This window comes from Nostoc sp. DedQUE07, assembly GCF_034530975.2.
Taxonomy (GTDB): Bacteria; Cyanobacteriota; Cyanobacteriia; order Cyanobacteriales; family Nostocaceae; genus Nostoc.
Genome location: NZ_JAVRCC020000003.1, coordinates 226,064 through 283,734, shown reverse-complemented (window position 1 = coordinate 283,734; position 57,671 = coordinate 226,064). Strand labels below are relative to the sequence as shown.

Annotated in this window: 38 protein-coding genes, 1 tRNA gene and 2 pseudogenes (2 of these 41 running past the window's edge); 16 read left to right on the top strand and 25 right to left on the bottom strand. The window is 40.5% G+C overall.

Annotated features, from left to right (window positions below; all coding sequences use genetic code 11):
* The 5 genes from RMZ95_RS04015 to RMZ95_RS03995 all read right to left on the bottom strand — a co-directional run.
* On the bottom strand, positions 1–2,071 hold the 5' portion of the coding sequence (locus RMZ95_RS04015) for an efflux RND transporter permease subunit (RefSeq protein ID WP_322686041.1). It extends 1,223 nt beyond the left edge of the window; 2,071 of the gene's 3,294 nt are visible here — the first part of the coding sequence; the start codon lies at positions 2,069–2,071; its stop codon lies off the left edge, out of view.
* Between the two features lie 243 nt (positions 2,072–2,314).
* On the bottom strand, positions 2,315–3,586 hold the full coding sequence (locus tag RMZ95_RS04010) for an efflux RND transporter periplasmic adaptor subunit (RefSeq protein ID WP_322686040.1): 1,272 nt from the start codon (positions 3,584–3,586) through the stop codon (positions 2,315–2,317).
* Positions 3,587–4,512: 926 nt separating this feature from the next.
* Positions 4,513–4,899: a signal peptidase I gene (locus RMZ95_RS04005; protein ID WP_322686039.1), complete on the bottom strand. Its 387-nt coding sequence runs from the start codon at positions 4,897–4,899 to the stop codon at positions 4,513–4,515.
* Positions 4,889–5,968 (bottom strand): galactokinase, encoded by a 1,080-nt coding sequence (gene galK / locus RMZ95_RS04000; RefSeq protein ID WP_322686038.1) that lies wholly within the window; start codon positions 5,966–5,968, stop codon positions 4,889–4,891. The genes RMZ95_RS04005 and galK overlap by 11 nt, the downstream gene beginning before the upstream one ends.
* A 5-nt stretch (positions 5,969–5,973) precedes the next feature.
* The gene (locus RMZ95_RS03995; protein ID WP_322686037.1) at positions 5,974–7,062 is read right to left on the bottom strand and encodes a M24 family metallopeptidase; all 1,089 of its coding nucleotides are present in this window, start codon (positions 7,060–7,062) and stop codon (positions 5,974–5,976) included.
* Between the two features lie 404 nt (positions 7,063–7,466).
* Here RMZ95_RS03995 and RMZ95_RS03990 point away from each other — a divergent pair, with 404 nt between their 5' ends.
* Together RMZ95_RS03990 and RMZ95_RS03985 are read left to right on the top strand one after the other, a co-directional pair.
* Positions 7,467–7,709 carry a hypothetical protein gene (locus RMZ95_RS03990; RefSeq protein WP_322686036.1) on the top strand — a complete coding sequence of 81 codons (243 nt, stop codon included), beginning with the start codon at positions 7,467–7,469 and terminating at the stop codon, positions 7,707–7,709.
* Positions 7,710–8,159: 450 nt separating this feature from the next.
* Positions 8,160–8,243: pseudogene (locus RMZ95_RS03985) on the top strand (hypothetical protein); the annotation flags it as partial.
* A gap of 426 nt (positions 8,244–8,669) precedes the next feature.
* Here RMZ95_RS03985 and RMZ95_RS03980 read toward each other — a convergent pair.
* The 3 genes from RMZ95_RS03980 to RMZ95_RS03970 all read right to left on the bottom strand — a co-directional run bounded on the left by RMZ95_RS03980 (position 8,670) and on the right by RMZ95_RS03970 (position 10,446).
* Positions 8,670–8,882 carry a hypothetical protein gene (locus RMZ95_RS03980; RefSeq protein WP_322672767.1) on the bottom strand — a complete coding sequence of 71 codons (213 nt, stop codon included), beginning with the start codon at positions 8,880–8,882 and terminating at the stop codon, positions 8,670–8,672.
* A 300-nt stretch (positions 8,883–9,182) separates the two neighbouring features.
* On the bottom strand, positions 9,183–9,998 hold the full coding sequence (locus RMZ95_RS03975; RefSeq protein WP_322686035.1) for an alpha/beta hydrolase: 816 nt from the start codon (positions 9,996–9,998) through the stop codon (positions 9,183–9,185).
* Between the two features lie 55 nt (positions 9,999–10,053).
* Complete coding sequence (locus RMZ95_RS03970; protein ID WP_094350326.1) at positions 10,054–10,446, bottom strand: carboxymuconolactone decarboxylase family protein; 393 nt, start codon at positions 10,444–10,446, stop codon at positions 10,054–10,056.
* Positions 10,447–10,668: 222 nt separating this feature from the next.
* Between RMZ95_RS03970 and RMZ95_RS03965 the strand changes: the two genes are divergently transcribed.
* Positions 10,669–11,085: a (2Fe-2S) ferredoxin domain-containing protein gene (locus tag RMZ95_RS03965; RefSeq protein WP_322686034.1), complete on the top strand. Its 417-nt coding sequence runs from the start codon at positions 10,669–10,671 to the stop codon at positions 11,083–11,085.
* 190 nt (positions 11,086–11,275) lie between these two features.
* Here the strand turns inward: RMZ95_RS03965 and RMZ95_RS03960 are convergent, their stop codons facing one another.
* The 3 genes from RMZ95_RS03960 to RMZ95_RS03950 all read right to left on the bottom strand — a co-directional run bounded on the left by RMZ95_RS03960 (position 11,276) and on the right by RMZ95_RS03950 (position 18,528).
* Positions 11,276–11,938, bottom strand: coding sequence for a nuclear transport factor 2 family protein (locus tag RMZ95_RS03960; RefSeq protein ID WP_322686033.1), 663 nt, complete (start codon positions 11,936–11,938; stop codon positions 11,276–11,278).
* 442 nt (positions 11,939–12,380) lie between these two features.
* Positions 12,381–17,807, bottom strand: a complete 5,427-nt coding sequence (locus RMZ95_RS03955; protein ID WP_322686032.1) for an AAA family ATPase — start codon at positions 17,805–17,807, stop codon at positions 12,381–12,383.
* A 184-nt stretch (positions 17,808–17,991) separates the two neighbouring features.
* Positions 17,992–18,528: a nucleotidyltransferase family protein gene (locus RMZ95_RS03950; RefSeq protein WP_322686031.1), complete on the bottom strand. Its 537-nt coding sequence runs from the start codon at positions 18,526–18,528 to the stop codon at positions 17,992–17,994.
* A gap of 195 nt (positions 18,529–18,723) precedes the next feature.
* Here RMZ95_RS03950 and RMZ95_RS03945 point away from each other — a divergent pair.
* From RMZ95_RS03945 to cobO, 3 genes and pseudogenes are all read left to right on the top strand, one after another.
* Positions 18,724–18,876, top strand: a pseudogene (locus RMZ95_RS03945) (IS1096 element passenger TnpR family protein); the annotation flags it as partial.
* 150 nt (positions 18,877–19,026) lie between these two features.
* Positions 19,027–19,482 carry a GFA family protein gene (locus tag RMZ95_RS03940; protein WP_322686030.1) on the top strand — a complete coding sequence of 152 codons (456 nt, stop codon included), beginning with the start codon at positions 19,027–19,029 and terminating at the stop codon, positions 19,480–19,482.
* 337 nt (positions 19,483–19,819) lie between these two features.
* Positions 19,820–20,497: a cob(I)yrinic acid a,c-diamide adenosyltransferase gene (gene cobO, locus RMZ95_RS03935; protein ID WP_322672760.1), complete on the top strand. Its 678-nt coding sequence runs from the start codon at positions 19,820–19,822 to the stop codon at positions 20,495–20,497.
* Between the two features lie 367 nt (positions 20,498–20,864).
* On the opposite strand, the gene RMZ95_RS03930 is transcribed toward cobO, so the two are convergent.
* From RMZ95_RS03930 to RMZ95_RS03900, 7 genes are all read right to left on the bottom strand, one after another.
* Positions 20,865–21,695, bottom strand: a complete 831-nt coding sequence (locus RMZ95_RS03930) for a peptidoglycan-binding domain-containing protein (protein WP_322686029.1) — start codon at positions 21,693–21,695, stop codon at positions 20,865–20,867.
* Positions 21,696–21,865: 170 nt separating this feature from the next.
* The gene (locus RMZ95_RS03925) at positions 21,866–23,452 is read right to left on the bottom strand and encodes a hydantoinase B/oxoprolinase family protein (RefSeq protein WP_322686028.1); all 1,587 of its coding nucleotides are present in this window, start codon (positions 23,450–23,452) and stop codon (positions 21,866–21,868) included.
* 117 nt (positions 23,453–23,569) lie between these two features.
* Entirely contained in the window at positions 23,570–24,385 is an 816-nt protein-coding gene (locus RMZ95_RS03920; RefSeq protein ID WP_322686027.1) for an RNA methyltransferase, read from the bottom strand.
* 259 nt (positions 24,386–24,644) lie between these two features.
* Positions 24,645–26,747: a hydantoinase/oxoprolinase family protein gene (locus tag RMZ95_RS03915; RefSeq protein WP_322686026.1), complete on the bottom strand. Its 2,103-nt coding sequence runs from the start codon at positions 26,745–26,747 to the stop codon at positions 24,645–24,647.
* 59 nt (positions 26,748–26,806) lie between these two features.
* Positions 26,807–30,697, bottom strand: a complete 3,891-nt coding sequence (locus RMZ95_RS03910) for a leucine-rich repeat domain-containing protein (protein ID WP_409882143.1) — start codon at positions 30,695–30,697, stop codon at positions 26,807–26,809.
* A 163-nt stretch (positions 30,698–30,860) separates the two neighbouring features.
* On the bottom strand, positions 30,861–33,674 hold the full coding sequence (locus RMZ95_RS03905) for an ATP-binding protein (RefSeq protein ID WP_322686024.1): 2,814 nt from the start codon (positions 33,672–33,674) through the stop codon (positions 30,861–30,863).
* Between the two features lie 282 nt (positions 33,675–33,956).
* A complete protein-coding gene (locus RMZ95_RS03900) occupies positions 33,957–36,209 on the bottom strand; it encodes a glycoside hydrolase family 65 protein (protein WP_322686023.1) in 2,253 nt (750 codons plus the stop codon).
* Between the two features lie 479 nt (positions 36,210–36,688).
* Between RMZ95_RS03900 and RMZ95_RS03895 the strand changes: the two genes are divergently transcribed.
* Positions 36,689–39,319 (top strand): ATP-binding protein, encoded by a 2,631-nt coding sequence (locus RMZ95_RS03895; RefSeq protein WP_322686022.1) that lies wholly within the window; start codon positions 36,689–36,691, stop codon positions 39,317–39,319.
* 258 nt (positions 39,320–39,577) lie between these two features.
* On the opposite strand, the gene RMZ95_RS03890 is transcribed toward RMZ95_RS03895, so the two are convergent.
* From RMZ95_RS03890 to RMZ95_RS03865, 6 genes are all read right to left on the bottom strand, one after another.
* Positions 39,578–40,282: a helix-hairpin-helix domain-containing protein gene (locus RMZ95_RS03890; protein ID WP_322686021.1), complete on the bottom strand. Its 705-nt coding sequence runs from the start codon at positions 40,280–40,282 to the stop codon at positions 39,578–39,580.
* 21 nt (positions 40,283–40,303) lie between these two features.
* The gene (locus tag RMZ95_RS03885; RefSeq protein ID WP_322686020.1) at positions 40,304–40,645 is read right to left on the bottom strand and encodes an NINE protein; all 342 of its coding nucleotides are present in this window, start codon (positions 40,643–40,645) and stop codon (positions 40,304–40,306) included.
* A 678-nt stretch (positions 40,646–41,323) separates the two neighbouring features.
* Positions 41,324–41,719, bottom strand: coding sequence for a hypothetical protein (locus RMZ95_RS03880; protein WP_322686019.1), 396 nt, complete (start codon positions 41,717–41,719; stop codon positions 41,324–41,326).
* 237 nt (positions 41,720–41,956) lie between these two features.
* Positions 41,957–42,934, bottom strand: coding sequence for a tetratricopeptide repeat protein (locus RMZ95_RS03875; protein WP_322686018.1), 978 nt, complete (start codon positions 42,932–42,934; stop codon positions 41,957–41,959).
* Positions 42,931–43,689, bottom strand: a complete 759-nt coding sequence (locus RMZ95_RS03870; RefSeq protein WP_322686017.1) for a hypothetical protein — start codon at positions 43,687–43,689, stop codon at positions 42,931–42,933. Before RMZ95_RS03870 ends, RMZ95_RS03875 begins: the two co-directional genes overlap by 4 nt.
* The gene (locus RMZ95_RS03865) at positions 43,686–44,186 is read right to left on the bottom strand and encodes a hypothetical protein (protein WP_322686016.1); all 501 of its coding nucleotides are present in this window, start codon (positions 44,184–44,186) and stop codon (positions 43,686–43,688) included. The genes RMZ95_RS03870 and RMZ95_RS03865 overlap by 4 nt, the downstream gene beginning before the upstream one ends.
* A 561-nt stretch (positions 44,187–44,747) precedes the next feature.
* Here RMZ95_RS03865 and RMZ95_RS03860 point away from each other — a divergent pair.
* From RMZ95_RS03860 to ftsH2, 9 genes are all read left to right on the top strand, one after another.
* Positions 44,748–45,101: a hypothetical protein gene (locus RMZ95_RS03860; RefSeq protein ID WP_322686015.1), complete on the top strand. Its 354-nt coding sequence runs from the start codon at positions 44,748–44,750 to the stop codon at positions 45,099–45,101.
* Between the two features lie 809 nt (positions 45,102–45,910).
* Positions 45,911–47,371 carry a TM0106 family RecB-like putative nuclease gene (locus RMZ95_RS03855; protein ID WP_322686014.1) on the top strand — a complete coding sequence of 487 codons (1,461 nt, stop codon included), beginning with the start codon at positions 45,911–45,913 and terminating at the stop codon, positions 47,369–47,371.
* 299 nt (positions 47,372–47,670) lie between these two features.
* The gene (locus RMZ95_RS03850) at positions 47,671–48,855 is read left to right on the top strand and encodes an esterase-like activity of phytase family protein (protein ID WP_322686097.1); all 1,185 of its coding nucleotides are present in this window, start codon (positions 47,671–47,673) and stop codon (positions 48,853–48,855) included.
* Positions 48,856–49,204: 349 nt separating this feature from the next.
* Positions 49,205–50,803: a serine/threonine protein kinase gene (locus RMZ95_RS03845; RefSeq protein WP_409882146.1), complete on the top strand. Its 1,599-nt coding sequence runs from the start codon at positions 49,205–49,207 to the stop codon at positions 50,801–50,803.
* A 101-nt stretch (positions 50,804–50,904) separates the two neighbouring features.
* The gene (locus RMZ95_RS03840) at positions 50,905–52,419 is read left to right on the top strand and encodes a serine/threonine-protein kinase (RefSeq protein WP_322686012.1); all 1,515 of its coding nucleotides are present in this window, start codon (positions 50,905–50,907) and stop codon (positions 52,417–52,419) included.
* Between the two features lie 110 nt (positions 52,420–52,529).
* Positions 52,530–52,603 (top strand) — tRNA-Asp (locus RMZ95_RS03835).
* Between the two features lie 133 nt (positions 52,604–52,736).
* Positions 52,737–54,182, top strand: a complete 1,446-nt coding sequence (gene gltX, locus RMZ95_RS03830) for a glutamate--tRNA ligase (protein WP_322686011.1) — start codon at positions 52,737–52,739, stop codon at positions 54,180–54,182.
* 223 nt (positions 54,183–54,405) lie between these two features.
* Positions 54,406–54,900: a hypothetical protein gene (locus RMZ95_RS03825; protein ID WP_322672743.1), complete on the top strand. Its 495-nt coding sequence runs from the start codon at positions 54,406–54,408 to the stop codon at positions 54,898–54,900.
* A gap of 447 nt (positions 54,901–55,347) precedes the next feature.
* Positions 55,348–57,234 (top strand): ATP-dependent zinc metalloprotease FtsH2, encoded by a 1,887-nt coding sequence (ftsH2, locus tag RMZ95_RS03820; RefSeq protein ID WP_322686010.1) that lies wholly within the window; start codon positions 55,348–55,350, stop codon positions 57,232–57,234.
* A gap of 150 nt (positions 57,235–57,384) precedes the next feature.
* Here ftsH2 and rnc read toward each other — a convergent pair whose 3' ends face one another.
* Positions 57,385–57,671, bottom strand: partial view of a ribonuclease III gene (rnc, locus tag RMZ95_RS03815; protein ID WP_322686009.1) — the end only. It continues 400 nt past the right edge of the window; 287 of the gene's 687 nt are visible here — the last part of the coding sequence; the start codon falls outside the window, past its right edge; it ends in the stop codon at positions 57,385–57,387.

Below are 57,671 nucleotides of genomic sequence, written 5' to 3'. Positions count from 1 at the left end.
GTCGTCCGTTGGTACGGTCTTCTAGCTGTAACTCAAATCCCCCTAAAGTACTAAAGCCTTGAATCGGTGGGGGACTGACTGCGGTGATAATAGCTTCTGGAATCGTTGCAAATTCTTTATTTATTCGGGCTAAGATTCCAAAGGCAGTTTGATTGGGTTGAGTGCGCTCCTCCCACGGCTTGAGTTTTGCAAAGAACACACCGCGATTTGAACCACTACCTGCAAAGCCAAATCCCGAAGTGGCGAAAACGTTACTCACCTCTGGTTCTTTTTCAAGAATTTGTTCGAGTTTTGTAATTACTTGGTCGGTATAGTTAAGGGCAACTCCATCTGGCGCTTGAATAATACCTAAGACAATTCCCTGGTCTTCACTCGGAACAAACCCGGTGGGAACATGGGTAAACATGAAATAAGTCGCAGCTAAACCAACCACAAATAATCCAATTACCGCATAACGAACGCGAATCAGAAAATTCACCGTCGCTAAATACTTGTCAATAATCCATTGTAAAATTTGATTGAAACGGCCAAAAAACCAGCCAAGCGGGCCGCGTGCAGGTCGAGGTGGACGGAGCAAAATTGCCGATATACTCGGACTAAAGGAAAGGGCATTAAACGTCGAGATGGCGATTGAAAAAGCAATAATCAACGCGAACTGTTGATACATTTTTCCTGTCGAACCTGGGAAAAATGCCACCGGGATAAAAACTGCCATCAATACCAACGACGTTGAAACTACCGCTCCGGTAAGTTCATCCATTGCCTCGACTGATGCTTGCAGTGGTCGCATTCCCTGCTCAACTTTGCGGGCGATCGCTTCAACAACGATAATGGCATCATCTACAACTAATCCTGTTGCCAAAATTAAGCCGAATAACGTCAAATTATTCAACGAAAATTTAAATATATAAGCGAATGCTAACGCCCCAATCAGTGAAACAGGAATGGAAACCAGGGGAATAATTGTGGCTCGCCAGTTTTGCAGAAACAGAAAAATCACCAGTACGACAAGAGCGATCGCTTCAACCAGTGTTTTCAGTACTTCTTCAAGTGACGCTTGCACAAATCCCACGGTATCGTAGACAATCTGGGCTTTTAAGCCTGGTGGAAAGTCTTTCATCAACTCATTCATCTGAGCCTGAACGTTTTTCGCCACATCCAGGGCGTTACTACCAGGTAACTGATAAATTGCTATCCCAATCGACGGCTTACCATTATTTCTGGCATTGCTGCTGTAAGTCTCCGAGCCAAGTTCTGCACGACCCACATCTTGAAGTTTAATTAAACTGCCATTACTTCCGGCTTGAATAACGAGATTTTCAAACTCTGACGCATTTTTAAATTGACCATTGACTCGCAACGGAATTTCATAACTTTGACCTGGAGGGATAGGCGATTGACCTAACGTTCCGGCTCCGGCGAGAATGTTTTGCGATCGCAATGCTGTAGCAACATCTGTCACAGTTAAGCCTCGACTCGCCAGTGCATTCGGATCGAGCCACAACCGCATTGCATATTGCTTTTCACCAAAAATTGTTAAATCCCCAACTCCCGGCGTTCTCAGCAGTTGATCTCGCAAATTCAGATCGATATAGTTACTAATAAACAGCGCGTCATACTCATTATTTTCGGGATAAAGAGCATAGACTAACAAAATACTTGTAGAAGATGTTTGTGCTGTTACACCGAATTGTTGCACCGTTGTTGGTAGGCGAGGTGTAGCACGGGCGAGGCGATTCTGGACGTTAACTTGAGCAATATTTTTATCTACCTGCGACCCGAAATATACTGAAATTTGGCTACTACCTGCTGAACTGTTCGAGGTCATGTACTGCATTCCCTCAACGCCGTTAATTTGTCGCTCCAGCGTAGTTGTCACCGCAGTTTCGACAGTTTCCACATCCGCCCCGGTATAGGAAGCTGAGACTTGAACGCGAATCGGTGCAATATCTGGCAAGTAATTGAGCGGCAGCAACGGAATACACACGCCACCGACAATCAGAATCAGTAGAGTGCAAACGGTAGTTAATACCGGGCGTTTGATGAAGGTATTCGCGATCGAAAAAATCATAAACTATCCTGGATTTTTAAACAATTCGTAGTTCGTAATTCGTAATTCGTAATTAGGCATTACAGAAATGCGGGATGAATTGGCCGTTGAAACCATTGAAAATTCGTTTCAAATTAGGCGAAATCATCCCATTATTCAGCAACACTCGTAATTGAATAGGGGTTGATACCCTCGAATAATAAACGGCTTGTATGTTATTCGGGATTGAAATACCCGCCACAAAACATAATTACGAATTACGAATTACGAATTAGTAATTATTTCTTGAACTGGTGCGCCTTCTCTAAGTTTGAGAATGCCAGAAGTTACAATCGTTTCGCCGGATTTAAGCCCATCGATAACTTGATAATTGGGCCCTTGAATATCTCCCAGGCGCACTAAACGCTGATGCACAACTTGCTGCTGTTGTCCATTGACGGTTTTGTTTTCGGTGACAAACACAAAACTTTGTCCACCAATGCGAGAAATTGCAACGGTGGGAATCAAGATACCTGGTTGTCGATTCCAAATCACGCGAGCTCTAACGTATTGTCCATCGCGCAATCGCCCTTGTGAATTCCGAAAGCGGGCTTTGCTCAAAACTGACTGTTGATTAGAACTCACATTTGGAGAAATGTAGCTAATCGCACCTGTACCAATCACTTGTTGGGTGGTGGGATCGATTAACTGCACGGCTAAGTTCGTTCGTAATTGGCGCGATCGATTTGAAGGTATAGAAAGATTGAGATCCAGTGAATCGTTTTGTGTGAGTGTAGTAATTGTTTGGCCGATGTTGACATAATCTCCAACCTTGACCGGAAATTCACCAACTACGCCAGTAATGGGTGCTACCACTTGCTTGAAATTGAGGCTGACTCGCGCCGCAGCCGTGCTTGCTTGAGCTTGGCGGATGTTTGCCTGTGCTTGGCGGACGGCTGCCCTAGCTGCTGCGACTTGCTTTTCGGATGTTTGCAGGTCTGCTTGAGCAGTTTGTAAATTATTTCTACCAATGTCTAACTCTTGTCTTGCTATGGCTCCTTCGTTGACCAACTGTTGGCTACGATTGAACTGTGTCCGTTGCAGTTGAACATTTGCAGCCGCTTTGGTGCGTTGGGCTTCGGCTTGTTGTTGCTCTGCTTGAGCAGTAGCCAATGCTGCTTGCACCGAATTAGCAGCTGCGATCGAACTGGCGACATTGGCCTGAGCCTGATCTAAACTCAAAGATGCGATCGGCGTACCCTGCTGCACTCGCTGACCACTCGACACGAGAATTGATTCGATTCGACCCTGAGTTTGGGGCTGTAATATGACTTTCTGCTGCGCCTCCAACGACCCAACAAACTCGGAACTTTCTTCGATTGTGCCTGCATCAATCCTCTGAAGTTTTACTGGCAATGCTGGCGGGCTTTGAGCATTAGCTGCCGGATCGTTTTTTTGACAACCACTCGTCAATGCTGTGAGCATTAGTACGATAACTAATACTGGATTTGCAAGTAAAAAGTTTAAGTGTTTAAGTAGATAATTACGTTTTAGCATGAAACCAAATGCTGATTAGTTAAATCTAGGACTTACGCATGAGTTACGGAATAACGTAGACGCTTCGGCTTGCCGCAGGCTACCGCAGAGGCACAGAGAAGCCAGTGCGCCCTTGCGGTTCCCCGACTTGTTCGCTTTTAGCGTTCCCGCAGGGTAGCAACTGGCGTGGCACGGAGAAATCAGAGTTTGAGAGATATTTTGCGTAAGTTCTAAAATCTATACACTGTATAATTTTTCCGTCTCAATCTAAGGGGTTAAGAAAGCCTCCAGCTTTGCTGCAAGACAGCAGAATTCAGGAGTCAGAATTCAGAAGTAATCGATTACTTATTAAACCCGAATCACCCCACCCCCAACCCCTCCGCAGGCGGGGAGGGGAGACAAAGCACAGCTTTGGCGGGGTGGGGTTCTTTTATTACGGGTAATTTGGCGGACATGATATAAAACAGGTTTTATACCTGGCTTTGAAACTTAGCTTGTGTACTTCACTAACTTGAAATCCGCAATAAACTTTCTATATGTCTAGATATTTTATCGATCGCATTAGATGCATCTTTCATCGCATCACAGCTTTACGTCAAACAAACTTATCTCCAAAAAATCTTTAGCTTAATACTACGTGAGTTCGACGGATTAAAAAAAATACCAAAGATAGAGATAATTAAGTTTGTAGGGTAGATATCAAAGATTTTTGAAAATGATAAATAAGTAAGTCGGCACAATAAAAGCAAACTATGTAAAGAAAAGTAAAGAAGGCTTAAACTCTTTTTCCTCCTGCTTCTGCCCGATCGCAACGATAATTATTTAAGCCAACCTACTTAAGTATCTGACTTTGTATCTTAAATCCGATGTTGAAAAGCAAAGTAGTCCTAACAAATGAGGGAGCATCGAACCTCATTAAAATTAATTAAGCCCAATTACTTAGCAAACTAAGGCTTTGACACTCCAGCCAATTCAACACTATCTCCTGGCTTTGAAGGCCATCTGACAGTCAAAATAGTGCAGTCGGACTCAGCAATCCACCAATGAGACACACCCGCACACCAAAGAACATAATCACCTTCACGAGATAATAAAATTTCTCTATCTTCAAATTGCAGGCGAAATTCTCCGTGAATGAGAATTGAAAGCGTCGCAGCTTGGTTATTTACCGCCCATTCAGTTCTACTTTCACCTGCTTTGTGAATAGCCCATTTTACTTCTAGCATTTCCGTGGAACGCGGATCGTCTTCAGGGGTGATAAAGTGACCCATGAACCATCCCCAACGATTTACACCTTCAACGCCTGCGTTTCCATAAACAACTTTAGGCTGCATCACTTAACTCCAAAGAAGGAACCAAAATTTGTCCGGTGTAACCTGCTTGCTTGTATTGTTCAAGAACATGAGTTGCAATATTTCTTCCTTCACCAGCCGCAACCAAAGCGACACAAGCACCACCAAAACCAGCACCTGTCAGCCTTGCACCAAACACTCCCGGAGTATTTTGCAACAATTCGACTAGAGTATCCAGCGCAGGTACGGACACTTCGTAATCGTCTCTCAAACTGGCGTGGGATGCGTTCATCAATTCGCCAAAGCGCTCAGATGTTACTCCCTGCAATACTTCCAAGACGCGGTTATCTTCTGTAACCACATGACGGGCACGACGGCGTAGAGGTTCGGGCAGTTTTTCTGTTACCTCAACGTCAGTAATATCTCGTAGTGCTTTAACTCCTAGCGATCGCGCCGCTTCTTCACACTCAGCCCGACGCTGGTTATAACCGCTACTTGCCAGGGTGCGCGGTACGCCGCTATCAATCACCAAAATCTCTGCATTCTCAGGTAAAGGCATCACCCGGCGTTCTAAAGTCCGAGTATCTAAAAACAAGATATGTTCAGTATCAGCCAAACTAGAAGCCATCTGATCCATGATGCCGCACTGGACGCCAGCATAGTGAATTTCTGCTTGCTGGGCAAATTGGGCGATTTCAACGTCATCAATGGCAAGGTTCAGAAGTTGGCGTAATGCCCGCAGCGTTGCCACTTCCAAAGCCGCGCTACTAGACAAACCCGAACCCATCGGAACCGATGATTTCACGTATACAGAAAGCGATGGTATTATGTGTCCTGCTTTTTGCAAAACCTCAATACAGCCAAAAATATAACTGGCAAATTCAGACGGGGTATGATTGTCTAAAATGCTCACTTGCTCGTTGAGATTTTCCGAGTGAAAGTGATGATGGCCATCGCTACTCAAACCTAGTTCTACCGTCGTAGATTGAGGAATCGCAGTTGGCAAAACGAAGCCATCGTTATAGTCGGTATGTTCGCCTAGTAAATTTACTCTTCCTGGCGCACTGGCTTCAGTTTCAGATGGTTTCCCGAATACTTGTTGAAAGTCCATAATTTTTAATTGTACAAAGGTACAGGGCGTAACCTTCCTTCTACCTCAACATTAGGAAAATTTGGATCGAAAGTTAAATTTTCCAACTTTCCATCCTTGAGAATCACAAAAGTATCTTCAACCTTTGCCCCTGGTAAACTAGGGTTCCAAGCAACAGCAATACCTTCTGTCAAAGTATCAGTAGTAGTTGGATTGGCGACGATTTCTCGCGCCAGATATCCAGTGGTTCCTCCTTGGTGATGTTCGCGGATGGCATTAGGAAATCCATGCTGCTCATAAGCCTGAGCTAGGGCGTGATAAACTGCATCGAGACTGGTTCCGGGTTGGCACAAATTCAAAACTACTGCTTCTATTTCGCGCACATGGGAATGTAATTCGGCTCGTTCGTCTGAAAGCTTACCAAAACAAACAAATCGCGTTAGATTTGCATACAAACCGTAACCTCTTGCGCAAAACACCAGCATCGCTTGCTGTCCAATTTGTTCTCCGGTGGCTGTTGCATGACGGTACAGCGGTAAACGTCTTTCACCCGCTACCAGTGTCAGCGCCGGATGCAACCCTTTCGCCCATAAAGCCTCTGCACCTGCACCCGCTAACTGATATTCTGTCCAAGTTGGCTTGGCGGCTTTGAGTACCTCTGTCATTGCCTGACTAGCTTTTTGCCCGACTTGACGATATCGCTCTAATTCACTTGACATCATTACCCGTTTATGATTTTGCAGAGTTGGGGGTAACGGTTTTTCTAAATTGGAGATGGGGCGATCGCTAATTGTTTTTCCACCACCAGTTACATCACGAACAAAAGACTCACGGGCAGCATAATCAGCCCAAGGGTTCACATATACCCTAAAATTAGCTGGCAGTTCTTCATCCTGAAGACGCTGCGCTTCAATTTCATCCGTCAATACCCAGGCATCTTCAGTAGTTACTAATACTTCTGCTACACCAGTTTCAGCAGTCAGCAGCACGGTATTAGAAGCGCCAGCCGTCACCCAGGCAAACCAGTCTGTACCACGCAAACGCAGGCCTTGCACTTCGGATTCATGCAAGGTTTGTCTGATTAATTCGAGCTTTTTGGAGACTTCCTCATTCATACAAAATTAGTAACTACATGATGAATACAGACAATTATGAGATTCATCTGTGTTTATATGCGTATGTCTATGGTTTGAAAAAAACGTGAGTACGGTATTATATCGAGTTTGGCATTTCAATATTTACAACTAGTACTTATAATCCCTTGGCCTTTTTCTCTGTAAAGCATCACTAGTAAATATACTCACTTCGCCGAATTAGTAATTTTCTAAAAACTCAAAAATTTAAATTTCATCCAGTTGCTTAGAAAAGTGTATTTGTCATTACAGATCGACTTTACATTGACTAACCCCTTTAGGCGAACCGCACATCAAGCCAAGGTAGTTCTCAAGAACGATGTAAGCGTTAGCCAATATTTGAAACTATGAAAGCACAAAAGCTAGAAGGACACGAAAAAAAGCCCATGAAATCCCAAGAGACTGAAAACAAAATAACAGAAAATAATATTCCTCTGCCAGAGAACACAGCTAGCGATATGAATCCTCAAGAAACCGAGAAATCTGAGCCTATTACTCAGGCACAAAGGGATAGTGTAATCACCAATCAGGACTTACCTAATCCACTAGTTCGCTATGGTTTTACGCTGGTTATATTGGCTACTTTCTTATTTGTTGTCGCCATTTACTACGGAATTGTTAACCCCTAATTAATTTAACTGACTTAGGTTTCATAATAAGTACAAACTACTAGGATTACAGCTTACTAACTACTTCTATAGCAATCCTAAATCATTCGTGAGAGAGAAAATCGCTGAAAGGCTTTAAAACACCCACTTTTAATCTCAGTGTTTTCTCACGTTTCAATTCGGATTGCTATAGATAAAGTTGAGCTTAATTTTTTGTTTTATTTTGCTAAAAAATCATTATTCTTATGCCATATACTTACAAAATCTTAAGCTCATTTTAATAAAAAATTTGGTAAGCTTTGGAGCTTTGACACTGTATTTAAGATTACAAGTTCATTTAATACAAATATACTCCAATAGTTAGATGGAAATGGCAGTCATTAATTAGTTGATTACTTCTAGGGAAATGAATTGCATCATACCGTCTAATGATGTAAGTCTAAGAATTAAACCTGTTTTATCCTCAATACTCATCACCATTTAGCGATCGCAGTCATCTTTATCGTTGCCGATCACCAGTACCGGACTAACTTCGGCATTGATCACAGCATCCGGCCTTAGCTATCTCCCCCTCTATCCCGTCCGATTAAAGGGGGATTTTTGTATATTCAATACCTTCGCCAAAAAAAAGAAATTGATTATAATGAGGTGCGCTAGCAAAGCGTAATACCAATTCACTAAAGTTATGAAACAGATGTAAACCCTGAAAAACTTGATCTCTCTAAGTTTTTTAATTGTGTTAGCGTAGCGGGGCAAAGTTAGACGTAGTAGCGTGACATGCTTAAAATGTTGGGTTTAAAAAACTCACAAAGACTAAAATCTAATCATTAACAGAATTATTCAACCCAATAAATTCAACTTGCCGCGCTTGTAGATTGGGTTGCGCTCCGCTCCACCCAACCTACAATTTTTTTGCAATATTTTAGCCTTGCCATGCCACTACGCATATTTCAAAAATCAAATATGAGTACTATAGTTACTTCAGGTACTAGTATTTGATTTTTCACCTGGACGTTCGGTAGCAGGAGGAAACTTAACACTTTCTTCGACTCTATGGACTTCTGTGTTAGTTTGCTCTTCCGACAGGAGATCATCAGGGTTTAATGATTTATCAGCAGCATCATCAATTACTCCATTGGCATTAACATTGGGTTTATCAGAAGTTCCTTTATGGCTAGCATGTCCACTGGGCATAACTATTACCTCTCATTTTTATAACTAAACATCCCCAGACTAAACTTTTTTGTTTAGAGAAATACACTATCAGAAGGCTTATAGCAAAACTATCAGAATCCAGTCTAGAGTTATATAGATTTCTCGTAAGGGTAGAGCAATACTCATTGATGTCAACTTAAGCAAAAAGGTTGCAGAAGATGTAATCTAAGAACATCTGGTTTGATGTTATTAGTGATACATCATGAATAAAAAACGTCCAGCGCGACTCGGCAACCCAGACCTGCGTTAACAAAAACCTTTTACCTCTGTTGTTAATAATCAAAAATTGCTATAAGTTGGCTTCAACTTCCCCAGAAATTTGAGTATAGCTGAAACTACAGCATCCGGCGACTCAATCAAGAAGCCGTGACCACCGCGTTCGATGACTACAAGTTCAGCATTGGGAATACCTTGAGCAAGTTGTTGAGAAAACTTTAGCGGAGTGAGAATATCTTGTTTACCAACCAGAACTAAGGTAGGACAATGAATTTCTTGGAGGCGGTCTATTGTGTTACTACTAAGGATGGCTTGGCTGTGATGATAAAGTGAATGAGTTGCAGGCGGGAAAGGATATCTGATAGCAAATTCAATCAGACCTTCGATCGTGTCAGGAATTGAGTAGAACGTATCTGTAAATATCCAGGGCAAGATAACTTTTTCATAAAGTTTTAGGTCTACATTGCTAGGAAGTTCGCCCCAAGTCTCAATGATGCTGTTGAATAATGCATCACCTTTTGCCAAAGATGAAAGTAGTATCAGACTTTTTACCTTTTCAGGGTGTGCTAACACTAGCTCTTGAGCTATCTGACTACCCATTGAATGACCTGCTAAATGCACCCGATCGATGCCGATGCGATCGAGCAATGCTGCAACGTCACTAGCCATCTGCTTCAGACTATAGGGGTTTTCGGGAGCAGAACTTCTCCCCATACCTCGGTTATCCAAGCGAATGACTTGATACTGCGAAACCAGCGATGGCATAATCAGCGACCAATAAGCATGATCGCAAAGAAAGCCAGCTATTAATAGCAAAGGCTCACCTGTTCCCTTAATGTCGTAGAACAAATCAATCCCGTTAATCTGAACCTTGGGCATAGTAAATGATTTTGCTAAACCTTATTTTTAAGTAGGGATAGACAAGGCTAAATTCCTACGTCTTGAATTTCTCGTCCACCGGAATTTGATAGCCATTGGCGAGGCGATTGGTCATATTAGCAGTAGCTGCGATCGCCATTAGTTCCCCAAACATAGTATCATTCATACCCTTGGCACGTGCTGCCGCTGTGTGCGAGGCGATGCAATACTCACAGCCATTCGTTGCACTCACAGCAATATAAATCAGTTCGCGCATCAGTGGATCGATCTCACCAGGGCTAACCATCACTTCCTTCAACGCTTGCCACGTTCGTTGCAGGGTGGGAGGATGGTTGGCTATGGCTTTCCAAAAGTTATTGATGTAGTCATTCTGACGTGTAACGCGGATGTCGTCATACACTGCACGTACTTCGTCGCTGGCTTCTTCGTATTCAATCAGCTTAGTCATGTTTTGATTCCATATAGTTTCCCCAGCGAGTGGGAACCCCTAGATTGTAATACTGAGTTGCAATTAAAGATAGTAATATCATGTCCTCTAGGCGTCCATAGGTGAAAATTCTACATCGTCTACAAACGACTTGGCATAGACTAGCATTTCTTGGGTGTTCTAATAGAACAGACTAAACAGGAAATTTACACTATCTTGTCAGATAAATAGGTGGGGTAGTCTATGAAAAAATTCCTACAGCGTATTAAAGCATTACTCAAACGTATCCTCAAGAGGTCTGCATCCAATTCTCAGCAACTACCACCTCTAATAAATACTCGATTAGAAACTTCTATTTCAACTGTTTCTCCCCGATGGGAATCTGGTTTGGTGCTTGTGTGTTCGCAATGTGCAAACGAGCGGTTAGGCTCAACCGCTTCCGAAGATTTAGAGAATTGGTTGAAATCTCGTTTAAAGTTTGAGGGATTATGGGGTGATTTTCGGGTAGTTAGCACCAGTTGTTTAGGAGTTTGTCCCCGGATGGGCATTACTGTAGTTATTGTAAGTAATGGAAGCCACGGAAATAGTCCATGCTTAATTATAAACTCTCCAAGCGATCGCGAACTTCTCTATTCATACATCAAACAGAATATAAGCTGACGGCAAAACTTTGTTAAAGCTTCTAATTATTGAATATCAGACTGGATTCGACCTTGCACTATGTTTCAATCAAGTGGCAAATAAAAAAGGGAAAAGGGTGTGAATATTGGAATTCACCCCTTTTTACAGGTTATTAGGGAGGTAAAGAATACTTATCCAACCCCTATTAATATCATTCTGGTCTCAAGAATTATTCTTTTATACGAGGTATATTTGGTCTTATAAAGGTAGTTGAGGAATTAGCACTTCGAGCATTAGTGCTTGAAGAAGCAGTAGTTGGCGAACTGAGATTCAAGAAATCGATGAGTTTGAGAGTACGATTACGAATTTTCCAACGCCCATTTCTGTTAACGACTTGATCTTCATAAGTGCCATTAGCGACATCAATGCTGGTTTCCGAGCGTTTGTGAGTCGCATGGAGATAAGAAGTCATCGTTGCTTGATTATTTTGAATTGAAATGTTTATTGTACCCATCAAGTGTTGAGTAGCCGTGTAACCATTTCCTTGAAATACTGAATAGACAAAATCTGCCCAAGAATCTGTCCCATAATTTGTTTGAGTTGCCCCATCAGGAAAAATGGCGGTAAGGACTGAATCTTGAGTAAAACAATCCCGATAAATATTTTTTCCTTCTTGGAGATTTCCTCTACCAATAGCGTCAGTTCCCAGGGCGTAACAGGATGTTAATTTTTGAATTTCTAATTCTGCATTAGGTTGAGTTGCACTTGCTACCTCAAACTTACCTCCAACAAACAGCACAAGAATAACTGCAAGCGCAATTAAAGTTATACGATTTAACAGGAACGAAATAGCTTTTGAAACTATTCCCCCATTTTCTCTTCTTTTTTCCACAAGATGATTCCCTTAATTATTTACGATTTTTGCATCTTGTACTTTACTACAAACTAAAGTTTAGGCTAATATTTTTAGCCCATCAAAACTGTCTAATATGCTTGTAGACTTCACTAGTAATTGACTTTTATATCTACTAGAAAATCTTTTTTCTAGTAAATGATAAAGCTAGTACATACAAGAGTTGATGTATACAATTAGTTATAACAGTTAATTAATAAGTTACAAGTGCTAATTGTAACTAACTTTGTATTGATTTGATTAAGTAATAAAGTCACTACTTACATACAGGACTTACGCAACCATCACCCTTGAGAAACAGTAAATTTATCGAAAATTCACTTTATCAAAATTGCCAATGCAGATATAAACTAATTTAATCAAGAATACTGCAAACCATCCGCATCCATACCGAAATTTAAGGAAAACTATCAAAAATTCTTTATTCCCCCAAAATTGGAATAGAAATTATAAATTGTGTTCCTTGTCCCAAGACTGATTCACAAATCAAATTTCCACCATGATTTTCAACTATAATTTGCCGACTAATGGATAATCCTAATCCCGTACCTTTTCCTACACATTTGGTAGTAAATAAATGTTCAAAAATGCATTCTTTAACTGCTTCAGGCATTCCTTTGGCATTATCTTGAATCTTAATTACCACCTTGTCATTATCTACTTCTAGAGAAGTCTCAATAGTAATAATATTAGGATACTTTTCTTGAATTTCTAAAAAATCACGACCGATATTTGCTTCTTCTAAAGCATCGATTGCATTTGCAATAATATTCATAAACACCTGATTCAATTGTCCCAAATAGCATTTCACGGATGGGATATCTGCATAGTGCTTAATAATCTTAATTGCTGGACGATTACCATCGGCTTTCAGACGATGTTGTAAAATCATCAAGGTACTATCAATACCTTCATGGATATTAGCTAATACTTTGGAGGTAGTATCAGCACGAGAAAAAGTACGAAGAGATGTACTAATATTGCGAATACGCTGTGTTCCCACTGTCATACCATCAATCATTTTTGGTAAATCTTTTAGCAGAAAATCTATATCTATCTCTTCAGCTTTTTCTTCAATTTCAGCGCCAGGATTGGGGAATTTTTCTCGGTACAGTTGCAGATAGTCTATTAAATCTTTAACAATATCTTTTGCTTGGGCAATACTACCTGTAATAAAACCAATGGGATTGTTTATTTCGTGTGCTACACCTGCAACTAAATTACCCAGAGAAGACATTTTTTCACTTTGGATAAGCTGTAGTTGCGCCTCTTGTAAATCTTTTATCGATTGTTCTAACTCTTTAGATTTATCTTGCGCCTTTGTGTACAAACTGGCATTTTCTATTGCAATAGCCATTTGAGAAACTAAGACTTTTAATACCTCTACCCTTTCTGGAACAAAAGCCCCTGATGATAATTGGTTTTCTAAATAAATAATACCAGTAAGCTGTGATTGGTACATAATCGGCAAACAAAAGATTGATTTTATTCGAGATTTTTGGATATAGATATCAAAATTAAAAGGCTCTGTAACTGTTGCATCATTTAATACAATATATTGCTGAGTTCGGAGAACGTAATTAATCACAGACAGTGGTAAATCTTGATAGGTTTCAACCGGAATAGAACGTAAAACCGTCACCACATCATCAGTAGCATTTCCAGAAGCTTCAATATACAAATGATTATCTTTAAGTAAGAGTAGTGCTGCTTTTTGGGCAGCAGCATTTTCTAGTAAAATTTGGATTAGCTTACCCAATAAATTTTCTAAAACAATTTCATTAGTAATCGCTTGTGAAAATTTGATGAATGCATTAAAATCTAGAAAATCGCTTAAGCTGTTATTGGTAGTAGTGTTAGTGGTAATATGAGTTGTATCAAGTTTTGAACTAGTGTTTTCTATGGTAGTAGTTTGTCCTACTAGAAAAACATACTTTGATTCTAGGTGTTTAACTTTGGCGATCGCACCCCAACGAATATAGGCATAATAGGCTTTAGTTATATAAGTTTGATGAATTAATTCTTTACCTAGAAACTGATAAAATTTTCCAGCTAACTCATAGGCTAAAGCTTCTTCTTGGAGAAAACCGTTTGCTTGAGATTTGGCAATCGAGTTTTCATAATAGTCCATTGCTTCTAGCTTTTGACCCAAAACCTGACACCGTTCTGCCTCTACGAGATAAAATCTATGTAAGTGATTGGTAGGAGCATGAGTAGCCCAGAGTTCCATCTTTTGCTGATTAGCTTGAACTTTTTCTAGAATAGCTTGCTTCTCAGACTCTTTAGCAGTATGATATATTGCCAAGTGGGCTAAAGAATCGTAGAAATAAAACACTGGGACAACAAACAACCCTGTAACACCACCTAAAGAGTTTTCTGCGATCGCAGCATTTTCTACAGCTTTAAAATACTCTCCAAATATGTAAGAGAGCATTAGCTTATTAACAAATAAATGGTTAATTGTGTAAAGGTCATTTACTTGCTGATGAATTGGCAGCATACTTTGCTCGTTGTAGGCTTCTCCAATTAAACAGTCCGCATTTTCAAAACTTCCTTTCAAGTTCAAAACTGTTTGCAAATACACTGAGTTCCAAGTGAAAGCTACTTGTTGATTGATTTTTTTCAGCGAATCACAATAAGCTATCAGTTCTTTTTCTAGAACCCAAAGTTCTTTACCCAGCCAAAATGAATGATAGGGATAAATGTAACCACAATAACCAGCATATTCTAAATCTCCAGTTTCCAGACCACTAGAATATCCTGACATTGATGATGTTAATGTCTCTCTAACATGCTCTTTCCAATGCATAACATGGGCACTAACAACCGTCAGAATTTTCGCCTTGAGTTCTTCAGCATTAAATTGTGACACTAGGTGAGAAGCTAGTTTCCCAAATTCATAGCCAGAATCAATTTCTCCTTGAATTCCACAAAGAAGTAATCCATAAAGACTATAACCATAAGCAGATACAGCTGTATTTCCATACCTTAAAGACAAATTAACCATTTTACAGACAATAATTGGCATCATTGCCGGAGCAGTTTGAAAAGCCGCAGGAAGAACTCCCATTAAGATTCTCATCGCTGCAATCTTGTTAGGATCGGTCATTAATGGTAAATTAATTAAATCTGCAATGGCTTTCCCTTTCAAAGAAACAGCAATTTCATCCATCCCCTGCTGAATATCAGTTGATGTCGGTTCGTCTGGAAAATTTATTCCTAATAATTGCAGAATTGATACTGCTATTTGAATGGCTTCCAGTTGTTTGCTTTGAATGATAGAAGCGATAATCTGTACTTCATAGACTTTCACTTTATCTAAAAGAATTTTGGCTTCTTGCTGCACCACCTTAGCCCATGTTTGCATCTGCTCAAAATCACCACCCAGATAGGCTGCCTCTGCGGCTCCTTCATATAAACCGATAGTTAAGGTATATTCCGTTTGCCAAGCATCTATATTTAAAAGTTCTATCCCATTTGTGAAGTATTTAAGAGCAGCTTCGTAAGCTGTAGAAGCTTTAGCTTTTCGTCCTGCAATTAAATTTAATCGTGCCAATTCAGTTTTTTCAGATTGCTCTATCAGGTTAACAATACCTACATTTAACTGATTGACGATATCAAAAATGTTAGCTTCTATTTCCTCTTTAGGTATATTTTGAAGAAGCAATTGCCCAATTTTCAGGTGAATAGATTTCTTAAGTTCTTCTGGAATTAAGGAATATGCTGCTTGTTGTACTCTGTCATGCAAAAACTTGTAACCCACCCGTGAAGTGTCGAAATTTAAATTAACCGCTTCTTCTTGATTAAAAACTAAAGGGATGCGGTAAGCTTCATTTAAAGGCAGAATTAATCCTGCTTGCAAAGCTGAGTGTAAATCATTTGCTGTCAAAGAAGGTGATTTTTCATTTACTATCGATAAAACATCCAAACTAAATCTGTCACCCACACATGCTGCTAATTTTAAAACATTTTGGGTGAACTGTGGTAGTTTTTCAACTCGGCTGGCAACTAATTCAACTACATTCTTATCGGTAATTCCAATTGCTTGAATATCCTCTAGACTCCATTGCCATTTAGCATTAGCAAAGTCAAATTTTAACAGTTTTTCTTGATGAAGTGCTTGAATTAGTTGTGTTATAAAAAATGGGTTTCCACCTGTTTTATTACAAATTAACTCAGCTAGTTTAATAATGTCTTGGTTAAAGACTGCTGTTTCTTCATCCTGCTTCACTTCTAATTTTTGAAGAGTTTCGGCAACTAGCTGAGTTACATTGCCTAAATTTAAGGGTTGTAATACAAGATTATTAACAACCGTCCCACTATTCTTAATCTCTTCTATCTTTTGGATTAAAGGATGCGCTGAATTAACTTCATTATCTCTATATGCACCAATAAATAAAAAGTATTTGCTATCGGTATCAGTTACGATCAGTTGAATTAGATTTAAAGTAGCTGAATCTGCCCATTGTAAATCATCTAAAAATATGACTAATGGGTGTTCTTTTTGAGTAAAAACTTGGATAAATTCTTTAAAAACATGATTGAAACGATTTTGTGATTCTGTTGCACCAATTTGGGCAACTTCCGGCTGTATACCGATGATTAATTCTACTTCTGGAATTACGTCAGTAATAACTTTTCCATTTGTTCCTAAAGCTACTAATATTTTACTACGCCATATTTCTATTTTTTCATTATTCTCGGTCAGCAAATATCGCATTAAGTAAGCAAAGGCTTGAATTAAAGAAGCATAAGGTATATTCCGTTTTAACTGGTCAAATTTACCAGAAATAAAGTACCCTTGTCTACGAGTAATTGGTTTATTAACTTCATTGACTAGAACTGATTTGCCAATCCCAGAATAACCAGAAACTAGCATCATTTCACTAGTTCCAGATGAAACTCGCTCAAATGCAGCTAAAAGTTCATTAACTTGTTCTTCACGACCATATAATTTTTGAGGAATTAATAACTGGCTCAATATATCTAAACGACCTGGCACAAAATCAGTAATGATTCCCTTTGTTTCTAACTGCTTGAGACATGATTCTAAATCTGCCAATAATCCTGTCGCACTTTGATATCTATCTTCCGCATTTTTTGCCATCAACTTCATTACAATTTTAGAGATGGCGGCAGGAATTTTTGAATTTAATGATTGCGGGTTTCTCGCTTGAACTGCAATGTGACTATAAACTACTTCTAAGGGATCTTGGCTAACAAATGGTGTTTTCTCAGTGAGCATTTCATATAAAGTCACACCAAGAGAATAAAAGTCAGTACGATAATCAAGAATGCGATTCATTCTCCCAGTTTGTTCAGGAGACATATAGGCAAGTGTGCCTTCGACGCAGTTAGGGTTATTAAATTGGGGATTTTCTTTATTGAGACGGGAGGCTATACCAAAGTCAGCGAGTTTAACAATACCTGTCTGGGAGTTAATTATGATGTTATTAGGTTTGATATCTTTATGAATAATCTGATTATTATGCAAATAATCTAAAGCTTTAGTAAGTTGAATAGCAATCTTTAAATAATTAATTAAGTCAAGTTTTTTTATTTGGAGTAGTTGAGATAAGGACTGACCACCAAAGTCTTCTAGCAATAATCCTACACGGTTTTCAAAGGTTTCTAGACTGATAGCTTTAACTATATTGGGATGGTCTAAACCTTGTTGAATTTGATACTCATTTTTAAGGCGAGTAAAGGCTTCAAGGGTCGGATATTCATTTTTAAGCAGCTTGAGGATAACTCGCTGTTGCGTCTTTGGCGTTTGTGCTTGATAAATAATTGTTTGGATTCCTTCGTGGAGAGTGGAGTTGATTTGGTATCCAGTACGATTTGGCATTGATTTTTGACTATAAAGTTATAAAATTAGTGTCATACCCATTCTGCGGTGAAAGGGGTTCTAGTTTAATTATTCCCAGCAAGATCAAATTATTAACATTGGGATTCCGTACTTAAGGTTTGTACATTAACAAGTAATTATTCTTTTGTAATAGAAACTAGTGGCTAAAATGTGATTGTAACTTTTACGCCAACCGCAGATAAGGACACTTCTGTAAAAATCCAGATGCCTTATTATGGGCATCCAAATTATGAGTATGCGTTGGCGTAGGTCGAATAATGCCATCAAATAGGTCATCCAACCCGTAGGGTGTGAAAAATTGCCATTGTCCCTGGGTATCTAGTCGAACTCCCACAGCAGTAGCGGTGTGCAGCCAATCTGTGATGCCATCCTCTGTACTAGTGTAAGGTCTGCTACCAAGCCGCCAACGAGCAAAACTGGCTTGATTTTTGACATCAAACTCGTCATCAGGAAATTGTTTTGTGAGAATCGCCTTTGCTGCTAGTTCTTGGGAACGGTTTCCCTCTATATCAAAGAATGCAATATCAAAATCTTTAATACCTAACCCACAGTCATTGCCAAAAATTGAAGACCAAACGGTGTTTCGGACTGCACCCCCGGCTAACCACCAGTTAGGTAGATTTAGTTGAGCGATCGCAGGTAATACTGTATTAATACGTGTATCAGCTAAAATCATCTGTAGGCGAGTGTTACTATTCATATCAAATTCCTGGGATTAGTCAAGTAGAAGGTGAAAATATTATCATTCGCATTTCATTAAACTTACGGGATTGATAGTCCTGTTGTGACACTTGGCACGTCAATGTTTATCATGAGAAATTCTGTATTAATAGTATAAATAAAACACGTTGCACAGAAGGTTAAATTGTGAATTTAGAATTTAGATTTATATCTAGAACCGGGTGGTAAAATGACCTATCTTTATGATTTTGGTGAAAACTGGAAATTTGATGTCCAGTTAGAAGCAATTAATCCACTTGATAGCAAAATCCAAAAACCGAAGATTTTAGAAGTTCACGGAAATGCACCTCAACAGTATTGGAGTTAGGATGAGTGATGAAAAGGATTTAGGAAAGTGCAGAGAATGAAAATATATTCATGTTCAGATGTCTTCTATTTGTGTCTAATAAAATCCGCTTTTATAATGAAGTAGTTTTAGTTACAATAAAACAATACAAATTCTTAGGAGATAAAAACTGTGAGTCTTCCATATACTGGAGGTTGTCAATGTGGACAGATTCGTTATGAAATTCATACCGAACCATTAACACTTTACCTATGTCATTGTAAAGAGTGTCAAAAACAATCGTCTAGTGCCTTTGGTATGTCCCTTACAGTACTACGAGATACTTTTGTAATTGTTCAGGGAAAACCGAAAGCTTGGACTCGGAAAAATGATACCGGACGTGAAGTAAATAACCTGTTTTGTGGCGACTGCGGAACGCGATTGTTCCATGAACGGACTTACAATTCAAATACTATCAATGTCAAAGCTGGAACCTTAGATGATACAAGTTGGTTACGCCCAGTGGGTAATATTTGGACACGCAGTGCCCAGTCATGGGTGATAATTTCAGACCAATTGCTCAACTATGACGGGCAACCAGAGGATACGCAACCTTTATGGGAAAAATGGAAACAAGAACATCCATAAATGCATAAGTTCTGATATTAGATATCATACTTATGATACTTATAGTATCTAACTTATCATTGTACTAAACAACATAATAAAATTTTACTGGTAAAATACTTTAATGAACATATTAGATTATTTAAAACAGTAATAGTAAACTCAAATTATAAGTTCAGCTTGTGTATCATATATAGTTCCACCTGTGTGCAAATTATTAATAAAGCTAACACACTATTAATATTTCATATGAAAGCTTACTGGACATTTCCAATCAAGTAATGTAAGTGTAATTCGATAAATCAGACGATTTTGGTTCATTTTCAACACTTTTAACAGTTATTTCTAGACAAGCTTGATGAAAAACGATACACCACCAGAATTGAACCCAGACCAAGAAATTGGGCGCTTAATTGATGAGGTAATGTCTTCATCTCTGACTGATGAACAGTACCGGAAAAAAATGCAGCGACGCAAAGAAGTGCAAGACAAGCGCATAGCAGAAGCTGTACCAGAAAAAGGATTAATTATTGTAAATACTGGTAACGGTAAGGGTAAAACCACTGCGGCTTTGGGGATGGTGTTGCGATCGCTCGGTCATGGGTATAAAGTAGCGATCGTCCAATTCATCAAAGGTAGCTGGGAACCTTCCGAAAAAAGGGTTTTCAGCTATTGGGAAGACCAAATAGAATTTCACGCAATGGGCGAAGGCTTTACCTGGGAAACTCAAGACCGCGATCGCGATCTTGACAAAGCTAGCGCCGCCTGGGAAAAATCGTTAGAATACATTCGCAACCCAGACTTTCATCTAGTGTTGTTAGACGAAATCAATATCGCCCTCAAAATGGCTTACTTACCAGTAGAAGACGTTTTAGCAGGTTTGGCGCAAAAACCCGCTAACAAACACGTTATTCTCACAGGTAGAGGCGCACCACCTGCTTTAATTGAGCGTGCTGACTTAGTAACTGAAATGACTCTAGTTAAGCACCCTTTCCGCGATCAAGGTGTAAAAGCACAACCGGGAATTGAATATTAAATCAGAATTCAGAATTCAGAACTTAGAATTCAGAATTATTAAAAAACAGGTTTCCTACTCAGCAGAGATTAGAAACCTGGTTTTTAATTCTCATATGTCATACCAATTTGAAAAAAGAATGCAACACATAGATGATATATATCACCAACCCTGCCCTTACTAAGGGGTGCGCGTCAGCGTGGGTGGGCTTATCTGTCGTAAACATTTTTTGAATTGGTATCAGATGTAAAAAAGCAGATTTCAAGTTGATGAGGTACACAAGCTAAATCTGTTATCTAGGTAGAAAGCGTATTTTGCTTCTGTTAGCGCAGCGGGGCGTAGCCCATTCTGAATTCTGAATTGAGACTTCTGCTATCAGTCCCATTTGTTACTTCTTATTCCAAAGGCTTAAAAATGCTTGAGAGATGGCTGGGGTAATCTGACTTTGTAAGTGATTTAGTGCATCACGATGATTTGCATTATTGTCATCATAATAAGTAAACAGATTCGTCAGCTTGACAATCTCAGGATTTTGATCGTTTGTCCCCCTCCATTTGTTAGTAACTTTGTGTAAAACGTCCTTGGGTAGATTTTGTTGTAAGTTATTTAACGCTGCAATGTAAGAAGGATTTTGAGGATTCTTTTGGAATTGAAAGCATAAATCTCTCAGCTTTAGTTGTGACTGAGGCGGAGTCTGGGGCTTATCTGTCAGACTAGATTGCTGTAGAATTTGACGCTGTTCAATAGTAGCAATACCATTTTCAGTTAAACCCTGAGATTTCTGAAATTTTTTGACTGCTGTATAAGTAGCCGGGCCATAAAAAGGCTTGTTTGGAGGAATTTCAGCATTGGTTGCAAAACCATGAAACTTCAATCTGTTTTGAAGCCCGATGACTGTTTCTTCCATGACAGTTCGAGTCTCTGCATCAGCGTTACCATTAACCACAAGTTTTTGTGAGTACTGTTTCTGAAACTTTTTAATAGCTTCTTCAGTAGGATCGTCAGTCAAGGAGTTGTTATTTCGCTTCCAGGGAGCAAATTTAGTGAGATCCGGCTTAGGATCAATCTCAGGAGCTAAATATCCCAATCCAATCAATATGTGACGGATGACTTCAGGGCTACTAACGGCCATGCTTTTTGGTTCCTTTGCGATTAAACTACCATTTAATGTATCTTGTTTTACAAAAATTAGGTAAGTAGAAATAAACAAATCTAACATTTCTTGTTTGCAAGGCGTTCTGAAGGTTAAGCGATGTGTGACGACAAGCTGCAACTCTTTGAGACGTTAGAGGTGTGCGACTACAGATAGTGAAAAAGAAAGACGACTTGCTTGAGCGTAGCGTCTCGTAGAGAAGTCGAAAGGAGCCGAAGTGCTGCCTCCTGCCTTCTTCACTGGCATTTACCAAAACCACCGCCACCAGGAGTTTCTATCACAAAAACATCCCCAGTTTTCATTTCTACCGTTGCTGTGCTGTCTAAATTCTCTTCAATTCCATTCTGACGTTGTATCCAGTTTCGTCCTACTTTTCCTGCCTCTCCATCATTTAATCCAAAGGGGGGAATAACCCGATGACCAGAGAGAATATTAGCTGTCATCGGTTCAAGAAATCGAATGCGGCGGACAACTCCATTACCACCCGAATATTTTCCTTTGCCACCGCTATCGGGACGAAGACTAAAGCTTTCTAAAAGTACAGGATAACGAGTTTCTAAAACTTCTGGATCGGTCAAACGAGAGTTAGTCATGTGAGAATGAACACCATCAATACCATTAAAATTAATCCCCGCGCCAGAGCCACCGCAGATAGTTTCATAATATTGATATTGCTCATTACCAAAAGTAAAATTATTCATCGTTCCTTGAGAAGCAGCCATAACACCCAAAGCACCATATAAAGCATCCACAATAGTTTGAGAAGTTTCGACATTACCCGCGACTACTGCGGCTGGATAGGTTGGGTTGAGCATACAGCCAACTGGGATAATAATTTCTAAAGGATTAAGACACCCAGCATTCAGAGGAATATTATCATCAACTAAAGTACGGAAAACATATAAAACTGCTGCTTGAGTTACAGCTTTAGGAGCATTAAAATTACTATTAAGCTGCCAAGAAGTTCCACTAAAATCAATAGTAGCACTGCGGTTTTCTGGGTAGATAGTTACTTTAACTTTAATTTGCGCCCCATCATCCATTTTATAAGTAAATGAGCCATCCTTGAGAACTGCGATCGCACGCCTAACAGACTCCTCAGCATTAGCTTGCACAAATGTCATATAAGCTTGAACAGTGTCAATTCCGTATTGTAAAACCATTTTACAAAGTTCTTGAACTCCCCGTTCATTTGCAGCAATTTGGGCTTTAAAATCAGCGATATTTTGGTCAGGGTTACGAGCAGGATAAGTATGATTTGCAAGGTGCTGTCTGACTGTGGTTTCTTGAAAATTTCCCTCTTCGACCAAGAGGAAATTATCAAAGAGAATTCCTTCTTCTTCTACTGTGGTACTGTGGGGAGGCATAGAACCGGGAGTAATTCCACCAATATCTGCTTGATGTCCGCGAGAAGCAACAAAAAATAAAGGCATTGGGCATTGGTCATTGGGCATGGGGCATGGATTATTTTCACTATTTTCCAAAAAAACAGGGGTAATTGCAGTGACATCAGGAAGGTGGGTTCCGCCGTTATAGGGGTTATTAGATAGATAAACATTTCCCGGTTTTAGGGTGTCGCCTTTATCGTTAATTAAACTGCGGACACTTTCACTCATTGAGCCTAAATGTACGGGAATATGTGGGGCATTTGCTACTAATAATCCCGATGAGTCAAAAATTGCGCAGGAGAAATCCAGCCTTTCTTTGATATTCACTGATGTAGCGGTGTTTTGCAACACAATTCCCATTTGTTCGGCGATAAATTGATAGAGATTTTTAAAGATTTCTAAGCGAACAGGATCGGGTTGAGATGTTCTGTGCATTTTTAATTTCTATTTGTTTAAATTCAATGAATTACTTAACATTTGCTGATGTAAGTTGAGTTAAGAAAAGTGCAACCCAACACAAAAATTGATTGATGTTGGGTGTCACTTCACACATTATGTTCTCGACCTATAAACCTCATACATTAAGAGGCTACCTGCTACAGCAAGATTGAGGGAGTCAACCGCACCTACCATCGGAATCCGAACAAGATGCTGGCATAAGTCTCGCTGTTCTGGGGTTAGACCTTGGCGCTCCTCGCCCAGGAAAAGAAGAGTAGAATTGGGATAATTAAACTGATGAAATTCAGACATCCCATCTGGTGAAGCACCAATAACAGGACAGTGGTGGTTCTGTACCCAGTTACGGAGCGCAGAAAAGCTTGTGCGTACAAACTTCTGGTTAAAGAGCGAACCCATAGATGCCCGAATAACATCGGGAGCAAAGGGATCTACGCTATCTTTGATAAAAATAAACCCAGCACCGCCAACGGCTTCTGATGTGCGAATCAAGGTTCCGAGGTTTCCTGGTGAGCGAACAGTTTCAACAGCCACCCAGCACAAATCAGGTTGTGGCGAGATATCACGCAGCTTGAACCAACGCTGACGAACAATTGCACCAACTCCAGAAGTACGTTCACTTTTAGAAATACGTCGAAACTGTTCGGGTGTAAGGCTGATGCAAGGAACACCAGAACGCCGAGATTGCCGAACTAGTTTCCGTGCTAAAGGTGCTGTGAGCAGTTTCTCACTAAACGCGATCGCTAAAATATCAAAACCGTTGTCAATTACCTTGACAAAGTTACGCACACCTTCGATATAGAATAATCCAGAGGCGTTACGATGTGCGCGGTCAAATTGGAGCCTTTTAACTTCGGTTAGCGTAGCCTCAACATCTAACCGTTCATGGCTGGAACTATTAACACCAGCCATCCTCCTTCAGCAGAGCTACTTGGCTCTCTAGATAAAAAACTTGAATTAGCATGAGACATTGCGGAAACTATACCGCAGACATCAACTTCACTGCGATCGATATTAGCACATATTTATTCTAAGTCAGGTGTATTTAACTTTCTATCTAGACAAAGCTGGCGGATTTCCAAAGGAAGAGAAGAAAAATTTAACATTGAAAATCTCCGAATAATTTACTGAAACTTAGTATTTTCGGTTAATGAAATTAAATCATAAATCTTTATATAATCTCTATAAGACGTTGCAAAATTAAATGATTACGTTCAGTTAATCTTGCTTCCCAGTTTGGTTCAACTACAATCGTGCTAATTTTTTCGATAATAATTGCAGGGCCATTAATACTATCTTCTGGTTGTAAATCTTCTCGTCGATAAATAGGAGCATTATGCCATCTATCAGCAGTAAATATCCTGACTGTCTCAACAGAGACAGGGGCTTCATCTAGAGAACGGGTACGAATAATTAAAGGTTCTTCGGGAGTATCCATTTTTTGAATTACTTCCACTGAAGCAGATTCTACAATTAAGCTTTTCTCTAATTGAATGAAACCATAGCGTGATTGATGATCAACCTCAAAATCTTGCTGCATTACTACTACTTTATTGGCAAAATTAACGGTCAGTATAGAGTTAGTACCCTCATATTTTAAGTTAGCTTTTCGGATTACTTTTAATTGACTATCTGTTTCATTTATTTCACTTCTAGCTTGAGTTTCTAAATATCTCATTAACTGCTCTAATTTAGGGATTAATGCTTGAGTTAAAGGTTGTTCAACTCCTCCTTCTCTAATCGCCCGCACATCAGCTAATCCCATTCCGTAAGCTGAGAGAACTCCAGCATAAGGATGTAGAAATATTTTTTTCATTCCCAAGGTATCGGCAATTAAACAAGCAACTTGCCCACTTGCACCGCCAAAACAACAAAGCACATATTGGCTGACATCATAACCGCGTTGCAGACTGATTTTTTTTATTGCATTCGCCATATTTTCCACTGCGATCGCCATAAATCCTGCGGCTACTTGTTCGGGAGTACAATCATTTAATGTAACGGCTTGAATGTCTTGGGTTAATTGCGTAAATTGCTGAATAACAATATCTTTATCTAAAGGTAAATTGCCATCAATTCCAAAAACTGAGGGAAAATATTGTGGGTGAATTTTACCTAACATCACATTGGCATCAGTAACCGCTAATGGCCCGCCACGTCGATAACAAGCAGGGCCAGGATTTGAACCAGCAGATTTAGGGCCGACACGATAACTAGAACTATCAAAAAACAGAACTGAACCACCACCAGCAGCAATGGTATTAATTGCTAATACAGGAACTCGCATTCGCGCCCCAGCTATTTCTGAATCTAGTTGTCGTTCATACTCTCCTTTAAAGTGGGCAACATCTGTACTTGTCCCTCCCATATCAAAGGTAATAACTAACTCAAAACCTGCTCTTTTACTAGTTTGAACTGCACCGACAATACCGCCAGCCGGGCCGCTTAAAATACTATCCTTTCCTTGAAATTGTTCGGCTGCGACTAAACCGCCGTCAGATTTCATGAACATTAATTTTACTCCGGGTAGCTGACTCGCTACTTGGTTAACGTAGCGGCGCAGAATAGGAGTTAGATAAGCATCTACTACTGTTGTATCTCCCCGGCTAACCAACTTCATCAAAGGACTAACTCGATGAGATACGGAAATTTGAGTAAAGCCGATTTCTTGGGCAAGCTGGGCTATTTGTTGCTCGTGTTCGGGATAGCGATCGCTGTGCATAAAAACAATCGCACAACTCCGAATTCCTGTATGGTAAATTGCTTGTAAGTCACTTTTGACTTGTTCAAGATTTATGGATATTAATTCATTCCCATTAGCATCGTAGCGTTCATCTATTTCAATTACCTGCTCATAAAGCATCGTTGGTAAAATTATCTGGCGCGCAAAGATGTTAGGACGGTTTTGGTAGCCAATTCGCAGCGCATCTTTAAACCCTTTGGTGATCAGAAGAACAACCCTGTCTCCCTTTCTTTCTAACAGAGCATTTGTTGCTACTGTTGTCCCCATTTTTACCACTTCTATGGCTTCAGCAGGAATGAGTTCGTTGCTAGCAATACCCATGATATCTCGAATACCTTGGATGGCTGCATCTTCATATTGTTCGGGATTTTCTGAAAGTAGTTTGTAGACTATAATCCATTGCTGATTAGGCAGAGGGACAATTAAAAAACGTTCGGGATGTTTTGAAAGTCTATCGATAATTAGTTGATTATTAGTAACAGCAACAATATCTGTGAATGTACCACCTCGGTCAGCAAAAACCTTCAACATTACTCTGTTTCCTGTAGAATCATGAGAAATTACGAAATAGCTCTAATATCCGTTGTCAATTAATATTCATCTACAAATTGAGGATGAACCCAGAGAAATTCACGGCGTTTGTTTTGCACCTGCACTAGACCACCAAAACTAGGATCTTTTTCTTTCAGAAGGGCGTGTAATTCTCGCAAAATCGAGCCTTGAGCGCGGATTGCATCGCCTTCCAAAAATGAGGCATCGCTCTTGGACTTTCCAGCCAAAGCCATATCACTTCCCTTTAAAGTAGACTCGATGCTTTTCTGTCCCAAATCGAGTTGTTCTTCAATGGCTTTGTAGGTAGTATCATCCAGTATAAATTTAGTTGCCGAACCTGCCACAGGTAAGACTAAGCTCAAAGTTCCAGTCAAAATTCTGAGATAGGGGACTGCCTTGGTGAACCACTCACGCGGCAATTCTAATTCATAGACTCCCTTTTTCTTGTCGTTGGGATTTAAGGCTGGAAGTGGCTGACGTGCGTGTTCGCACCAGAGGGTGAGTTGAAATTTGGCACTAATCCATTTGGGGCGATCGAAAAATCCTGGTTCAATGGGCTTAAAGCTGAACAGGCGCGGGCCGTCTTTTGCTTCATCGGTGAGCATCTGCATTAGTTCTGCAAACTGCTGATCGACCTGGCTTAAAATGGTGCGTTGCTCTTGAGATAATACCTGAAAGCGTGCTTGATCTAGGCGATCGTACATAACCAAATCTTTGCGGATGACGTTTAACTCGTCTTTCACAATGTATCGGAACTGCTCAATGCCAATTTCTTGGGATGGGGGTTGAGCAGTTGGCGCGTTATTCAGCAATTGATCGATGTTTTGCCATTCACCACACCCGGAAATGGGACACGGGAACTCATGGCGATTTTTCTTTTTGCTTTCAATTAGTTTTTGTACCTCAAACAGTCCGTTTCCAGGTGCATTCATGCTGCAAGGTGCAATGCAGGGAACCATCACATTACAACGCAACCCTTCCCAGAAATTCTCGACTAGCCATTTAATCTCTTCTGTGAGATAGGATAGGAACCTTTCAGGATAAGCTGCCCGCACTGTAATTTTTACATCTGTGCCAATATATTCCAGCAATGCCCGACCGTTGTAATCATTGTCAAGCATTAAGCCGCGTTGCCAGTGAATGCTGTTTTCGTAATTAGTCCGCCCCAGTGAGTATTTGTGCAACCGAACAATCAACTGGTAAAATAATCCTTCTGCTACTGCAAACTGTCCGCGACTGTCCACAATGCGGCAGATTTGTATCTGTTGCCTGTCTCCCGCTTCTGGTTTCTCTCCCCAATTGGGCAATGGCTCCGGGCGTGTATCGGAAACAAGTTGAGCAATCAGGGTGGTATTGCTAGTTTCTGACGGATCGAATACCACTTTGTAGGATAGATAAAAGCGTTCCATCAGCCGCAGAAAAATTGGATGCAACTTTGAGGGGTAGCCTTCTTCGCCTGCAAATGGCGAATGGCTCCACAACTGACTGAGATGCTGAAATTCCACTAAACCGTTGCGTTTGCGTGTCGTTTCATCATCTAGCACGAAGCTGATCGCCTTTGCCAGCCAGTCGGGTTTGAGGATGACGATATCGCGTAGTGTTGGGTCGTAATGGTAATGGATGAAATGCCCTAGTGTATGGGAGATGCGAAGAAACAGTTCTGCTTGCTCCTCATCAATTCCCTGTTCAGCGCAGATGGCAATGACATCATCGTAGGGCAGATAGGCTTTGTCACTTGTCTGTAAGGTTTCCCGCACCCGTTGCCACTTTGCTGGAACGGAACGCCCCATTTCGGGAAGAGATGCAGCGACACGAGCAATAGTATCTTTTAATTCTACAATCCCAGCGCAATGCGTCGTATCCTGGTTGGGTTTGCTGTCTATATGGAAAAAATCGATTACGGTATCTTTGCCGAATTGATCCAAAATTTCTTGTCTGTCAATATCCGGTTGTCGCTGTCCGGGGCCGTCATGCGTTGCAACAACCAACACCTTTGCCTCCGGTTCCCGATTCTTGATCAGCGTAATCCACTCTTTGACAAAGCCCTGCTGGGGGCCTTCCCGTGGTTTCCAGATAACGAGATATACGGCTGGCGCACTGAAAAACAATTGGTGCGTTGGTCGATAAACCCGTTGACCGCCAAAATCCCAACCATTGAGTGATATCTCTGTGCCACTGTCGGGATCGGTGACGATTACAGATTTAATTTCAATCCCGTGAGTCGTGGGGCGACCATCTACCCATTCATCTCCCCGCAATGCTCCCAATAGACAACTTTTACCCACTTCACCTTCACCAATCAGAATCAGCTTGGCTTCATTCAAGGTTATCTGTTCTTCTGCCTTTGCCCGAAGATACGCCATAACAGCGTTGAGTCCCTGCTTATATGCCGCCGCTAGTTCAGGGTTCAAAGGGTTTTCGTCAAGATTAAGTTCAACTAGTTGAGCAAGTTGAGTAAAACTGTGAGGCAATGATGTCAGATTATTTCCAGGAACTACGTCTTCATAAAACGCATTAGAGGAAATCTGCTTTCCTCCTAAGTAAAGTTTTATTAACTGTGTCAAATTGCCAAATTCATTGGGAAGCTGCTCAATTTCATTGTGGATCGCATAAAGCTCTCTCAATTTTTGTAAGCTCGTGATTACGTTTGGAAACGAGACAAATTCATTTCCAGAAAGTGACAGTACAGTTAGTTGCGTTAGATTTTTGGTTGATTCTGGCAGTTCCGTCAGTTGGTTGTTGAAGAGGTCAAGCTTTTGCAATTGAGTGAGAAAACCGATCGCCTCTGGCAGTATCGTCAGTTCGTTGCTAGAGAGGTCAAGCTGTTGCAACTGGGTGAGAAAGCCGATCGCCTCTGGTAGTACTATCAGTTGATTGTTCCAAAGGTCAAGCGATTGCAACTGGGTCAGATAGCCGATAGCCTCTGGTAGTGTTGTCAGTTGGTTTCTAGAGAGGTCAAGCGTTTGCAATTGGGTCAAGGATGCGATCGCTTTTGGCAGTTGGCTCAGTTGGTTGTTGGAGAGGTCAAGCGTTTGCAATTGGGTCAAGGATGCGATCGCTTTTGGCAGTTGGCTCAGTTGGTTGTTGGAGAGGTAAAGCTGTTGCAACTGCGTCAGGGATGCGATCGCCTTTGGCAGTTCTATCAGTTGATTGTCAGAGAGATCAAGCAATTGCAATTGTGTGAGGGATGCGATCGCCTCTGGTAGTACTATCAGTTGATTGTCAGAGAGATTAAGCTGTTGCAACTGTGTGAGGGATGCGATCGCCTCTGGTAATGTCGTCAGTTTATTATTGCGAAGGTAAAGCGTTTGCAACTGCGTCAGGGATGCGATCACTTCTAGCAGTTGGGTCAGTTGGTTGTTGTCGAGGTTAAGCTGTTGCAACTGAGTCAGGGATGCGATTGCTTCTGGCAGTTGGGTCAGTTGATTGTAGAAAAGGTCAAGATTTTGCAACTGAGTCAGGGATAAGATCGCTTCTGGCAATTCCGTCAGTTGGTTGTCGGAGAGGTCAAGCGTTTGCAACTGGGTCAGGGATGCGATCGCCTTTGGCAGTTCTATCAGTTGATTACCGTTGAGATCAAGCAATTGCAATTGTGTGAGGGATGCGATCGCCTCTGGCAATTGGATCAATTGGTTTTTGGAGAGGTCAAGCTGTTGCAACTGAGTCAGGGATGCAATCGCTTCTGTTATCTCAGTGAATTGGTTTCTGGAGAGGTCAAGCTGTTGCAACTGAGTCAGGAATGCGATCGCCTCTGGCAGTTCCATCAGTTCGTTACCGGAGAGGTCAAGCTGTTGCAACTGGTTCAGGGATGCGATCGCCTCTGGCACTTCAGTGAGTTCCATGTTGCTGAGATCGAGTTTTATTGATCCCTGTCGCCTCGCCTGTTTAATACGCTGCTCTGCTTTCCGATAAGCCTTATCTCTTACCATGACCAAATCCTTTCTCTCACTACCAAAATCAGAGTAATAGCCAGACTTTTTCTAGGTAACAGCCGATACAGGTGGTTTAGCCAGAAAATCTCAGCCTAACATTCTAATAAATAGCAAGCAACGCCAAAGGTGAAAATTTAACCACGCCAGATGATGTTGACAATTAGATAGCTTGCTGATTGAGCGGAATTACGATTATAAATTCTGTTCCCTTTCCAGGAGCAGAAATACATTCTAATTTTCCCTGATGTTTTTGGGTGATAATCTGATGACTAATAGATAAACCTAACCCAGTACCTTTATTAACTGGTTTAGTCGTAAAAAATGGTTCAAATAATTGTTTTTGTACCTTTTCGGGAATGCCTATACCATTGTCGCCAATACGAATAACTACCTGATTTTCGCTAGTGAGTTTAGTCTGAATGCTTATCTGAGGAGTAGAGAGCGTTTCTTCCCTTACTTCCCATTCACCGTTTTCCACTACCTCTTCTAAAGCATCGATCGCATTTGCGAGAAGATTCATAAATACTTGATTCAGTTGTCCAGCATAACATTCTACTAATGGCAGGTCGCCATACTCTTTAATCACCTCAATTGCTAGATTGTTAGAAGATTTAGGTTTGAGGCGATGTTCCAGAATCATCAATGTATTATCTATACCTTCATGGATATTCACAGCTTTCATCTCTGCGTTATCTAACCGAGAAAAGTTTCGCAGAGATAAGACAATTTCTGTGATTCGTTCCGCACCAACTGTCATAGAAGTTAGCAAGTTGGGCAAGTCTGCAATCAGAAAATCTAAGTCGATCGCTTCTGTTTCTTGTTGAATTTCCTTTACTGGATTAGGATAGTTTTTCTGGTATAATTGCAGCAATCTTAATAAATCTTGGATATATTGATTGGCATAGCCGACATTGCCAGAAATAAAATTGATTGGGTTATTGATTTCGTGCGCTACACCTGCTACCAACTGTCCCAAACTCGACATTTTTTCACTATGCACCAGTTGAGATACTAACTGCTTTGCCTCTTGCCGCAATTGTGCTTCTGAGTATCGTAATATCTGTTCTGCTTGTTTGCGCTGGGTAATGTCGTGGAGAATCACAACATATTCCTGAAAATCCCGATGGGGTCGGTCTGAGATGGAAACTTCCAAAGTTCTATTTTTCCCATTACCGATTAAAATTTGTTCGCTACGCTTTGTCCACTGCTCTGGATAGTAGACTAATGCGGGTAGCCATTTGTTCAGGTGATTTCCCCGTAACTCAGATGGTTTGACACCAAAGAACGATTCGGTGGCTGGGTTAGCTTGGCGGATAATGCCTCGATCGTCTACTACTAAAATACCATCCTGGGCGACTGTAAAGAGGTGTTCGGCAGCAACTCTTGCTTCTGCGATCGCTACCACTTGCGGTAAACTTGTCCAGCAAGCGATCGCTACTCCCACAAATGCCACGCTCATCAGTAGCACCACAAATATATTCTCACCGCCCGCAGTCGCCACTTTATTGAGTTTGACACCAAATAACCAGCCAACTGCCACGGCGCTGCACAGTAAAAAAATCAGAATGCTCACCTGAAGAATTACTGAATCTTTGATAATTACTACAGGGCGCGTGCGATATCGCCGCATCCACCAATCAGGATGGAAAGCAGGGAAATTCACACGGCGAATTACCGCATCTATTCCTATAACACTAATGGGAAATAATAGCCCAATCAGCAAGTTGAGCCAACCCCAGGCAAATCCGCCCACCAATAGCACCACAACTTCTAACAGCAGAATAGCCAGAGATATGCGAGGAAATAAAACTTCCGGGCGATCGCGCCGAAGCCAAAGCCCCAAATGCAGTAACATAAAGGAGACAAACCAACCGATGTTACCAACAGCGACGATTCGCGCTACATCTCCCCAAATCAAATAGATTAAGCACAATCCCAGTGTCAATGTCAATGCAGGGACAAACACACCCCGACGTGAGACCACAGAAAATACTGGTGAAATGTGGTTATCTAAAGCCAGTTGATACAAAATTCGCGGGCAATTAGAAACCACTGTTGCCGAACCTAAAAGACTTGCAGCTACTAGTAAAAAAGAAACACTTACACCAGCGAACCTTCCCCAAAAGGGCTGGGAAGCTGCCACCAGATTTAGGAAAGCATTATCTTTAAGGTTGGGATTTGTTGCTAACCGCATCACTACCCAAGACCCTCCCAAAAAGATGAGTGGCATCATCCAGGCGGCAACGTTTAGAAACCGTAGCGTCTGGGTGGGGTGGCGGCTATCAGCGACAAAGGAAGAAGCCGTTTCACAGCTGTAGGTTGCATAAGTGACGAAAAAGAACCACTTTGCCCAATCCACGAAGCTCAAAGATGACCAACTGTTAGGAAAAAACCCAGGACTAACGGGAGAAAATGCTAACCAACCAAGACCTTGGATACAGAAGGTTATTAGCAGTGCAAAGGCTGGAATTACAAAAAACAAATGTAAAATACTCAGGGCGCGAGTCCCACTAAATGCCACAATAAAAGGCAACAGTGTAAAGCTAATATCCAGAAAGATGTCTGGACAGGTGATACCCAGCGTCTCTAAATTTACTTTAATTAAATCTCTGAGTACGATTGTATTCACTGACAGGTAAGAAACCCAGTTGAGGAGGTATCCAATTGCTGCATAGCGAGCAAGTCTTGGGTAGTTATGCAGTAGCTTGGTAGCATAGTTAGGTGTTCCTCCAGCTACATTGATGAAATGCAAACCTAAGCGTTTTACCTGATAGTTAAGCAGCATTCCAAAAATCACCGCAGGTATCCAAACAAAAATAGCTTGGGAACCTAGAGCAGCATGAATCGCTGGAACCAATGCTGTCCAAGAAATATGAGCTGTCAAACCAAAGCCCCAACTTTCAACAGCACTCAAGCTTCTAGTCAAACGAAGGGAAGAAGATTGGCCCAATGTGGAATGAGCAAAATCGGACATGATTAGCAGTGTTCGGTGGGATACTTTAATTAAGCTTATTAGCTAAAGTTCCCATCTCTTAAATATTCAGAATAAAAACTTTCTGTACGGAATCATACTTAGATGTTACGACATCTATCATCAAAGAAAATTTACTTCACAACACCAGCGTTTATTGCCCTCATGCCCCAACCCCTTCTCCCAATTTGGGAGAAGGGGAGCCAAGCCAATTTCAAAGTCCCTCTCTTCCAAGTTGGGAGAGGGATTTAGGGTGAAAGCTCATTGATTTATCTAAAAAGTCTATTAGACAATTGTCGAGCGTGTGTCTGCCAAGGCAGGAACTTTGACTTCTGTTTCGGCTTGTAAGTCAAAGTCATACCACTCGTTACGCCATTGGAGGCGAAACTTCAAACGCGTCCAGTTAGATGGTAGATTGGGACAGGCAATGGGGCCAAATTGAGTCATCCGAATACCGGCAAACCCGAAAACTACTGCTTGCCATACTCCTCCAGCACTGGCAGCGTGAATTCCTTCGGTGGCGTTCAGTCTGACATCATCTAAGTCTACCAAGGCCGATCGCATAAAATGCGTATAGGCTTCAGTTGGTTGATTGAGGTCGCAAGCTAAGATGGCATGAATGGCTGGGCCTAATGAAGAACCATAACTGTGGTCGGTGCGCTGGTTGTAATAGTCCCAGTTGGTGGCGAGGGTGTTATAGTCATAACGTTCGCGCAATAAATACAAGAGCATCAACACATCTGGCTGCTTGAGAATCTGCTTCTGGTTTGTAGCTTCAATTCCCAACAAACTTTGCAGAGATTTACTGCGCGGTTCGTAATCAGCGAGGTTAACGTCTTCTAGCTGGAAAAAGCCTTCAAATTGCTCAATTAAACCTGTTTGAGCATCTTCATTGACAAATAGACGCTCTTGGATTTCTGCCCAATGGTGCAGACGCTCTGTAGTTAAGTTGAGTTTTTGCACTAGTTCTGCTGAGGTTTCAGGATAAGCTTGTTTGAGCCAATCCCACAGCGCCAAAGCTGACTGCAAATGCCACTGTACCATAAGATTGGTGAAGGCATTATTATCGATGCGATCGTGATATTCATCGGGGCCAATTATATCTAGGATGTCATAGCTGTGACGCTCTTGGTTCCACTGCACTCGACTTTCCCAGAAAACAGCCGTATCAAGGATAATTTCGGCGCCATAATCTCGCATCCAGTCATCATCGTTGGTAGACTGCCAGTAGTGCAAAATTGCATAAGCGATATCTGCGGTGATATGCACTTCAATATCACCGCACCAGATGCGGATTAATTCACCATTGGGAGCCGGAACCCAACGCGGAGTTACTTCATCGCCAGTAGTGGCACTTTCCCAAGCAAACATCGCTCCTTGATAACCGGCTTCTTGAGCTTTGCGTCTAGCTCCTGGTAGGGTGTGGTAACGGTAGGTAAGCAAGTTACGCGCTAGAGCTGGTTGAGTTAAGGTGAGGAAAGGTAGGATGAATATTTCTGTATCCCAAAAGATATGTCCGCTATAAGCAAAACCAGAGAGAGCTTTGGCAGGAATGCTTACCCGATTGTCGTGACGCGGGGTTACAGCTAGTAATTGAAAGAGATTGTAACGGACGCTCAATTGAGCCAAGCGATCGCCTTCTATAATAATGTCACTGTCTTGCCACACTTGCTCCCATGCAGTAATGTGAGCTGCCAATAAAGTAGTATATCTCGGTTCCTCAGCAAGTCTTTGTAAGGCGGTGGCAATGGGGATTTCTGTTTCTCGTGAAGTAAACAGGGTGACAATTTTTTCTACAGTTACCGTTTTTCCGGGATATAACTCTAAGGTGGTTGTCAAAGTGGGAGAAGTAGAAGTCTTTTCGACGCTCACAGGTGCAGTCTCATCACCATCTACCACTAACTTAGCTGCCATCCCAAGTTGAATATTTGAGTGGAGAGTTGTACTGTTTAACCAGAGAATCTGATTGATGCCACCTTGGTTTAAGGTTCGCCAATGTTTGATGCCTTGGGTATGTGGTTCGCTGTCAAATCCGGCTTCAACGGTAATTTCACCCTCAAAGTCTACCGATGTAATTTGAGCGCGAATCGCCAAAACGTGTTGGTCTGCTAAACTGGTGAAACGCTCGAAGTGAAAATCTAGGGTATGACCATTAGGACTACGCCACCGCACATCACGGCTAACTAAACCTAAGCGTAAATCGAGCCGACGTTCGTAGTTGAGAATTTCACCACTGTCCATACTAAAGCGATCGCCTGCTACTTTCACCACCAATGGCAGCCAGTTGGGACAGTTTACCAATTCGGTATGAGTAATTGTCACATCATCATAAACACCGTGGATCAGTACGCCTGGAAAATCTTGGGGATATCCTTCTTCAAATGTACCCCGCACTCCTAACAACCCATTACCAAGAGTGAAAACAGTTTCTTTGTGATGCAACTGCGCCGGGTTAAACTCCGTTTCAATAACGTTCCAGTCAGTATTGTCAATTAATTGCTGATTTTGCTGAGAATTGGAAGTGGACACGTTGAGCATGAGTGATAAAACCTATGTCTTGGGCTGGGTAGAATGCGGTAAAATTAGGAGCAATCTTGAGCGCCGAGATTAAAGATAATCTGAACGCCAAAAAATACGCTTCTGATAACAGTAGCGTTTCACTTTTCATCTGTCTACAGTTAGATTTATTTAAAAATGCCAGTTATAACTCATAAATCTCAACTAGTTACGAATTGATTCAGTTTTTCATCAATTTCTTTGATATTTACGATTAAGGCCAGACGCGATGAATCGTTAAGGCAAGACGCGATAAATCGCCGTCTTTGTCTTTGTGATGAACGTTAGTCATATTTTGGCTGGTAAAATCTACAGGTGCAGTTATGTAACGTTTTGTTCTTTTACCAGAAGTGGTATATTGGCACTTGACCTGACCGAGTACAAACTATGCATAAGCCCACAGGACAGCAAACTAGAGGTGTTGTACTCAGTACTACAGGACAGGAAGGGAGAGTGCGCAGATGAACAAAAATACTGGGCAAGGTAGTGTTTTTTCTCTGTTTAAAGGCGTAACTCTAAGTGGCATCTTGGTAGCGTTGTTTGTGCTGCAAATCTTGCTAGCTGTGGGATTGACTGCATACTTGTCAATCGGAAACGGGCAAAAGGCAATCAATGAGGTAGCTAGTGAATTACGTCATGAAGTTGCCAATCGAGTCGAGCAGAATTTACAAACTTACTTGGCAACTGGGCGTCAGGTACTAGGCAGTAATCAAAATATCATTAACATGGGGTTGCTGAAGATAGAAAATCTGGCAACCTGGGAGTCATACTTAATCGAGCAGTTAAAGATTTTTCCAGATGCGTTGGCAATAACTGCAAGCAATGAGCAAGAATATTTAGCGGTGGAAAAGTTCAACGATCGCCAATTTTTACTCAGAAAAGCCGATAAGTCAACTGGGTATGACCTTTACACCTACATAATTGATTCTCAAGGTCAACGTACCCAATTACCAGAGGTAATCAAAAACTATGATGCGCGATCGCGTCCTGATTATCAAACAGCAGTTACCGCCAAAAAGTTTAGCTTTAGTCAGATTTTTACACCCCGCACTGAACCAACGCTCTTAATTAGTGCTTCTCTTCCCATTTATAATTCCCAAGGCGAACTACTCGGAGTCAACAGCACTCTCACTCACTTATCACAAATTGGGAATTTGCTGCAAAACATCAAAGTTGGCAAGTCTGGGCAAATTTTTATTATCGAGCGATCGGGGCTATTAGTTGCAAGTTCTACCAACGAAGAACCATTCCGCTTACAAAATGGTAAACCGATTAGATTAGCAGCTTCTCAAAGCGGCAATTCTTTGACTCAAGCAACCGCTAAATACTTAACAACTAAATTTAGTAACTTTGACCAAATTCAAGGTTTACAGCAACTAGATTTTTCCTTGGAAGGCAAACGGCAATTTTTAGAAGTTAGACCCTTCGAGGGCGAAAAAAATGTCAATTGGTTGATAATAGTGGCTGTCCCAGAAGCAGACTTTATGGGACAAATTAATCGCAACATTCAAACTACAATTTTTCTTTGTTTAGGAGCGTTGGGACTAGCTATTATATTGGGAATTGCCACCGCTCGGTGGATTACTCAACCAATTTTGTACTTTAGCAGGGCGACAAAAGATTTAACTGATTTTACCAACAGCGACTCAGTGGTGAAAGTACAAGGAATTCAAGAATTAGAGGTGCTGGGTGGATTTTTAAATGAGGTGGCGCAGGATTTACGCAAAACTTTTACTGCACTGATTAGTAAAAATGAGGATTTACAACTGCAAGTTCAACAGCGAACTCAAGAATTACAGCACGAGGTTGAAGAACGCATTAACAGCGAACGAAAACAGGGACAGCATCATCAAGTACTTACAGAATTGGCAAATCACAAAGCGATTTTTGAAGGAAATTTAGAAACAGCATTCAAAGCGATCGCCCAAAAAGCAGCCAATGCCTTAGAAGTAGAGCGAGTCAGTGTATGGTTATTCAATGACGAGCGTACCAAACTACAATGTATAAGTCTCTATGAACGTAGCAATCAGAAACATTCAGCAGGTTTAGAACGCAACGTTGCAGATTATTTCATCTACTTTAAAGCCCTATTAGCTTCTGGTACTATTGCCGTCTCTGACACTCGCACCGATCCACGGGTACAAGAATTATCGGATAAATTGCTCAAACCAAATAATATTGTGTCCCTAATTGATACCATTCTTTGGGTTGGAGGCAAAATGGTGGGAACAGTATTGTACGAGCAGGTTGATATTCCCCGGAAATGGGAACAGAGCGAGGAAAACTTCGTTAGAGCGATCGCGGAAATTGTCACTCTAACTTTAGAAGTAGGCGATCGCCAACGTGCAGAATCAGCTCTACGTGAGGCTAAAGAAATCGCCGAAGTTGCAAATCGTGCTAGAAGCACCTTTTTAAGAAACATTAACCACGATCTGAGGACTCCTTTAAACTCAATTATGGGAATCACAGAGGCACTCAAAGAGCAAGTATACGGCCCTGTAAATGAAGAACAGCGCCAGTCTTTAAATATGCTCGAATCTAGCAGTAAGAACTTACTAGAATTAATTAATCAAATCCTTGACTTTACCGATACCGAATCCAGCAAAATCGAACTGCAACTAGCTGCTACTTCGATTCAGGAAATATGTGACTTCTGCTTGACTTTTGTCAAACATTTAGCCTTCCAGAAAAATATCCGGCTGACGGCACAAATCCCTGAAGAACTCGAACCCATCCAAGTCGATGAAGGCCGCATTCGCCAAGTATTTATCAACTTGTTAACTAACGCGATTAAGTTTACTAAAGAAGGAGGCGAAGTCTGGATTGAAGTCCAGCCAAGTTCTAGCAATGCATATATCTTTATCAGCGTGGTAGATACTGGTATTGGGATGCTTTCCGATGACTTATTTAAATTATTTCAACCATTTGTCCAAGTTGAAAATACTTCTAATCCTCGTTCTCCGGGTACTGGTTTAGGATTAGTAATGGTGCAAAAAATTGTCGAGTTACATGGTGGAACTGTCCACGCCGAAAGTCAGTTAGGCAAAGGTAGTCGATTTACTGTGAAACTTCCTTGGAAAAAGGCGAGATAATCGAGAGTCTAAGAGGATGTTTGAAAAGCGGTATGTTATGATTTTAATCGAATTATTACCCTCCTTAATCCCCCCAATATATTGGGGGGAAACAAAAAAATCCAGTTCCCTCCCCTTTACAAGGGGAGGGTTAGGGTGGGGTAAAACTCGGATTTGTCAATCATTTCTAACTTGTGTGTAAACGGTAGCTTTATAAGGGGAGAGTTAGGGTGGGGTAAAAAATATTTGATAGATCGATCATGACCTTTCAAACATCCTCTAAGCGATGTGACGATAAGTATTAAACGGTAATCCAGTGCGCTGCTTCACATCAATCAAGGATTTATACTCACCTCGTTGCTGCCTTTCGGCAACAATTTGCTCTGCGATCGCTCCATCTAATCCACAGGTAGTTAATTCATCAGTTGAATATGTATTTAATCGTTTCCAAGAACAATCAGCTTCTTTTTTGTAGTTGTATCTAAAAGTAATCAGTGGTGTAATCCGATCTACTTGCTTTTCAGGAATTCCGGCTATTTCGATTAACTCTTCTACATGAGTGAAAACATATCCCTCATTCATCAACGATTCGATGTTATTTGCATAAACTATCGGTAGTCCTAAATAGTTAACTAATTCATGTTTTGAGCATTCATTAATATCTATTTTCTCACGAGTATTCGCAACTAACTTAGCTAACTCTTGTTCTTCGGGAATTGGTAAATTCTTTGGATAAGTTTTGATTAAATAAGATTTTTTGAGATAGAAGGCAATGCCAATTTGAGCTATCCAGGGCGCAAATGCTAAACTATTAGCCGATAAAGCTAAAGCTAATATAGAGATGCTAATCCCTAGAATAACCCAAGTTTTAGTCTTGGATTTATAACCTGCATAGACAATCGCAAATCCCCCTAATGTCGGAATTAATGATAACCACACCCAAGCAGGAGTTTGTTGAAACCAAGATTTAGATTGTGACATCATAAATCGATTAATAGTTTTAATTTACAAAGATTTCAGAAGCTTTTGGCGCTTTTCTTCATATTCTTCTGCGGTAATTATCCCAGAATCAAAAAGATTTTTTAAATCAGCTAGTGCACTGGTTGCATCTTTTGCAGAGACTGCTCCACTTGTGCTTGCAATAACTTGATTATATTTTGTATTGAATTCGGTATCTGACATCAAAACTAAGACGAAGAATTCAACAAAGGCTATTAAAGATGGAATACAAGTCCAAAAAAACAATAAGTACAAAATACCTGCTACATTTTCTCCTAAATAAAATTTGTGGATTCCCAGCCACCCGCCAAAAAAGCAAAGTATAATTGCTGTAGATTTAGTCTTCATAACATTTACTTCCTTAGTTAACTCTAATAAATATCTATTGGCATATAATACAACACAATTTTTTGACCTTCTTTGATTATTTATCTGGTTTATTAGTGAATTTGTCCGTCAAGAAATAAATAGCGATTATACATAGCTGAGATTCCATTAAGACTAAATATCCTTTAACTATGTAGTTTAAATCTAGGTTGGAAGTGAAATAAAAAATCAGAGAACCAATTGCTAGATATGGAATTAAACGCAACCGATCGAATTTAAGTTTGAGTCTTTCGTTATTTAAGTTGCTCATCAGTAGATAAAGTTATATTGAACAATAGTTGCTTACCAACAATTAAGCAGTTATTACAACAAATTTGTTTGGTTTAACAGATATTGACTGCTATTTAAAGCTAATCTTAGTTAATGTCTATCTGTTAAACCTCACGAATTTTACCGAGTTTGCTTATAGTTACATCAATAGACTTACGTAAAGTTTCTGATGACTAAAGTTAAAATGCACAGCATAAAAATCACTGAAGTTTTGCTTTCTTTGCTTTTCTAGACAACAAAACAATGCAACATTCAAGCATGACAGCGATTAGCAGTTCTTATTCTACTTTGCATAACTCTTGTTCGTGCCTAAAAAGCTGTTAAAAACAGGTTTTATTTCAATAGTGCAGACTTAAGTCTGAGGCGCTTCTATACAGTTGTAGCACTCTTAGTATTTGCTTCCTCTGAAGTCGTTTTCAAGCGTGTTGCTGTGCTTTTACGGATGCGATCGCTTTTGCGAACACCACCCGCCATCTCATATTCACGGCTATCTTTACCGTATTTAAAAGCAACTCCAATGAGCATTTTCTCAGTTAGATCGCTTAAAGTTCTCTCCAATTCGTCCATCTCAGTTTTAGAAGAGTCGATCGTGGCTAGAGCAGTATTATAAGCATCTATCTTGGTACGGTATTGCTCAATTAATTGTGTCATGCTTTCTAAGTTGCGCCCATCGCCAAAATCTATAGTCGGATCTATGGCTTTAAGTCCCGCCGTTCTTAATTCAGCTTTTTCTAGAACGCGGTATATACGTTTTTGACGCGACATAAATATATCGTTTTTATCTGCTTTATAGCTAGTTTGCCTCACTAAAGCTGGATCTTAGTTCAGTAAAATCCTCAAAAACTAGTGTTTAATACAACAGTTAATTCAGTATTTAGCGCAAAAATCATGAGTTTGTGAATGAAAATCATGATTTTGTTAACGAAACTCGTGATTTTGTGAATGAAAATCGTGAGTTTGTGAATGAAACTCATGATTTTGTGAATGAAAATCATGATTTTGTCAATGAAACTCATGATTTTGTGAATGAAAATCGTGATTTTCTTGGATTTCTCGGAGTTTAGCTGTGGCATCTTCTACAAAGATTTGATATGGAATCTCTCTAGCAATGTCAATAGCGCGATTGAGCGCATCTACAGCCTCTTTTTGCCGTCCCAGTTTTAAGAGAATTTCAGATGTGAAGTAAATCAAATTACGGCTTTGGCTATACTTAGTACCAATTTGGGTATACAGTTCTAACGCTGCCTGACAATACTCTAAACCCAAAGTCAAATTTTCTTGCAAGATGCCGATAGCTTGTAATGTATTAGCTTCACCCAAGCGAGCGCCAATGTCGCGGTAGAATGCCAATGCTGCTTCGTATAGCTCTAAGGCTTCTGTTGCTCGATAAACTCGAAACTTTGCTTTACCTGCCCAATAATAAACTTCTGCTTTCGCTGGAGTTGCTACTTGCTCTGCTGCAACCTGTTCTAATAATGCTGTAATCAGCGATTCTAGTTCGGCAACACGAAAATTATTGTCCCAGTTTTGGGCTAAATCCCAAAGCTCGCCGCCTTCCCACTCCTGGTCAACTACAATCAAGTGATACAGCCATTCAATTTGAGTTTCTGGCTGTTCATTGGTACTGCCAAAATACTCAACTGCTCGTTGCGACAACGTGATAAACTCATCCCGACGTTCTTGTCGCAAATGTTTTAACATCAGATTTCGCGTCAAATCGTGAACATTATGCCCTCTATCAGGAAACTCTTCCACAAAAGGTAAAGCTTGCAATTCTGTATAAAGCTGAGATGATGTGGAAAGCAATTCTGGGCGCAGTGCTGCTAAAATCTCTGCATTAAACCAGTGTGGCACTACTACCGCCCAAACAGCCGCAGCTAACTCAGGCGAAAGCGTCGAAAGCAAACTTTCCGTGACAATCCAAGAGCGTTCCTCATCTGTTTGTGCCTTTGCTAGTTTTTGCAATAACTCATGATTCACTGCCGTTCTCTTGCTACCGATTCTAAGGTTTTCACAATTTCCGCAGGTTGTCCTTTTAATATCTGTATTGCCATTCCCACTTCATCTTGATTAAAGGGCAATTTATTGTCTCGGCTGTAGTTATACCAAGCCTCTTTATCTAAGATGGCTTCTAAACGACAACAGTGATGCACATCCATCCACTCAATTGTCGGTTGAGGAATTTCCTGCCCAGCAATTACTACAATTAATTTGTCTGTATCAACAACCTCAGTTAAAAATTCGCCTCCTAACCAGTCTGCCAGTTCGGTAATGGCTTTTTCGTAAGAATCAAACAAAAAGACTAATGTTTGAGGAATTTTCCGCAAGTCGTGAAAGAATGCCTCTCTTAGTTCAGTCAAACGAAAATTGCGTGTAGACTCATCCACATTAGACAAAACTACGCTCAATTGATTATCTTTGCCAATCATCGTAGTATTAGAGACTTCTATCCCCGATTTGAGATATTGCCCAACAGCAGCGTTTAAATGAGGAAAACGTTCATTTCCTAAACGTTTGCGTACACAAGAAAAGACATAAGGAATTCCTAGCTGTGCTGTTTTGAGATCCACTTGCACAGATAATATATTTTGAGGCAGAGTATGCTTAAAACGTGCCAGTAACTGAGTCTTACCTAAACCAGATTTAGCTTCAATCAGTAGCACCCGTTTGGCAACGCTCCCCTGCACCATCTGCTCAAAAAGTCGAAGTTCCTCTGTGCGATTAGCAATAATCATGGATTCGGAGGATTATTTTGCTGAGGAGAAGCCGGAGGATTAGCATCGTCTGTCACAGAAAACTCTTGGTTTTCACCGTTTATCTGAGTATCTTCTACCCAAACGTCTCCTTTAGTAATTTTTGCTTTATTTCCCTTCCCTTTCATCCGTGTCCCTCTGACAACAGTTCTCGGATTTGTACCTGGCTGAGGGGGAGTTGGTTGTGGAGACTGTCTACTCCAAGCGTTACCGAAGATGAGTTGAAGAATATTCACTAAAAAGGCTCCCACCAAGGCAGCACCAATCATTTGAACCAATCCTCTGATATTTGATGTTTTTGCAACTTCTCCAGACAACCATGCCCAAATTGCTGACAAGAGAACAAGTTCAATCACTACAGCAGTAACCAAGAACCAGCTACCCCGAAAGCTTCTGAGTGGGGGTAATTGATTAATCAGATACCCAGAAGCAGCACCGATAAATGCAGGTACTAAAATTTGTAAAAGCTCATTTGGCATAGCAAAATAAACTAATTCGGTTGCAATTTGGCTTAATTACGCTGAATTTACTATACACCCTGGATACTTAAAGGCATACTGAATATCTAGATTGGTATTGCTGGTAAGCTAACGCGCCTACATATTCCCGCATTCCTCACAAGCTCCTTTGCGTTTGATGATGGGTAATGAGTAATAAGTAATGAGTAATAAGTAACAGGCGCAATACCAGTGCAAAAACTTAATCAGCATGACCAGTGCGATCGCTATCCTGTAACACTGATAATAAAAGTCAACGACTAAAAAAGGGAATGCGGTTGTACCTGTTGGCATCCCTGGTTTAATCCTGGCATATCTCAACGAACTTTAACTGCGATCGCTCAGAAACTTAACCAGATAATCCAACTTCTCAAAAGATATCAAAGCTATAACTTGTTAATCCCTAAAATAGCAAAAATCATTGACACGCTAAGTATATACGCAATAAAATTATTATAGTTGAACCTAACAATAGAGTTAATCAAAATATTTTTCCCAGAGAATAATAGACGAGCAATATTAAAAATAATTTGGAGCGAGCAAATGAACGCCAAAGTTATTGCTTTCTTGGGGATTACGGCAGCCTTTGTAAGCTTAGGAAGCCAAGCCTACGCTCAATCACCAGCATCAAACTCAAATCCCGGACAATATCGATTAAGTGGTGATTCTCTACTTGGAATCGATCAAAAAACAGCCCAAGATGACTTTAAAAGTTTTTTTGAGCAAACTAATCCAGCAAGCCTTTCCAACAATAATAGAAGAGAAAATAAAACTCCAGCCCAAATTCGCTTTAACGAATCATTATCACAGCCAGACACTTCAGTTTTCTTAACACCGGCTCAGTCAGGCAGTGACAATGATGGATTGCAAGTACAGTTAGATATCGGGAGAAAATAAGCAGGGATAAAAGCTGACGGTGTAGTTTTAATTAATTATGCGTTGGCCAAAATCCTTGTTAATATAGCAATCCTAAATCATTCATAAGACAAAACCAAGGACAAATGACCAATGACAAAGGACAGTCAACACCAAAATTCTCACAAATCAAATAGGATTGCTATAGTCTGTTAAGTTTAAATTAGTAAGGTCAACAAGTTCGTAGTAAACACTAAAGTGCTTACTACGAACTTTTCATTACTAGGTTAGACATTGTACTAAGCACAACTTAGAAATTATTCCCACATCATTTTCACTCTTACTATTTTTACTTAAATCAAAACAGCTTGATTAGAAAATATTGTTCAGACAATCGCAGTTTTAACCGCTCGTACAGCCTTCTCTAGCAGAATAAAGTTTTGCACCTGACTGAATCCGCCTTCTTGAGTCGATAATTATGCAATCGTTTTGCACTCAAATTAATCGTCAAGATAAGAGGAGAGTTTTGCGATTGCTCGTGCGATCGATCGTTGTGTGACACGTTTACAGATGAGATCCGGCTGATGTTGTTTTGTCATGTAACCTTGTAATAATGGACAAACTGTGATTTTTACTCTCTTTGAATTGTAATTTGGCAGAAAAGCAAACGCTCTAGCTGTTGACAGTATAAAATAAACGGCAAATTAAGCGTGGACGCGTTGGTGTAGCGCACCGTACCCATAGGGGGAAGCAAGCTACGCCAAGCGTCTTCGAGAGAAGCTATCACCACTTCCAGATTTTAATTGTCACAGTTACTCCCAGATTCTGCTAATTCTTGTTAACTTAAAAGGATGCTAATCAATGCTGAACTCCTACTGCAATACCAACGCTGTAAACGCCGACCTTTTCTAGATATCCACGGTGACAAAAGTCAGCGCGATGCTCCCAATGAGTTGCTACGGAAACTGCAACAGGACAAAATCGCTCATCAGTTGAGTGCTTTGGCACAGATGACTTATTACCAACCAGATTATTCTTATGGAAACTGGGAAAAGGGAGAGAAAGCAACTTTAGAATTGATGCAGCGTGGGGTTGAGTACATCTATAAAGGAGTACTGTTAGCAACTTATTCGGAAGCAGACACCCTGCTAAGTCGTCCAGATTTACTTGTGAAACAGCCGGGACAATCAAATTTTGGAGATTGGAGCTACGTCCCAGCTAGTATTGAACTGGGTAAGCGCCCTAAGCAAGAATATCAAGTTGTCGCTGCATTTCATGCCCAAGTGTTGGCAACAGTGCAGGGAGTTGCACCTGAAACAGCTTTGCTCATATTGCGAACCAAAAATACAAATTATGCAGTCGATCTATGCAAATGGACACCACGGATGCAGCAGATTTTGGAAGAGTTTATTCAAGTATTAGAGTTACCGAATCCGCCAGAGGTATTTATTTCTCGCCAAAAGTGCAATTTTTGCCATTGGTATACTGAATGTTATGCGATCGCTCAATCTGAAAAACATCTCTCACTACTACCAGGTGTAACACCCCTTCGCTACACTCAACTCCAAGCCTTAGACATTACCACACTGGAATCTCTTGCTAACACCAGTCCCAGCAGCTTAGAAAAGTTACTTGGTTTTGACACCGAAGTAGCGCCCAAATTGCTAGTACAAGCTCAATCTGCACTAGAAAAACGACCGCTGATTCTACCATATCCGCTACCAACAGAAGATATTACATTTACAGCGCCCATAGAGCTTTATTTTGATATTGAAGCCCAGCCAGACTTAGATTTAGATTATCTTTTAGGGGTTTTGGTTGTTAATAGACAAGCTAATACAGAACAATTTTATTCTTTTTTAGCAGACAAACCAGAAGACGAAGAATTAGTTTGGCAGCAATTTTTAGATTTGGTTTGGCAATATCCCGAAGCGCCAATTTATCATTTTTGTGTCTACGAGTTTGATACAGTCAAACGGTTGGCAAAACTTTACGGCACTCCACACTCCTTAGTGCGTCCTGTACTGAATCGATTTGTGGATGTCTATGAACAATTAACCCAAAGTGTAGCATTGCCCGTAGAAAGCTATGCCTTGAAAGCGATCGCTCGTTGGATAGGATTTGAGTGGCGTGATAAAGAAGCCAGTGGTGCCAAGTGTATTTACTGGTACGATCGATGGTTAGAAACAGGCGATCGCACCTTACTAGAAATTATCCAACGTTACAACGAAGATGACTGCCGCGCCACCCATAAAGTGAAAGATTGGCTTGTCAACTTTTTCCAAAGTGAGTATGATTTACGATTAGCTTAAGTAATTTATTATTTTTTAAAGGTTTTCAAATTCAAATACTTTTTGAGAAGTCTAAGTAAAAGAAACACCTACTCAGACTTGTCACCAAGTTAAAAAAACATGATTTGTCGGAATTTTCAGGCTTGTATCTGTTAAATTATAGCACAAGCCTTGTTAGTTAGGACATCAACAGACGATAAAACTTAGACACAAAAAGGCTTTTCACCCAGTCCCCGGTCCCTTGCTATATTTATTTAATTGATTTTATTTGTAGGGATGTATAAGTGTTTGTTCCTAAAAATATTTATTTGATAAAAATTATGCAGATATTTAAAAAAATCTTCGTATTTCCACAAATTATTTACTTGCTGATTCCAATTATAATTATTAGCCTTGTATTCACAAACTTTTCTTCAAATAGTGTTGAAATTAGTAGTATAGATTTTATTGGAGAAGCAACCTTACAGAAAGGTTTAATATTTAAAGAAACTGAAGTAGGAGGTGTATCTGGAATTACATATAATGCCAAAAACAACCTTTATTACGCTATTTCAGATGACCGGGGACAAAAAGCTGCCGCTCGTTTCTACACATTAAAAATTGATTTGAGCAAAGGTTTGCTAGAAAAACATGGAATTATTCCAGTCAGTGTTACTACATTATTAAATGAAAATAGTCAAACATTTCGCCCTGGTGAAACTGATACAGAAGGTATTGCATTAACTAATAAAGCAACTGTGTTTGTATCTTCTGAAGGTGATGCTGCAAAATTAATTAATCCTTTTATTAAAGAGTTCTCACTATCTTCTGGGAGAGAAATTGCAACACTTTCTATACCAAAAAAATTTTTACCAGATAAAAGTAATCAAAAAGGTATCCGCAACAATTTGGCTTTTGAAAGCCTCACCATCACACCCGATAATAAACATCTATTCACAGCCACCGAAAATGCTCTGATTCAAGATGGTGTCGCAGCGAAACCTAATATTGGTAGTCCTTGCAGGATTTTGCAATACAACTTGCTCAACAAGCAACCCGAAAAAGAATTTCTTTACCAAACTGAATCAGTTACACCATTTTTAAATCTAATTGGCAAATTTGCTAGTGGATTACCCGATTTACTCGCTCTTGATAATCAAGGACACTTTTTAAGTTTAGAAAGGTCTTTTACTGGTTTAGGATTTGCTATTTCTCTGTTTCAGGTTTCGTTAGAAAAAGCCGATGATATTCATAATATTGATAGCCTTTTAGCAATTGATTTCAAAAATATTAAACCAGTTAAGAAAAAACTGTTGTTAGATTTGAGAAAACTAGATGTACTGCTAGACAACATCGAAGGCTTAACTCTTGGTCCAAAACTACCGAATGGTCAACAATCATTAATTCTCATCAGTGATAATAATTTTAACTCCCTACAACGCACTCAGATACTAGCCTTTCAACTTAAAGTTGAAAATCCCCTCATTAGATTATTACGCCGGGTACTCCCAAATTTTAAGCTTTAATTGCACAGAAATAAAGGTGCTTAGGCGCAGCCCGTCATAAACATTGCAACTTGACTGCTATTTAGTTATTTCTGATTATTCCTGTGTATTCACTGAATATACTAGGTAACTTTATCTAGGTTATTTATAGTTTACGTGTAATTTCTCAACCGTACTCCTTAATAAATATGTTACACAATGTTTAGTAGCTTTTGCAGAGGGCTTAAGCATATTTACAGCATATAATTAATTTTCTCAAAATTCGGATATCTCTTAGATTTAAATTTAATAATTAGCTAGACTTATTAAAGTATTTTGCCAATAACATTTTTTATAAATGATTTTTATGCCAGAAAATAAAATTGAGAGTATGGTAGGGCAAAAGGCAGAAATAGACGATTACATCGGACATTTTTTAAACAATCGCTATTTAATCAGAGATTTGATTGGCAAAGGGGGGATGGGTAGAGTTTATCTAGCAGAAGATACTGCTAAAGGCGGTATGCCGATCGCAATCAAAATCTTATCACTTAGTTTGTCAAACCAACAAATGTCCCAACGTTTTGCCAGAGAGATTTTTATTGGCGCTCAATTGGGTCGTAAAAGTAAACATATTGTTCGCATTTTAAGTTACGGAGTTACTGAGGATAAAACTCCATTTTTTGTAATGGAATACCTTCAAGGAAAAAATCTCAAACAAATTCTGAAAATTCAGCCTTTAACAATATCGAAGTTTTTAGAAATTTGTAATCAAATTTGTTTAGGCTTACAATGTGCCCACCAAGGTATCAGCCTTAAAGGAGAGATTTACCCTATTGTTCACAGAGATATTAAACCAGAAAATATATTTATTGCTGAAGATAGTAAAAAAGGTGAAATTGTTAAAATATTAGATTTTGGTATTGCTAAGTTTTTAACAGAGCGAAGTGGAATGACCTTAACAGATTCTTTTATTGGCAGTTTGCCTTACTGTTCTCCAGAACACATGGAAGGGCGGAAACTGCTAGATGTCCGCTCTGATATTTATAGTTTGGGAGTATTAATGTTTGAAATGCTGACAGGTAAACACCCATTTCAAACAAAAAGTAACTCCTTTGGTACTTGGTATCAAGCCCATCGCTTTCAAATGCCACCTACAGTTGAAGAAGTAAATCCGCAAGTTAAAATACCAGAAATATTAGAAAAAATATTAATGACTTGTTTAGCTAAAGAAGTAAGCGATCGCCCTCAGAATATCAACCAAATATTAGAAGATTTAGAAAAAGTAAGTGTTCAAATTAATAATGTTATTTCTAACAATAGTACAAACATTATTAAAGTTTCGCTTCCAGTTCAATTAGTACCCGCAACTTTACTATCAGAAAAAGAGTGCTTGCAGAAAAATTGGCCTAAAAATAAACCAATTGCACCAATTGGTTTTCCCCATTTACTACAGACTTCTCAAAGACCTATACCAACTTTTTGGGCAATGTTGCCCAAACAAGAGATTGCAAAATTTTTAGATAAAATACATAGTACTGAATTTATTAGTAAAATGAATGTATATCCGATGCTAATGTGGTTAACAGTGCTGTATGACGCCCAACCTTCTACGACTAAGTGGCTGCCTTATTTTCTGGATTTAAAAGATAACAAAAGTCAAAAGATAGCACGTAGTTTAGCAGAAGTAGGCTACTATCATTTACTATTTTTCCCCTTAGAAGAGCCAACTCATTGCTCTCATGTAACGACTTTAAATCTCACAGCTAAACAGCGTCAGCAACTTTTAGATTGGTTAGATATGAGTCAACAGTCAAATGAATTTATTTTGCCTGGTCAAGCCAAAAATATTCTAAAAGCAGAGTACGAAAAGCTGAAGTTAGACATATTACGAAACTTAGCCACACATCAAAAATCTGAGACAGAAGTTTTAAAAACTTGGATAAATAAATTTTTGGAAATGTTTTTGAAAATGCTATTACGTCGTTGAAGTTCTGCTAGTAAAATCAAAATGCTTGCCACCATTAACTAAGAATATTTTTATGTGTTTATTGCTAACTTTCAATGGACTCAGCATCAAAGGTGAACAAAGTGAATCAGAGCTTATCTACATCTCCCAGTAGTACGGGCTTGCTTGCCAATCGTTATCAACTCAAGCAATTAATTGGCAGCGGTGGCATGGGTGAAGTTTTTTTAGCAAATGATGTTTTGTTAGGAGGTATACCAGTTGCTATCAAGTTTTTGACTCAAACTGTTGTTAATACCAAGATGCAACAAGACTTTGCTCGTGAAGCTTTAATGAGTGCAGCCTTGAGTCAAAAGAGCGTACATATAGTGCGGGCGTATGATTATGGTGTGAATGAGAAAGGAAAACCATATTACGTCATGGAATATTTATGTGGTAAGAGTTTAAAGGATTTAATTCCGCTATCTCTGTCCATGTTTTTGACTCTCTCTCGCCAAATTTGTTTGGGCTTACAGTGTGCTCATCAAGGAATTAACATTGATGGCAAAATTTGTCCGTTGGTTCATCGAGATATCAAGCCTGCCAATATATTAGTTATTCCCGATCCGATATTGGGCCAGTTAGTTAAAATTCTTGATTTTGGTATTGCTAGATTTTTGAATTATGCATCAACAGCTAGTACAAGTAGCGGATTTAATGGTACTTTACCCTACTGTTCTCCAGAACAGCTAGATGGGGAAAAATTAGATAGTCGCTCTGATATTTATAGTCTGGGTGTGATGATGTTTGAGATGCTCACAGGCAAAAAACCTTGGCAAACAGAAACTGATTACTTTGGCGCTTGGTATAAAGCACATCATTTTGAAGCACCGAAAACGATCGCAGATGTTAAACCTACTATTAAAATACCTCAGAAGTTAAATAATTTAATTATGGCTTGTCTGGCTAAAAAAGCAAGCGATCGCCCTCAAAATATCGCTGAAATTTTACAAGTTTTAAACAGTCTAGAACAGTCTAATTGTCCTACTTTACCTACAAACTTGACCTTTAAGTCTCCCTTAAATTCTGCATTACCAATCACTGTAGAACAAAGCTATCGGCAACTTTTGTGGCCTCAAAATAAACCAATTCAAGAAATTGTTTTTCCCCAGCTTCTAGACACTCCCCAAGGATCTATAACAGCGCTATGGTTGATGTTATCTAAACAAGAAATTAAAAACTATGCGGTTTCTACCCGTTATAACCAGTTTGTCTTTGTGACATCCCCTCACCCAATGTTGTTGTGGGTAAGTGTACTCTATAATCAGCAATTCGCTCCTAAGTGGCTACCGTGCTACTTAGATATGCAAAATCCCCAAAATCTGAGGATGGTAAGTTTCCTGGCTGAAAATGAACAGTATCCTTTGATTTTCTTTACTCTGGAAGCACCACATTCCTGCATCAAGGTTCTCAGCAGCCGCATTGAGCCAACTCAACGGCAAATGTTAAAAACTTGGGTGCAACAGAGTCATCGTCTACCACCCACTTCTCAACCCCAATTGAGCAAACAGCTATTGAAACAGCAGTATAAACAAATGCAATCCCGAATATTGCAGCATCTGGAATCAGAGCCACAGGTTGTATTATCACGGTCTGTTTAACGTATAATTCGCACCTAAAAAATACGTAATAAAAATCATTCCTAATTCCAGACTCCGAAACACTTGACAAGTAGAAAAAAAATAGTGATAATAGCAAAGTTGCCAAACAAGGGACTGTAGTTCAATTGGTTAGAGCACCGCCCTGTCACGGCGGAAGTTGCGGGTTCGAGCCCCGTCAGTCCCGTTCTAAATTTATGAGTAGCGAATCACTTAACTTAGGTGATATTAGATTCTGAATTACCCAAAGAGGTTGACTCAGGATTCAGGATTTAAATATAAGCTACATTTATCATGCTTTGCGAAAGAGAGAATTAACTGTGACTGTTAGAGTCCGTATTGCACCGAGTCCAACCGGAAATTTACATATTGGTACAGCAAGAACGGCTGTATTCAACTGGTTATTTGCCCGTCACCACGGCGGTAAATTTATACTGCGAATAGAGGATACAGATTTAGAGCGATCGCGTCCCGAATACACCGACAATATTCTTGAAGGACTGCGTTGGCTAGGTCTTAACTGGGATGAAGGGCCATTTTTCCAATCCCAACGCCTGGATCTTTATAAAGAAGCAGTAGAAAAACTGCTAGACCGAGGATTAGCCTATCGCTGCTACACTACTTCCGAAGAACTAGAGGCGCTCCGAGAAGCTCAAAAAGCTAGAGGCGAAGCACCTCGCTATGACAACCGTCACCGCAACCTCACCCCAGAACAACGCGCCGCCTTTGAAGCAGAAGGTCGTTCTTTTGTAATTCGCTTCAAAATCGAAGATGGGCGGGAAATTGTCTGGGACGACCTAGTAAGAGGAAAGATGTCTTGGCGAGGTAGTGATTTAGGTGGTGATATGGTCATCGCCCGCGCCTCAGAAGAGGGTAGCGGTCAACCTTTATACAACTTTGTTGTTGTAGTGGATGACATCGATATGCAAATCACCCACGTCATCCGCGGAGAAGACCACATCGCCAACACTGCCAAACAAATTCTGCTGTATGAAGCGATGGGTGCAAAAATTCCAGAGTTTTCCCATACGCCATTAATTTTGAATATGGAAGGGCGCAAGCTTTCTAAGCGGGATGGCGTCACTTCCATTTCTGAATTTCAGAAAATGGGCTTTACTGCTGAAGGCTTGGTAAATTACATGACATTGCTGGGTTGGTCGCCACCAGACTCGACGCAAGAAATATTTACCTTAGAAACAGCAGCTAAAGAATTTGGCTTTGAGCGCGTCAATAAAGCAGGTGCAAAGTTTGACTGGGACAAGCTGGATTGGTTGAACAGTCAGTATATCCACAATACGCCAGTAAATAAACTCACAGATTTACTCATTCCCTTTTGGGAAGCGGCTGGCTATAAATTTGATGGTGGAAGAGATCGCCCCTGGTTAGAACAGCTAGTAACTTTGATTAGCCAGAGTTTGACTCGCCTGCTAGATGGAGTACCTCAAGGTCAACTGTTTTTTAACGACACAGTTGAATTTAGCGAAGAAGGCAGTACACAATTGAAGCAAGAAGGTTCTGCTGCTGTCCTTGAAGCGATTGTCACAGCTTTAGAAAATCAGCCGCAACTCTCGGAAGCTGTCGCCCAGGAGATTATTAAACAAGTTGTCAAAGAGCAGAAAGTCAAAAAAGGCTTAGTGATGCGATCGCTCCGAGCAGCTTTAACTGGAGATGTTCATGGCCCCGACTTGATCCAATCTTGGTTACTACTAAATCAGATTGGTTTGGATAAACCGCGCTTGAGTCGGGCTATAACGGAAGCTAAGTAGCGATTACTTCCAGATTTTAGAAATATTTCAGATTTTAGGGGCGTACAAATGTGTGCCCCTATCCATTAGGTAGAGCAACTATAAGAACAAGAAATCATTGACTAATTACTAATGAATTATCCCCAGTTTCAAATCTAAAATAGGTAGTCAATTCTCCTCATGTTGGGAACTTGGTGTGTAAAATTAATGTCTTCAAAAACACTTAGAAGCAAACGTAATTAAAATGCCTACAAAAGCGCTCAATAGAGGGATGAGATTATCGTTTATGATAGTTACGCTCTTCATCACATCGACAGTTAATGCTGCGGTTGATGCTCAGGAAGCGCCAACGATATTTGGAGATGTCACCCTTAGCCCTCAGTTTTCGCCAGACCCCCTGACAGTTCGCGGGATGAGTGGTGGCTCAATATCTGGGAGTCAAGTAGGTGGCAGAAGCGAAACAGCCACTGGCCCTTGTACCGGATTTGTGGATGAAACACCAGACCACACATTAGCGTTAACAAGTAAATTTGACTACCTAAAGCTGCAAGTGCAAAGCCCTGAAGACACCACCATGATTATCAAAGGGCCCGGTGGTACTTGGTGCAATGACGATTTTGATGGCAAAAATGCTGGCATTGTTGGTGAATGGCTACCTGGAAGTTACCAAATTTGGGTTGGTTCCTATGAAAAGGGCAAGTATCTTCCTTACACTCTAAAAATTACAGAAGTAAAGTAGGGCATTGGGCATTGGGAAAGAGGAGGCAGGAGGCAGAAGGCAGAAGTTCTAAAATGTTTGAATGAGTGAATTTTGAATTGATTTCTCCCCTGCTCCCTCATTTCGCCCACTCTTGTACAGACGCGATTCATCGCCTCTCCCTAAATAGAATCATGATTCAGAGCGGCTGGAACGATACGAGGAGCATTCTGGAGAAATTCTCTCTGTCTTTGCATCCCGTTGCGCTCCCTTTTCTCGTGCGATATTGTATTAAAATTAAGTTAACTTTGATTAAGATTCTTGTTGGCATCGCCATAATGCTCTAATCGGCTTATGGCAGTGCATCTAAGAGATCGAATTAAACAAAATGGATTTATAAACATCCGTTTAACAGCTTAAAGTGACAGAGTGATGAACATTCGGTTACTAGAGCTAACGAGTTGTATAGGCATCTAGAGGCAAATTAAAATGAAATTCTCTTGGAAAGTCGTAGCACTCTGGACGTTGCCGGCTTTGGTAATTGGCTTTTTCTTCTGGCAAGGGGCGTTTGCAGGCGCTCCTGCTGACATGAGTAAGAATACAGCTAATACCCGCATGACTTACGGTCGCTTTCTAGAATACTTGGACAGCGATCGCGTCAACAGTGTGGATCTTTACGAAGGCGGTAGGACAGCAATTATAGAAGCCCGCGATCCAGACCTGGAAAATCATGTCCAAAGGTGGCGTGTGGATTTGCCTGTTAACGCTCCTGAGTTAATTAGCAAGCTCAAAGAAAAAGCCATTAGTTTTGATGCTCACCCCATGCGCAATGATGGTGCAATTTGGGGATTGTTGGGTAATCTCATTTTTCCAGTTTTATTGATTACTGGGTTGTTCTTTTTGTTCCGGCGTTCTAGCAACCTCCCCGGCGGTCCAGGTCAAGCAATGAACTTTGGCAAATCTAAAGCGCGTTTCCAAATGGAGGCAAAAACCGGCGTCAAATTTGACGACGTAGCTGGAATCGAAGAAGCTAAAGAAGAATTGCAAGAAGTCGTCACCTTCCTGAAGCAGCCAGAAAGATTTACGGCTGTAGGCGCACGGATTCCCAAGGGAGTGCTGTTAGTTGGGCCTCCTGGAACTGGTAAAACTTTACTCGCAAAAGCGATCGCAGGTGAAGCAGGCGTACCTTTCTTCAGTATTTCCGGTTCGGAATTTGTGGAAATGTTCGTAGGTGTGGGTGCATCCCGCGTCCGCGATTTGTTCAAGAAAGCTAAAGACAATGCCCCTTGTATTATCTTCATCGATGAAATCGACGCCGTAGGACGGCAACGGGGCGCTGGTATCGGCGGCGGTAACGACGAGAGAGAGCAAACCCTCAACCAATTGCTCACTGAAATGGATGGGTTTGAAGGTAACACAGGCATCATTATTATTGCTGCTACCAACCGTCCCGATGTACTAGACTCAGCCTTGTTACGTCCCGGTCGTTTTGACCGCCAAGTAACAGTTGATGCACCCGATATCAAAGGGCGTTTGGAAATCTTGCAAGTCCATGCACGGAACAAGAAATTAGATGCAAGTGTATCCTTGGATGCGATCGCTCGCCGCACTCCTGGATTTACTGGTGCTGACTTAGCCAACTTACTCAACGAAGCAGCAATTCTCACTGCTAGAAGACGCAAAGAAGCGATCACCCTCCGCGAAATTGATGATGCAGTGGATCGGGTAGTCGCAGGCATGGAAGGTACTCCTTTGGTGGACAGCAAGAGCAAGCGCTTGATTGCTTACCACGAAATCGGACACGCCTTAGTTGGAACTTTGTTAAAAGACCATGACCCAGTACAGAAAGTTACTCTGATTCCACGGGGACAAGCACAGGGTTTAACTTGGTTTACACCCAACGAAGAACAGGGATTAATTTCTCGTTCTCAGTTGAAAGCCAGAATTACTGGTGCTTTGGGTGGTCGCGCCGCTGAAGAGGTGATTTTTGGGGCTGCGGAAGTCACAACTGGCGCTGGTGGAGACTTGCAACAGTTATCGGGAATGGCACGGCAAATGGTGACTCGGTTCGGGATGTCCGACTTAGGGCCACTGTCGTTAGAAAGCCAGCAGGGAGAAGTATTCTTGGGTCGTGACTGGACAACCCGATCTGAGTATTCCGAATCCATCGCTTCCCGCATTGATGGACAAGTCAGAGAAATTGTTGAGCAGTGCTATGACAATGCTAAGAAGATCATCCGTGACCATCGCACTGTCACCGATCGCTTAGTAGATTTGCTCATTGAAAAAGAAACCATTGACGGCGAAGAATTCCGCCAGATTGTGGCTGAGTACACTGAAGTACCAGAGAAACAGCAGTACGTACCGCAACTATAATATTTGACTCTTTTCTGGCTACATCTCGAAAGGAGTAAAGTGACAAAAAATAAAATGAGGGTGGAGTATACCATCCTCATTTTTTTACGTTTTTTCAGTGTTAGAAAGCTTCTAATTTTAAAATTCTCAAAATTTATGAACCCATAAACTCTATAACAAACCTTGTTTTTTCAACTTAGCTAGTGCATCTTCAGCAGCAGCTTTTTCTGCATCTTTTTTATTACGTCCCTTACCTTCTCCGTAAATTTTTTCATCTACTAATACTTTGGCGATGAATTCTGGTGCATGAGAAGGGCCTCCGATTTGGTCTGTAAAGTATTTGGGGGGATTTGGAGTAACGTTGCGTTGCACCCATTCTTGAAAGCGGTTTTTTGAGTCTACATTAGAACGAGGCACAATTATATGCTTAGGATCTACAGAATCAAATAGTGGTTCTA

What these genes read in the sequence shown, in the direction of transcription:
- RMZ95_RS04010 (WP_322686040.1), bottom strand. Translation starts at nt 3,586, where the DNA reads ATGCTAAAACGTAATTATCTACTTAAACACTTAAACTTTTTACTTGCA.
- RMZ95_RS04005 (WP_322686039.1), bottom strand. Translation starts at nt 4,899, where the DNA reads ATGCAGCCTAAAGTTGTTTATGGAAACGCAGGCGTTGAAGGTGTAAAT.
- galK (WP_322686038.1), bottom strand. Translation starts at nt 5,968, where the DNA reads ATGGACTTTCAACAAGTATTCGGGAAACCATCTGAAACTGAAGCCAGT.
- RMZ95_RS03995 (WP_322686037.1), bottom strand. Translation starts at nt 7,062, where the DNA reads ATGAATGAGGAAGTCTCCAAAAAGCTCGAATTAATCAGACAAACCTTG.
- RMZ95_RS03990 (WP_322686036.1), top strand. Translation starts at nt 7,467, where the DNA reads ATGAAATCCCAAGAGACTGAAAACAAAATAACAGAAAATAATATTCCT.
- RMZ95_RS03980 (WP_322672767.1), bottom strand. Translation starts at nt 8,882, where the DNA reads ATGCCCAGTGGACATGCTAGCCATAAAGGAACTTCTGATAAACCCAAT.
- RMZ95_RS03975 (WP_322686035.1), bottom strand. Translation starts at nt 9,998, where the DNA reads ATGCCCAAGGTTCAGATTAACGGGATTGATTTGTTCTACGACATTAAG.
- RMZ95_RS03970 (WP_094350326.1), bottom strand. Translation starts at nt 10,446, where the DNA reads ATGACTAAGCTGATTGAATACGAAGAAGCCAGCGACGAAGTACGTGCA.
- RMZ95_RS03965 (WP_322686034.1), top strand. Translation starts at nt 10,669, where the DNA reads ATGAAAAAATTCCTACAGCGTATTAAAGCATTACTCAAACGTATCCTC.
- RMZ95_RS03955 (WP_322686032.1), bottom strand. Translation starts at nt 17,807, where the DNA reads ATGCCAAATCGTACTGGATACCAAATCAACTCCACTCTCCACGAAGGA.
- RMZ95_RS03950 (WP_322686031.1), bottom strand. Translation starts at nt 18,528, where the DNA reads ATGAATAGTAACACTCGCCTACAGATGATTTTAGCTGATACACGTATT.
- cobO (WP_322672760.1), top strand. Translation starts at nt 19,820, where the DNA reads ATGAAAAACGATACACCACCAGAATTGAACCCAGACCAAGAAATTGGG.
- RMZ95_RS03930 (WP_322686029.1), bottom strand. Translation starts at nt 21,695, where the DNA reads ATGTTAGATTTGTTTATTTCTACTTACCTAATTTTTGTAAAACAAGAT.
- RMZ95_RS03925 (WP_322686028.1), bottom strand. Translation starts at nt 23,452, where the DNA reads ATGCACAGAACATCTCAACCCGATCCTGTTCGCTTAGAAATCTTTAAA.
- RMZ95_RS03920 (WP_322686027.1), bottom strand. Translation starts at nt 24,385, where the DNA reads ATGGCTGGTGTTAATAGTTCCAGCCATGAACGGTTAGATGTTGAGGCT.
- RMZ95_RS03915 (WP_322686026.1), bottom strand. Translation starts at nt 26,747, where the DNA reads ATGTTGAAGGTTTTTGCTGACCGAGGTGGTACATTCACAGATATTGTT.
- RMZ95_RS03910 (WP_409882143.1), bottom strand. Translation starts at nt 30,697, where the DNA reads ATGGTAAGAGATAAGGCTTATCGGAAAGCAGAGCAGCGTATTAAACAG.
- RMZ95_RS03905 (WP_322686024.1), bottom strand. Translation starts at nt 33,674, where the DNA reads ATGTCCGATTTTGCTCATTCCACATTGGGCCAATCTTCTTCCCTTCGT.
- RMZ95_RS03900 (WP_322686023.1), bottom strand. Translation starts at nt 36,209, where the DNA reads ATGCTCAACGTGTCCACTTCCAATTCTCAGCAAAATCAGCAATTAATT.
- RMZ95_RS03895 (WP_322686022.1), top strand. Translation starts at nt 36,689, where the DNA reads ATGAACAAAAATACTGGGCAAGGTAGTGTTTTTTCTCTGTTTAAAGGC.
- RMZ95_RS03890 (WP_322686021.1), bottom strand. Translation starts at nt 40,282, where the DNA reads ATGATGTCACAATCTAAATCTTGGTTTCAACAAACTCCTGCTTGGGTG.
- RMZ95_RS03885 (WP_322686020.1), bottom strand. Translation starts at nt 40,645, where the DNA reads ATGAAGACTAAATCTACAGCAATTATACTTTGCTTTTTTGGCGGGTGG.
- RMZ95_RS03880 (WP_322686019.1), bottom strand. Translation starts at nt 41,719, where the DNA reads ATGTCGCGTCAAAAACGTATATACCGCGTTCTAGAAAAAGCTGAATTA.
- RMZ95_RS03870 (WP_322686017.1), bottom strand. Translation starts at nt 43,689, where the DNA reads ATGATTATTGCTAATCGCACAGAGGAACTTCGACTTTTTGAGCAGATG.
- RMZ95_RS03865 (WP_322686016.1), bottom strand. Translation starts at nt 44,186, where the DNA reads ATGCCAAATGAGCTTTTACAAATTTTAGTACCTGCATTTATCGGTGCT.
- RMZ95_RS03860 (WP_322686015.1), top strand. Translation starts at nt 44,748, where the DNA reads ATGAACGCCAAAGTTATTGCTTTCTTGGGGATTACGGCAGCCTTTGTA.
- RMZ95_RS03855 (WP_322686014.1), top strand. Translation starts at nt 45,911, where the DNA reads ATGCTAATCAATGCTGAACTCCTACTGCAATACCAACGCTGTAAACGC.
- RMZ95_RS03850 (WP_322686097.1), top strand. Translation starts at nt 47,671, where the DNA reads ATGCAGATATTTAAAAAAATCTTCGTATTTCCACAAATTATTTACTTG.
- RMZ95_RS03845 (WP_409882146.1), top strand. Translation starts at nt 49,205, where the DNA reads ATGGTAGGGCAAAAGGCAGAAATAGACGATTACATCGGACATTTTTTA.
- RMZ95_RS03825 (WP_322672743.1), top strand. Translation starts at nt 54,406, where the DNA reads ATGCCTACAAAAGCGCTCAATAGAGGGATGAGATTATCGTTTATGATA.
- ftsH2 (WP_322686010.1), top strand. Translation starts at nt 55,348, where the DNA reads ATGAAATTCTCTTGGAAAGTCGTAGCACTCTGGACGTTGCCGGCTTTG.